The following is a 56,153-nucleotide window of genomic DNA, read 5'->3' as shown; positions in this document are numbered from 1 at the left end:
CAGGGACCGCGTCGAGGCCGCTATCCGAACGCTGAACTACACGCCGAGCAAGGGTGCCCGTATGCTGCGCGGCGCACCAAGCCGGATGATCGGACTGATGCTGCCGTCGATTGAAGTGCCGTTCTTCGGCATCCTAGCCCATGCGATCGAACAGGAATTGTTCCAGCACGGCTATCAGACGCTGATCTGCAGCACGGCGGAAAATATGGACCACGAGGTGCGCTATATCAGCATGCTGCTCGCGCAGCGCGTCGATGGCGTCATCGTGGCAAGCGCCTTCGGCAGCATCGAGCATTTCGGGGTGCTGCGGGACGCTCGCATTCCGATCATCGCCATTGACCGCGAGCTGAGCGGCATCGCTGACGACGCTGTCATGGCCGATCACGAAGAAGGTGGACGGCTGATGGCGCGCCATCTGATCGACCTCGGCCACCGGGCAATCGCCATCGTAGGCGCGCCGGCCCACAGCCAGCCGATCCAACTTCGCCTGCAAGGCATCATGGCGGAAATGGCGAAAGATGGCATCGCGCCTGCCGTCGTGGCGATGGCGGAAGAGCACAGCTTTGCAGAGACCTACCGGCTGGCGTGGGAGCTGCTGGCGTCTCGTCCTGAGGTCACTGCGATCATCGGCACGACCGACGTTTCAGCGATTGCCGCAATCCATGCCATCCAGGATCGCGGATTTTCCGTTCCGAACGACTATTCGGTCGTGGGCTTCGACGACCTGCCGGAGGCAGCCTACGTCTTTCCACGGCTGACCACGGTCGCACAGCCGATCCGCGACGTCGGACAGCAGGCAGCACGGCTGCTGGAAGCGCTGATCGAAGAGCACCAGCCGGGGGACGAACCTCGACGGGGTGCGATTGTCAAAGTGCCGGTCACGCTGATCGAGCGCGATTCCACCGGTCGCGTCCGCAACTGAGATGGGACCCCGAAGCTAGGGCCGGACGATGACCTTGATCTCGCCTGGCAGTGGCGCGTTGCCCACCACGTCGGCGACCTCCTCGAGACCTATGGTTTTGGTGACCAATGCGTCCAGTTCCAACGCGCCGCTCGCGACCATCGCCGCAGCGCGCGAATGGGTGAAGGGATTGAGGTAGGCCGGCCTGATATCGACTTCGTTTACCAGCAGATCGAAGGGCAGAACCGGCACTTCGACACCGGCTGGCGTGACTCCAAAAAGCACGAAGGTACCACCGCGCCGCGCCATCCTCAGACCGCTTTGAAGCGTGTCACTGACGCCGGCACACTCGATGACCACGTCTGCGCCGCCTTTGGTGACCTCTCGAACAGAAGTGATTGTATCCGAAGCGGCCGGGTCGAAGGCGTGCGTCGCCCCCAGGGCCAGAGCCGTTTGGCGTCTCGATTGCTGCCGCGTGATCAAAATAATCTCGCCTGCCCCAGCCAAGCGGGCCAGTTGCACCATGAGCAGGCCGATCACTCCCCCGCCGAGGATCGCGACGCCGTCGCCCGGACGGATCTTTGCCTTGTCGATAGCATGGATACAGCAGGCCAGCGGTTCACTGAAGGCGCCGTGAACGGGATCGAGGTCGGCCGGCAGCACGAAGGCCTGCGCGTGCGGCACCGCCACATATTCCGCAAAGCCGCCATCCCGTGTCACTCCGATCGCGGTCAAGCTCTCGCATAAGTTCGGCCGCGCCCGCGTGCAAGCCCGACAGGTGCCGCAGGAGATATTCGGGTCCACCGTAACAAGCTCACCGCCGGTAAACCGGGTCACCCGATCGCCGATCCCTTCGACTATGCCGCAGAACTCGTGGCCCAGCGTGACGGGGATCGCTGTCGGATACTCGCCCTTGTACATGTGGCGATCGGAACCGCAGATGCCGGCCACTGCAACCCGGACAAGCAGCTCGCCCGGCCCGGCAACCGGCTTCTCAACGCTGCGCATGGTCAAAGACCCGATCGACTCCAAGCGTACAGCCTTCATTCCACTCCTCCAGATCTCAAGTTCGATCGCCTATCGTGCTGATGAAGCCGCTTTGCAGGATGATGCGCCCGCGACGCGGCTCAAGCGCTCAGCTCATGACATTGCCGCCATCGACATTGTAGCACTGCGCCACGATATATGCTGCATCGGGCCCGGCCAGGAAGGCCGCCATGGCAGCTTGTTCTTGGGGGGCGCCAAATCGTCCGGCGGGGACGGCAGCGGCCACGCGGCGCTTGACGTCGCCGGGTTTCAAACCTTCCCGGCTGCCGAGTTTTGCATCGACGACGTCCCACATCGGCGTATCGACGACGCCGGGAGCGATGGCGTTGACGTTGATCCCATAACGGATCAGCTCCAGAGCGCAGCTTTGCGTGATGCTGATGACGGCCGCCTTGGAAGCGCAGTAAGCCACGGCCGGTCCTTCGCCCCGACGCCCGGCTTGGGACGAGAAGTTGATGATGCGTCCACCTTCCCCTCTCTCCACCATGTGCCGGGCAACAGCCTGCGTCATGAAGATCAGGCCTTCGATATTGACCTGAAATACTTTCGCCGTCCGTTCCCGAGATATGTCCAGGATGGACTCGACTTCGTAAATGCCTGCGGCGTTGACCAGGATGTCGATCTTGCCGGCGGTTGATATAGTGAAGCGCGCAGCTTCTTCGATGCTGTCCTGGCTGGTCACATCAAGCGCCACACTCCAGGCCTGAGGGCCGATTGCTTCGGCCACCCGCGCGCATCGTTCACCGTCGAGGTCCGCTATGACAACCCTGGCGCCTTCGGCGGCGAAGCGTTCGCATACCGCCTTGCCGATGCCGCTCGCTCCTCCTGTGACCAATGCCACCTTGCCGGAGAGCCGCGCCGTTTCCGCATATGTCATCGCACTGCCTCCCCGGTCGCACTTAAACCGGCAAAGGTGCCGTGCGCGGCTGTCATAATGAATAGTTTCATGTTTGCTCCTCCCTTTTTGACTGGACGCTGATCGGAGCCGCCCTCTCGCGGGGCGACGCCAATGGGCTAAGCGGATTGCGGGTTCGTCTCCTTCGCCTCGCGAAGAAGGACGGACATGTCGGGGATGCCGTCGGTGGCCGTCGCACCCTTAAGGCAACGCGCCGCTGCGGCATGGGCGACGGCGCAGATATGCTCGACAGGCCAGTTCTCATGCAGCCCGTAGAGCACGGCGGCACAGAAGGCGTCGCCTGCGCCGACGGTGCTGACGATATCATCGGGAGCGACCGGTCGTGAACGCGTCATGATCGGGGAAGCGCCTGATGCAAACCAGAAGCAGATTTCCGGTGCATGGATGATCGCGCCCTTGGTGACGCCTGCGGCAAGCAGGCGCTCGCCCGCTTCCAAAAGCCCTGCCTCGATTAATTCTCCCTTCGCATCGCGAACGATAACGCTGGTTGCCCGACCCGCCTCCATCTCGTTGATGATCAGGAAATCGCAGAAGGGCAGAGCGACGCCGACCTTGGCCGCAAATTCCGGGTCTTCGCTCGATACGAAATCCACACAGGTCGCAAGCCCCGCGCGGCGCGCTGCCTCCAGCAGGCGCGAGGCTCCCGAACGGCCGTCGGGGCCGGTGCTGTCGAGACCCGGCAACAGCATGAGGTATCCGAGATAGAACAGCCGATAGCCGGCCTTGGCGAAGGTCGCTGGTGAGACAAGCTCATCCGTGACGGCATCGTTGGCACCGCCATGATAGAAGAAGGTCCGGTTCTGGCCGGGCACATTCATGACATGCGTATGCGCCGTCACCCGGTCGGCAAGCGCCGTCAGCCCACCGACATCGACGCCGGCAAGTGCAAGACGGGCCTTGACGATTTCTCCGTCCTGATCCGCGCCGATGCATCCCGCCGCCGCCAGCTTTGCGGGAAATCCGAGCGAGGCCAGATCGGTAACGACGTTGGCCGCCCCGCCCCCCACGCCCAGATCCTGGTGCAGAATATGGGCAAGATTGCCCTGTTCGGGCCAATAGGACAGGGTGTGGACGCGATCGACGATGAAGTTTCCCGCGCAAACGATGCCGCCCTGCTTCTGACTGTCGCGATCGCAAACCTCCTCCCCGGCTCGCATCAGCTGCCTCCTTCGTTCCACGAGGGTCTCAGCGGCGGCTCATCTTCCTCGATCGCGGCAAAGCGCCCGATCGGCTCCAGAAAGAAATTATCGCTGTTGTCGTCGTTGACCTGGCTGACCTCGCCGACAAGGACAGGTCCGCCGCCTTTCCTGCCGTAAAAGCGGTGGTAAAGCCCGGTGCGAATCGTCACGCTCTGGCCAGGCCCGAGAACCAGCGGTTCCCATGCAGCGAGCCGGCGCGACAGCCCGTCTACCGGAACCGTCACATCCTCCGTCAGCACATTGCCATCGGCATCGGTTACGGCGAATTCGATGACGAGATCGCCGCCGGCGCGATTGATGATGTCTTCCATCTTCGCGGCATGACGGTGCGTCGGCGTGACCTGCCCTTCCCCAACGAAGAGCAACTTTTCGGCATAGGTCCGCTCACCCCTGATATCAACGATGCCATTGCGCAGGCAGAACAGCACGAGGCCGCATTCGGCGAAGCGGTTCGAGCCGAAATCGGTGACATCCCAACCCAGCTGATGGGCGCGCAAATAGGCTGAGGCCTCCGGATGAGCGGCAAAATCCGCTGCCGTCCAAGAGCCCCATACCGGCAGAGACCAGTGCCAGCGCTCGAGAGTCTCGGCTGCTCGCAGCAACGCGGCGTTGATCTCGGAGCGCTGCATCAGACGGACGCCCCGTCATACACGACCGGCACCACGACGTCTTCGCGGCCGGATTTGAGGGCTGCCGTCAGGACCGCATGATGCGCCTGCGCCTCCGCCGGCGTCGCGCAGCCGAAACCGTTGGCATTGCCGCCCGCAAGCTCGTCGACGAAGGCCGCCCACATCTGCTGTATGGCGTCGGCAAAACCGAATTCGAAGATCTTGCCTGTGATGGCGGGAAACAGCGAGCCATATCCCAGATCCTCGGTGCTCCAGGCCTGCGCACTGCCATTATAGTCCATCCACTGCCACTGGCGCGGCGACTTCGTGCTGAAGAATGCGCTTTTCTTCATGCCGAGAACCCTGATGTACCAGGTGTTGGATTCGCCGGGCGCGATACGCCAGGTTTTCAGCACCATCGGGAAATCCTGATCACCGGTGCTCACACGGCTGCTGATCGTGGCATTGTCCCAGGTGGTGCAGGGCAGCATGCCGCCCTTGCCGTCAGGACGTTCGGTGACCTTCTTGACCAGTTGCGCATGCAGGGTGGTCGGGCGCCAGCCGAGACGCAGCGGTACGTGCAGCACGTGCATGCCGAGATCACCCATGCAGCCATAGTCGCCATTGATCTCTGCCATGCGCTTCCAGTTGATCGGCTTCTGCCGGTCAATATCCGAAGAGTGCAGGAAGCCCGCCTCGACTTCGAGGATTTCCCCCATCTCGCCGCTTTTTGCGAGCGCGATGACCTTCTGTGCGCCGGGGAAGAAAGGCATTTCCGACGAGCAACGGACCAGGAGTTCGGGATGCTCGGCGAGAACCGCCATGATCTCCCGGTTCTGCGCGGCGTCCATGCCGAAGGGCTTTTCTCCGAGAAGATGCTTTCCGGCCTTCAGGATGTCGATGTAGAATTGCTGGTGCAGCACATGCGGGACGGCGCAATAGACCGCATCGACTTCGGGATTGGCCAGAAGCTCCTTATAGTCGGCGGTGAACTGCCGAACGGTCGGCACATGATCCCTGAACCAGTCGAGCAGCGTCGCGTTGGTATCACAGACGGCGACGATTTCCGGTCGCGCCTTCACATCGGCCAGATGCAGCCAGCGCGCCGCAGCGCTCGCGAACTCGCGCCCCATCAGACCGCAGCCGATGACGCCGAAGCGGAATATTTTCGTCATGACATCTCCTCCCAGACGCGCGTCAGCCAATGTGCAGCGAGGCTTGCTCGACGGAAGCCTTGTCATGGACAATCGCCATCAAGGCCCGCGTCATGCCGCCGGGATTGTTGTGTTGAATGACGTTGCGGCCATAAACGATGCCACGGGCGCCCTGCTCCATCAACTGTTTGGTGCGGATCAGGATTTCCTGATCCGAAACGCGGCCGCCGCCGCGCACCAGCACCGGCAGACCTTGGGCAATCTCGACCACGCGGTGATATTCCTCGACATTGTCGCAGGGGTCGGCCTTGATGATATCGGCGCCGAGTTCGGCCGCCTGGCGTACAAGCGGCAGGATCTTGTCGATCGCGCCGTCGACCATGTAGGCGCCCTTGGAATTGTCCTGCATGACAAGCGGCTCGACCATCAGCGGCATGCCGTAGATCTCGCATTCGCGCTTCAGGCTGTTCACATTGCGCACACAGGCGCGGTAGACTTCCGGCTGGTCCGGCAGCATCAAAAGATTGACGACGACACAGGCGGCATCCAACGCAACGCCGTGTTCCACCGGCCTGTCGATCATTTCGGAAAACAGCTGAGACGGCAGCGGATTGCCATAGATGTTGGCGATGTCGGTGCGCAGCACCAGCGCCGGGCGATGCTTGCCGGGAATAGCCTGCAGCATGGGTGCCGTCCCCGGCGGCAGCTGAATGGCATCCGGCGCCGCTTGCGCGATCACCTCGATGGCAGTCTTCATGTTCTCGATGCCGGAAAGGAAGGTCCGTTCATTGAACATGCCGTGATCGATGGCAACGTCAAAACAATTTCCAGACACGCCGAAAAGTCGGTTCAACCGCGCGGATTTCATCAGCTTCCTCCCAATATGGCAACGTTTCCACATTTGGATAAACGCAGCACGAATGCGAGTCAAGATTATGTGGTAACGTTTCCATACTGGTTTCCAGGTGTGGACGAAGCGCTGCTCGCACCTTCGTCCAGGAAGCACTACCAGCAGGTGAATCCTGCATCGACGTTGACGATCGCCCCGGTCATCAGGCTGGCAGCGCCCGAGGCGAGGAAGAGGACCGCGCTTGCAACCTCCTCCGGCGTTCCCATCCGCGCCATCGGGGTGTCGGCGAGCCAGAGCGGAATGCGCTCGCGATTGGCTTCGACGGCCACCACCATCGGTGTCTCGATATAGGTGGGCGCGACGGCATTTACCCTGATGCCGTGGTGCGCCCACTCGGCGGCCAACGAGCGCGTGAGGTGATGGACTGCCGCCTTGGAGACGTTATAGGCCGTCTGAGGCTGAGGCCGGTTGCAGATGTGGCCCGACATCGAGCCGAGGTTGACGATGGCGCCGCGTTTCAGCGAAATCATCGGACGACCGAAGGCGCGCGAGCACCAGAAGACGCCATTGAGATTGACGTCCATCATGCGCAGCCAATCCGCGTCGGTGAGATCCTGCGCCGGAATGCCGCTCTGGCCAATTCCGGCATTGTTCACCAGGACGGTCGCCGGCCGGCCGCCATCGGCAAGCTCGGATGCGATTGCGTCCATTCGGGCCGCGTCGGTGACGTCGCCGACCCGGACTTCGACGTCATAGCCTCTGTCGCGCAGCGCAAGCGCTTGCTCAGCGTCGGCCGCGCTGCGTTCGATGACGACGACGGCGGCGCCCGCCTCCGCCAGCGCCTCGGTGCAGCACAGTCCGATCGCACGCCCTCCGCCCGTGACTACCGCCCGTTCACCGTCGAGACGAAATTTCTGCTGGTAACTCATGTTCGGCTCCTTCAGATGTCAAAGGCGCTTGGAAGCACCACGATATCGCGGATGGTGACGTTACGCGGACGGGTCAGCATGAAGATGATCGCGTCGGCGACTTCCTTAGGCTCGATCAAAGCCCCGGCCTCCTTCGCCTTGCGAAGGTTTTCCTCCGGCCAATCCGCGAGCAAAGCGCTGATCACCGGGCCCGGAGAAACCGATCCCACGCGAATGCCACTTTTCAGAAGCTGGCGTCGCATCGTCTGGACAAAGCACGTCATCGCCCACTTCGATGACGAATAGACCGGTTCCCATGGAATCGCCGAATGGCCGGCGACCGAGCTGGTGACGACAATGTCGCCAGTGCCACGTTCGATCATGTGCGGAATGACATTTCGAACGTTCTTGATGACGACGTTGACGTTGAGATTGAGCATCCGATCGATGGTATCGAGGTCAGTTTCCATCAGGTCGCCGCCGATATAGGTGCCTGCATTGGCATGCAGGATGTCGAGCTTGCCCGTCTTCGACAGAATGCCATCGAGCAGACCCGCACACTCGGCCGGATCCAGCAAGTTGATCTTGAGCGGAATAGCGCGCTCGCCAAGCCGGGCACAAACCGTCTCAAGGGCCTTCTCATCGCGGTCCACCAGCACGACCGTCGCGCCAGCGGCGAGCATTGCCTCCGTCGAAGCGAGTCCTATTCCGGATGCAGCACCCGTGACCGCCGCGATCTTCCCATTCAATTCCGTCATCGATTTTTCCTCCTGTCTTGATTCTGATTGGCAATTCTTCCCGACGCCGCAGGCGGCGTGATAGTCCGAGAGACTCTTCGTCACTCTCCAGATCAAAACCTGTTCCGGATCGAGCGGCGCATCTGCGAAATCCTGCGCGGCCGGCATATGCTGCCAAAACAATGGCAGCGGTACGATTTGCCCTCGAAGCGCCTCGCACAGCTGCCGGACGGCATCTTGGGCTTCAGCCGACGCCCAATAATAGCGAATGCGGTCAGACAGCGAGTAATGCCGCAGCCAGCGCATCTCGGCGTTTGTGCCGTGGTAGTGGCGGCTCCAGTTGCCCGGCTGATCGAGCATCAGCGCTTCCATCGCCGCATAGAGCGGGCGCTGGCCGTAGTCGGGCAAGAGGTCAGAAGCGATCGCATCCAGCGCGTAGAGCGCTTCGCGTAGGACGAAGGTCAGCTCGGGACCGACCTTCAGAATGGGAAAGCCGTCCTCCACCAGCGCGGTCAAGGGCCGGGTTCCCTGATAGTCCGTCGAATGCGCCTCGAAGACGAACTGCGGCTCCTTGGTGAGCATCGATTTCAGCGCGTCTATCTTGCTGCGGTCATAAAGGATGACATTGTGATTGCCGAACTCGACGCCCGGCTGAACGACCAGCCCGATGGCCCGTCCAAATGCTTGGCCGAGTCCGGCTTCCGCAAAGATCCGGCGGTGGACCTCGATCGTCTTCAACGCCGCTGAGGCTGCCGTCGGTTCGATCGTTGTCAGGGCGTGATCGGCTCCGCCTGGCGGCGGCACTTCGGTGCCGATGACGTAAACCGGCATTGCGCCGCCGCTCTTCTTCGCCGAGGCCTCGGCGACCGCAGCAAGCCGGGCGGCACGATGGGCCGTGGTTTCGTCGTCGAGCGCCACCGGCTCGCCCTTGCAGCCCATCGAGGCGTCGAGGTGAATCTTGCGAAACCCGGCGTCGACATAGGCGGCAACCATCTTCTCGGCCTCGGCCATGGCTTCTTCCGCCGGGCGGTCGCGCCACGGATTGGGGCCGAGATGATCGCCGCCGAGAACGATCAGATTTTCGGGGCATTCTTCCTCGACCGCTATTTTGCGGACAAGGGACGCGAAGTCGCTTGGCGTCATTCCGGTGTAGCCGCCGAGGTGATTGACCTGGTTACAGGTCGCTTCGATCAGGACGGTGCTTGCCTGTTGCCGCCCGTGTCGGAGTGCTGCTCGAAGCACGATCGGATGGGCGGAGCATACGGAAGTCACGCCTCTCGGGTGGCCTTCGATCCTCAGCCTGGCCAGTTCGTTGAGATGCACCTGCATCACGGCCGCCTTTCGGTTGAAGCGATAAACGCATCGAGTTCCTGCTGAGTGCCGGCGCCTTCCATCGGACCGAGGACCGTCACGTTGCGGGCGCCGGCGGCCGAGGCATAGGTCAGAGCTTGCTGCGGAGACATTCCGAGCCGCCGGCAGGTCAGATAGGCACCGCCAAAACAGTCGCCGGCGCCGGTGGGGTCGACCTCTTGAACGACAAATGCCGGAGCATCGATGCGGTCTCCGTCCCTGCCGAAGTAGGTCGCGCCGTCGGCTCCGCGCTTCAGCACGATCTCCTTGACGCCCATCTCGAACAAGCGGCGGATCGCGTCTGCCTCGCCTTCGACACCTGCGGCACGCTCAAGCTCCTCTCCGGACGGCAGAAGCAGATCGGCGGCGGCAACAAGCTTGGAAAAGCGGCGCTCGGTCTGCTCGTCCAGCTTCAATTCCTTGCGAATGTTCGGATCCACCGAGAGCGATCCCCCGCGTGCCTTGACGATGTCGACCGCCTTGTCGATCACCTCGCGCGCACTGGGGACCGACAGAGCGGAACCCATCACGTGAAGGTGCCCGCTCCGATTGATGAGATCGCCGACCGCTTGAGACCAGCCGAAGCGTGCGGCTGCTGATGTGGCGATGTTATAGACGAAATCCCGGGAGCCATCCTTGCGGTAGCGGACAAAGGCGCTTCCCGTGGGATAGTCCGGATCGATCGAGATCGTCGAAACATCGACGCCGTCGCGTTTGAGGCGATCGGTATTGACACGACCGAAATCGTCATCGCCGACGGCGCCGACCATTGCGGCCTTGCCGCCGAGGCGGCCGCACTGCGAGATGAAGATCGCCGGCGCTCCGCTCGCGAACGGACCGACGAGCGGCTGGGCTTTAAGAAAACCGTCTCCGACCGTCGTGGCGACGATCTCGACGAGGATCTCCCCTACACAAACGGTGGGACCAAGCTGGTCCGGAGCCAGTACTGAAGTCATTTGCAATCCTGCTTTCGATCGTTCTTGTCGTCAACTCGTCGCCGATTGGACCGGCGCACCGTCCTCGTTGCCGAACTCCTCGCTCTCCAGGGACAGAAAGCGCTGGTGCAACATGCACGCCGCCCCGAAGGCGGAACCGAACTCCGCGTCATCGTCCACGACGATCTCCGGCATGGGGAAAGCTATATTCTGGCCCTCCGACATGTGGACCGCTACCCGGGCGGCGACCATCGGGTAGAGAGATGCCACGGAGCCACCCAGCACGATCCTGTCCGGGTCGAGCAGACGACAGGCCTGCAGCAATGCATATGCGAGATGGCGCGACCAGGTTTCGGCGATATTGACCGCGGCCGGGACACGGTCATGAACGTCGCCAAGGAACTCCTGCAGATCGACGTGCTTACGTCCAATAGCCTCGCGATACTGCCTGATCAGCACTTCGCGACCGATCAGCTGCTCAAACTTCTGACCGCCGCTTCCCGGCACCAGGGTGTGGCCGATTTCTCCCGCCAGGCCGTGGCCGCCCCGGAACAGTTTGCCATCGATCATGATGCCGCCGCCGACGCCGGTTTCCATGAGCAGGAACAGCGTCACGCCTGAGACGCCGTGACGATAGCTGTCGCCGATCGCAAACGCGTTGGCGTCGTTTTCAACCGCGATCGGCACCGCGGCCGGGAAAGCTGACCGCCCAATCTCCTTCAACGACACCTCTCGCCAGCCGATGATGGGTGCGAGAGTGACAATTCCGTTCGGCCGGATGTGGGCCGGCGCCGATATGCCGAGACCCTTACACCGTCCGATCATCCCCTTCGTCATCTCGCCGACAATGAGCTCGACGCCCTGCGCCACGGCCTCCTCCACCGTCGAAGACGGCGTGTCGAACGCGATTTTCCGACATGCCCGGACCTCGGCGGAGAGATCGACAACTGCAGCCGATATATGTTCGACGCCAATCTCTATCCCGACGAAGAATGCGGCATCGGGGACCAGTTCGAGCATGATGCCCGGACGACCGGCACGGGAATGCTCCAGGCGCTGCTTGCCGCTCTCGTCCGACTCCTGAACGAACCCGCCTTCTGTCAGCTCAGCGACGATCTCTCCCGAGGACGAGCGATTCATCCCGAGCTTCCGGGCGAGATCCGCCCGGCTGAGGCTTCGGTGGGCATAGATCGTCTGCAAGGCGGCGACGATATTGTTCTGTCGGATCCTGCGCGGCGAACTTCCGATGGAGACGGTGTCGTTCATATTTCAATTCCCTTCAGTCGGCCCAACCCTTACACGACTGGAACAGGCTGTCAGAAGGATAATCAGGGCCGCGCGTTTGTGGCGCGGCGGCGCTTGGCCTCGTCATATTTCAGCTCGATGTAGCGCTTCGCGTGCGCCGCAAGCGGATCATTATCCTCCCAGGTGTCGCGCCAGATCGCGCAGGCGAGCGACAGGCCTTCGTCCACGACCGTCGTCGAGAAGCTTTCGAACACGATGTCGCGCTTGTAGTCGATGTCGAGCAGGGCGTCGAAGATCAGATCGAAGTTGATGACGCCGTCGCCGAGGTAACCGCGGTTGCTCTCGCCGATGTGGAAGTAACCGATCTTGTCGCCGGCCAGGCGGATCGCGGCGGCCGGATTGGCTTCCTCGATGTTCATATGGAATGTGTCGAGGTGGAGACGGACATGTTCCGATCCGGTCTCGGCGATGAACTTCAGCCCCTGCGCCGCCGTATTCAGCAGGTTGGTCTCGAACCGGTTGACAACCTCCAGCACGAGGTCGACGTTCGCCTGCTTGGCGACTTCGCCGGTCGCGGCGATCGCGGCGACGCTGTTGTCCCAGCCCTTCCTCGTCGGCTGGCGATTGTACTTGGTGTGCGCGGAATAGAGAATCCCGCCCAGCTTGTTGCCGCCGATATCACGGACCGCACGAACGGCGTCGGCCAGCGTCTGCTTGCCGGCGGACACCGCAGACATGTCCTCGCTCGATACGTCCTTGTCGAGCGGCAGACCCATCGTCACGCCAATCTCCACGTCAAGCGACTGCGCAAGCTTTGCCAGTCGATCGAGATTGAATTTCTCGGGGCGCAGATAGGCAAATTCGATGGTCCGATATCCGTGTTCGGCCGTCTTGTTGAGGGCCATTTCCAGCCCTTCCTGCGTTTGACCGCCTGTCCATACAAATGAATGGATACCCAATCGACGCATTGCCTTTTCCTCCAAAAAATGCCTTTGGCTGCGGACAGTGCTATGCCATTTAGTTTGGCAAGACAACAAATAATTTTGGCTGAAAATCTTTTGCTGCTTTGCAAAATTACCTTGCAATGCAATATTTTAAGTCTTCCACCGTTGCATTCCGTCCTTCAACGGAAATTAGTTTTCTGCAAAAATCAAAGGGATAGATCCGTGATTTGCATGTTTAGACAACAAATGTTGCGTCAGCGGTTTTTTTGGCCTACACAAAAGGCCGGCGAAATGATCTCGCTGCACTTTGGGAGGATTGAAAATGAATTACGCTTTGAAGGCTAGCGCGCTTGCGCTGACGCTCGGCCTCGCCACTACCGCTTCGCCGGCCTGGGCTGACTTCTGGTCCGACGCCGGCGCCAAATTCAAGGGCGTGACGCTGCATGGCGTCACCGAAAGCACCCCGCCATCGAACTACATCAGGACCGTGCTCGCTCCGGAATTCGAAAAGAAGACCGGCATCAAGGTCGACATCGAGACGACGTCCTGGGATCAGATGTACGACAAAGCCATCAAGGACATGGAAGCCAAGACCGGCATCTATGACATGGTCTACATCGAGCAGGACATCATCTACTCCTATCTCGCCAGGAATTTCCTCGTCGACATCACGAAGACGCTGAAAGACCAGCCGGATCTGAAGGCGCCGACCTACGACGACGCCAACTTCACCAGCTTTGCCGACTACTTCAAGGACTCGAGCGGCGATCTCTTCGGCGTTCCGATGGAAGCCTTCCTGAAGGCCTATCTCTATCGCAAGGACCTCTTCGACGATCCGAAGATCAAGGAAGCCTTCAAGAAGGAAACCGGCAAGGACCTGAAGCCGGCGACCACGCACGCGGAATATACGGAGATCGCCGAATTCTTCACGAAGTACGGCAAGGACAACGGCATGGAGCTCTGGGGCACGACCGCTCAGGCACATACAGGCCATCCGGCGTCCTGGTATGAATTCTTCGAGTCCATCGCGCCGACCTTCGGCGTCTACAATTGGGGCATCGACGCCAAGAACAATTATGCGGCGACGGTCGAACATGGCGGCGCGATGAACGGCGACAAGGCGAAGGCCGCGTTGAAGTATTGGCTGCACCTGCGCGACATCGCTCCTCCGGAATCGACGCAGGCGACCTGGACGGAAACCGCAACGACCTTTGCCGCAGGCCGTGTCGCCCAGGGACTGATCTACGGTGAGAACGCCGCATGGATCGCAAGCGATCCAGCGCAGTCGAAGGTGGTCGGCCAGGTCGGTTTCGCTCTGCCACCGCTCGAGCCGGGCGTATTGGACGACGCAAAAGCCGGAAAGGGCTATATCGGCTACTACGATGGCGGCGCCTTCGGCGTGCCGGTCACGTCCAAGAACAAGGAAGCGTCGCTGCTGTTCCTCGAATTCATCGGCCAGAACGAAGTGCAGCCCGATTGGGCGATCGCCGCACCGCGCATCACCAACAAGGCGACGTTCGACGATCCGAAGGTGAAGGAGATGGACGTCAAGCTCGGCGGCTTCTACACGATGCTGAAGGACGACGGCAAGCTCTTCGCCGGCGCTCCCCCTTACCCCTTCCATGCTCAGGTCCGTGAAGCGACCGCTCCTATCTTCTACGACATCCTGACCGGCAAAATCGGTCCCGATGAAGGCCTCGACCAGATGGCGGCCAAGGCCGAAGAGGAGCTCACCTCCCTCGGCTATCGCAAATAAAACATCCTCCCCAACTGACGGGTCGTTCCGACGACCCGTCATCTTTCGCTCCCTGATGGAGCGGACGTCCACATAGTGTTCAATGGGGGATAGGCGATGTATTCGCAGAAGCTCGGGTGGCTGTTGCTGTCACCGACCATAGTGATCCTCGGACTGTTCGGGATCTTTCCTTTCATCTACGTCCTCTGGGTCTCTTTCCATTCATGGAACCCGTTCGCGGCCAATCCCGGCATGATCTTCAACTGGGCTGAGAACTATCGGCGGCTCGTCTTCGACCCGCAGTTCCTGGCATCGCTCGGCATAACCCTGACATTCGTCTTCTTCGCGGTCGTGTCGGAACTGGTTCTCGGCTACATCCTCGCCCAGGCGCTGCTCAAGGACTTCCCCGGAAAAGCGGTGTTTCGCACGATCCATACGCTGCCGCTGATCATGGCGCCGATCATTGTCGGCTCCGTCTGGAAGCTGATGACCACCCCGTCGATCGGCATCATTCCCTATCTCCTGAGGAGCTGGTTCGGCTACGATCTGAATATCGGCCAGAGCGCCGTCGCGGCCTTCACCGTCACTGTCATCATGGACATCTGGCACTGGACGCCGCTCGTCACCCTCTCGCTGATCGCCGCACTCGTCTCGCTTCCATCAGACCCCTTCGAGCAGGCGCAGATCGACGGCGCCGGCAAGAGCCAGATCTTCTGGCACATCACGCTCCCCCTGATCCGCCCGGCCCTGCTCGCCACAGTGTTCATCAGGCTGATGGACGCGCTGCGCACCGTCGACGAAGTCCTGATGCTGACCGGCGGCGGCCCGGGTTCTTCGACGCGCTACATCGGCGTCCATATCTTCAGGGAAGTCTTTCCCAAGACGAATTACGGCTACGGTTCGGCGATCTCCGTCATCGTCCTCTATCTCACAATCGTCGTCTGCTGGCTGCTCTACGTCGGTTTGATTGCGCCCCGCGTGAAGAGAGGTTGAAGCGATGAAGACCCGTTTTCCCTGGCTTCCGGTCGTCCTGTGGACCTTGATAAGCCTCGCGACCCTTTTCCCGATCTACTGGCTCTTCGTCATATCGGTGAAACAGCCGTTCGACCTGTTTTCGACGCCCGATGTCATTCTCCGGAGCTTCTTCTGGAAGAATTACCAGGACGTGCTGACCAATCCGACCTTGCGCGGATACATGCTCAACTCGCTGATCATTTCGTCAGGCAACGCGCTGCTCGTCACCACGCTCGGCTTCCTTGCCTGCTATGCCCTGACGCGCTTCGACCTCGCCGGCAAGGAAAGCATCTTCTTCTGGACGATCACCAACCGCATGGCGCCGCCGGCGGTCTTCCTGCTGCCGCTTTTCCTGCTGCTGACGCAGGTCTACAGGATCGGCGACTTCTCGCTCGCCGATTCCAAGCTGGGCATGATCCTGGTCTATTGCTCCTTCAACCTTCCCTTCGCCATCTGGACGCTGCGCCCGACCGTGGAAGGCATTCCGAAGGAATTGGACGAGGCGGCCTATATGGACGGCGCGAGCCCATGGACCGTCCTCTATGATATCATCTTTCCTTTGGCACGGCCCGGACTTGCGGTGACGCTGATCCTAACCTGGGTGTTTGCGTGGAACGAGTACCTGCTGGCGGCGACGCTCACCAACTTCCATGCGCGGACTCTGACCACCGGCTTGTCGGAATATGTGACGACGACGGGGACGGCCTGGGGCATCATGGCCGCGATCTCAATGCTGACATTGGTTCCGGCGCTCATCGTCTTTTCGGTGGTCCAGCGTCACATCGTCGCCGGCCTGACCTTCGGCGCCGTGAAAGGATGAAACGATGACGTCTCAATCAGGAAATAACGAACCCAAGCCGGGGTTTCTGCCGATCGAAACGAACTGGTTCGACCGGCTCTTCATTTCGATCGTGATCTGGGTCGCGCTCTCCCTGTTCTGGATGCGGTTCATCGAGCCGTTCGGGCTTTCGGTATGGTTCGCGGCGGCGATCTCGGCAGTCCTTGGCGCCTACATCGTCTGGAAGGGATGAGATGATGAATTCCGTCAACAACATCAAAACACAAACTGCACTGCTTTAGGGGGAACGACATTGGCAAACGTACAGGTTAGCGACGTCACCAAGAAATATGGCTCTCTTCAGGTCATGCATGGCGTCAGCGTCGACATCGAGGACGGCGAATTCGTCGTGCTGGTCGGTCCATCCGGCTGCGGCAAATCCACCCTGCTCCGGATGATCGCCGGGCTGGAGACGGTCAGCAGCGGAGATATCCGGATCGGCAGCCGTGTCGTCACCAACGCTCCCCCGAAGGAGCGTGACATCGCGATGGTGTTTCAGAGCTACGCTCTCTATCCCCACAAGACCGTCGCCGAGAATATGGGCTTTCCGCTGAAGATGGCCAAACGTCCGAAGGCGGAGATCGACGAGAAGGTCGGCAGGGCAGCCGAGATCCTCGACCTGACGCGTTATCTCGACCGCTATCCGAAGCAGCTGTCGGGCGGACAGCGTCAACGCGTGGCGATGGGCCGTGCCATCGTCCGCGATCCGCAGGTCTTCCTGTTCGACGAGCCACTATCAAACCTCGACGCTAAACTCCGCGTCACCATGCGCGTCGAGATCAAGGAGCTTCACCAGCGGCTGAAGACCACCACCGTCTACGTCACGCACGATCAGATCGAGGCGATGACGATGGCCAACAAGATCGTGGTGATGCGCGACGGCAGGGTCGAGCAGATCGGCAAGCCTCTCGATCTCTATGATTTTCCGGTAAACCTCTTCGTCGCCGGCTTCATCGGCAGCCCATCGATGAACTTCCTTCAGGGCCGCATAGCCACCCGCGACGGCAGGAAAATCGTCGTCACCGACCAGGGCATCGCCCTTCCGCTGGCGGACACAAATGCGGATGAAGGACGAGCCGTTACCTACGGCATCCGACCGGAGCACATCACGATCGGCGAGGAAGGCGTTCCGGTCGAAGTCTCGGTGTTCGAGCCCACGGGTTCGGAGACGTTGATCTTCGGCCGCACGGGAGGCGTACCGATTGACGCCCTGATCCGCGAGCGTATCGAGGTCGACCCCGGACGGACGATGTACTTCCACATCGATCCCCGACGTGCGCATATCTTCGATCGGGAAACAGGCCAGAGACTTTAGGAGAACGACCCATGGAGTTCAGAGGAAAGACGGTGATCGTGACCGGCGCCGGCAAAGGCATCGGACGCGAAATTGTAAGGATGCTCGTCGAACGGGGTGCGCAGGTCGTCGCGCTGACCCGCAGTGCTGCCGACGTCGAAGCGTTGCGAGGGGAATTCGGCTGTCGGGCAATCCAGGTCGATCTCGCGGACGCCGATGCGACCAGAGAGGCGGCGATCGCTGCCCTTCCCGCAGATTTCCTCATCAACTGCGCCGGCACGACCGAACTCCAACCATTCCTGGAGACAACCGTCGAAGCATTCGACCGTCTTGTCGCGGTCAACACGCGCGCTCCAATGATCGTCGCCCAGGAGTATGCCCGATCGCTGATCAAGGAGGACCGGAAGGGCGCCATCGTCAACGTCTCGTCGGTCGCCTCCTTCGTCGGCATCCCTGACCACGCTGCCTATTGTGCATCGAAGGGTGGATTGGATGGCTTGACGCGGGTCATGGCCAAGGAGCTTGCGCCGCACGGCATCCGCGCCAACGGCGTCCATCCAACGGTGACGTTGACGCCAATGGCGGTGAAGGCATGGAGCGATCCCGAGAAAGCCGCAGGGATGATGAAGCGAATTCCCGTCGGTCGCTTCGCCGAGCCGGCAGATATCGCCGAGGTTGTTCTTTTCCTGCTCTCCGATCAGGCAGCGATGGTGAACGGGATCTCGATGCCGGTGGACGGCGGCTACATGATTGCCTGAAGTTCAGCAGCTAACGTGTCGTACGATCCTGCGATTGCAATACGGGAACCGGCGAGGTTGACCGCCGCACCAATCGGCGCAGCTCATCTTGATCAACGAAGTGATCCGTCACTCCGGCCTCTTTATCCGGATGGCTGAAGACAAGACCGTCGGAATCCTCAAGCTTCAGAGCTTGCTCCGTATTCATGATCCCCAGTGCCTGGCGCTCGTACTCGGACTCGAGCGCCGCCTCGACGATGGCTTTTTTCTTGCGCATGTCCATTTCCTCCGTTCCTCAAAGGGGTAACGGACGGCCGGACTCGCGGTTCCCATCAAGGCATCACGATATGAAACCAGTTGGAAACGCGCGCCGATACTCCCCCGGTACTGGCGACACTGCCTAACTCGGCGAGACGTCAGGCCCACCGGCGGCTCTTTGAACTAAGCGGGCAACCACTTCAGTGCGGTTCTGCGCCTGCAACTTACGCATTATGTGTTGCAAATGCATCTTCACCGTATGCCCCGACAAATTGAGTTTTCCTGCAATTACCTTATTTGAACAACCGCATTGCAGCTCTGCGAGGACATCCGCTTCCCGTGGAGTGAAATCAGCAATCGCCAAGTACTGCGTCCTATCATCCAAGTTCTTTTCGGCCTCATTTCTGGCCGGATTATGCTCGTTTGAGCCGTTTGTAACAGCTCCCAATAGCTGCGGGAAAAATGTTCCTCCTGCCAGAACGAGACGAAGACCGGCAAGGGCAATGTCAATGGGGAGTGAAGTCGAGAAAAAGCCGCGGATGCCCATCCTGAGTGCCTGACGGGCTATGATGGCGTCATCCGTACCTGAGAGCAACGTGATAGGAGCCTCAGGAAAACGAGCAGCAATTGCCGCGAGATCATCACGCAGGCTGGTACTCTCGACACCTCTGCCGGCCAGATCCAATACAATCAAACGCACCTCAGCTCCAAGAGCTCGATCGAGACTCTCGATCGAGATCAAATCTATAACGTTCCACCCGGCGAGTTCACGCTCAAGAAGCTTCACCACGGTCGTGCGCGCCAGTGTAGAATGCTCAATGATGATCACAGTTGGTGCATTGCGCCCCGCACGGCGCTTAGTTCCAGCACTGTCGGACACTTGCGTGCTCCCCCAGAATATTTGCAAAACCCAACAGCTGTTCATATTATTCCTGTTCTCACTACATGTCATGATAAAAAGTGAGTGTATTTCAGATATAAATAGTCTGAACTCTCATGATAATTCTTATAGTCTATAAGATTTCATCGAGAGATAACTGGACTTGCAGAGCATATTGAATATTTTGTTCATAATGGCCTGCTGGCTCGACTTGTCGCTACAGACTTTCCAGCCTTCGTCGAATTCACGTATGGCAAGCGGGTCAACAAAGCTTTCAAAGGCACTGAAAAGGCAGCCGATCTGCGACAGACCATTTAGGAAAGAGCCGTTGGATATAACGGGCTGCCAATCGGCTTGGCTTTGTTTCCATATCTCAATTCAAAGCAGTCGCAGACCCGACAGCAAAACGACAAAGGCGAAAAGCAACAAAAACCTGAGATCGCTGACTACTCGTTATGATTAGTGAAACTTCGCTCTAATGACGCATTAATCCCAGTTGGCATCGTTCTCACTCAGGTAACACAGCGCCGGCACCGCCCGATGCCGGGTGGAGGTCCCGGTCTCTGACGGCCGAAATCGGCGACAATGCGGAAGAGGTCATGGTGGAAGGTTCGGCATCTCAGTGAGCTGGCCGTTCCGTGATGTCGGCCAAGGAGCGAATTCCGGGCGGAGGAACAATTCAACATATGGCTTCAAGGATCGCACGAGGAACGGTCTCGTACAGTTGAGCCACCGCAATGCAAGTGGGGAGTCTATCCGCTAGAACAGGATGTCCTCCGAAAACCGCTCACACTTTTCGGCATCATGCTCTAGCTATGCATGAAGCTCAGAATGTCGTCTACGAGAGCCGAATGGGCGTCCGTGAGGTTACCGTCTCCACCGTGGCCTGCGATGCCGGCCAACTGAAGCGCTTGCTGATCATAGAGAACATGATCGGTCTGTTGGGCATCCGCCGACCCACCGGCGGGAACGGCAATGTTGATGGGATGGAAATAGCCGAAATTGACGTCTACCATGCTGCCGGTTGACGACCCGTCCCCACCGCCGCCACCTGCGTGATTGCCGGTAAAAATCGTATCTGACGACAGGTTGAAGCCACCGCCATTGCCGCCGACGCCTGCGATCTGCACAGTGCCCTGATCGAAAATGACATTGTTTGTCTGATGAGCCTCTGCGGAGCCGCCTGCGGCGCCGACGGCGATGTTGATCGGTGAGAAGATGGCAATACTCACGTCGACCATGCTGCCGACGAAATATCCATCGCCGCCATGGCCCGCATAAAAGTCGCCGGTCAATGTGAGCGCAGTTCCCGGGCTCATCGACGTGCCATGGCTCGCGACGTTATGGTCTCCGCCCGAGCCGCCCATGCCGCCAATCTGGGTCGCGCCCTGCAGGAACAGTGCGTTGTTCGATTGCTCGGCGTGAGCCTCCGCGCCGGGGCCGGCGGCCACAGCAGTATTCACGGGGGCAAACACCGCGACTTCGGTGCTGACGAGTCCACCGTAGAAGAGCCCATTGCCCCCGGTGCCGGCATGATTGGCGCCATCGCCGCCACCAATGGCAACATTGCCGCTTCCACCATTCCCGCCTATCCCCGCCATTTCGGTGGGATGCTGATTGATGAGCGCGTCGTTGCCCTGGAAGGCATCTGCACCCGAATGAGGTCCCGCAATGGCGGCATTGGACGGCGTGAAGACGGCCAGTGCGTTGCTGCTGATCACGCCTTCGCTGATCCCGTCACCACCGCTGCCGGCTGAATTATGGCTCGGACCGGAAGCGACATCCAATGGAAGCCAAGTCGGCACCAGCGCCAGATGCCCCGCGGCCACGTTGGAGGCGAGGTGTTGATCGGTGCCCGTCTTGGGCAGGCCTTCCAATAAGGGACGAGTTTCCGCCATTACCGTCTCCATTCGTTGGCGACTGCACGTCCACCGAGCATGCGGCGCTATGCAGCCTGAATTGTTCAGTCATTGTGCATCTGAACGTGGGAAAAGCAGAGCCTGCAATTCGTCTACATCCTGTCGGCTAGTGCTGTAGCCATTTGGCTGTCATGGCCGCAGCGCTCGTTGTGCGAGTTTGCGAGCACTAAATCCGCCTTTGGATCAGAGGTCCTGATGTCGCTTCGACGAGGTCGCAGACATGATCGACCATGCCACCCTGCACCAAATCACTAAGTACTAATCCAAATAACGCTCCGCCACATCCAAGTATACGCCCGAATGAACGTCACCGAATATCTAGATAGGCCACAGATTAAATCGCAGGCAATATTCGCCTGCGGTTGTATTGGCTGCGGTGACATGCTGGAACGCACGCCGTAGGGGGACACCGTAAAACGAACACGGATGAAACCAAGTAAAGGAGTGACATCAATGCCTATTCCACAAATATCCGACACGATTCATCTCAACAACCCGGATGCGGGTGACGCGAATGCCGGCAACGGCGGTGATGGCCACAACGATGGGAACATCAACTACAACCCGGTTGCATATGTAGACCCCGTGCAAACGGTCTACGGGGCAACGACCGATCTGCACAATGGCGATCACGTTTGGCAGAAGGCAGGTTGGGACGCCGGCAGTGGCGGAGACGGTGGCTTTGCTCAGGCCAAGAACGGCTTCCTGGCGGCGGTCACGAACAGCGGCGACGGCGGCGCGGGGGGAGATTCCCACTCCAACGGCAGCCAAGGAAACTCGAGCGGCGGCGACACGGCTACCGTGAATGCGGCTACGACCGCGACACAATATACGCAGCTTGTGGCCGATCAGCATGCCACCATCCTCGCAGGTGTCGGCGGCAACGGCGGCAACGGGAACAACGCTCTGGGCGGCGATATCTCGTCAGCTTTGGTTCACACGGATCCCGAAACGACGACGGTGAACAATTCTCTCGATCACTTCATAAACGCCTTCGGCCATATCGACGTCGACCATCTCGGCTCCTGAACTCAGACCTCAAGGGCCGCTGGTTTCGGCCGGCGGCCCTCAAGGTAAGCAGCCTCTTCTTGTCAGTATCAAGTGCAGCGAGATCTGATAATGACAACGATTTCCATAAAGCCACCGCGCCCGCCGACACAGCTTGTTGTTGCGCTCAGGGCTTGTGCCGGAGCCTTCGGGTTGGTCTTCCTCTATAGTTGCGGCTACAATCTCTTTCTTCTCGCGCCTTCCATCTATCTCCTGCAGATCTATGACAGGGTCCTGTCGAGCCGAAGCGCTGACACGCTCCTGATGCTGACGATGATCATCGCCATCACCGTGGTGGTCGGATCCACGCTGGATATCGTGCGCAGGGCAGCTCTTTCGCGCATTGGCAGTTGGCTGGACCACAGGCTACGGCCCATGGTGCTCACCTCATCGTTCGAATATGCCGCTCGCGCCGATACGGGAGCCGCCACGGAATGCTACAGGGACCTGGCCGCATTACACCAGTTCCTCGATTCACCGGCCAGCTCGCTTTTTTTTGACGTCCCCTGGGCGCCGGTATTCCTGCTCCTGCTCTTTCTTGTTCATCCGCTGCTAGGGACCATCGGTCTTCTGTGCGCAGTTGCACTTCTGCTGTTTGCGGTCCTGACGGAACTGGCGACGCGAGAGCCGCTTGCCCACGCCAATCTTGCCCTTTCAAGGAGCTATCTGCGATTTGCGACCGCCCTCAAAAACATCGAGGTCATCAGGGCAATGGGCATGCAGGATGGCGCAGCGCTGATCGTCTATCGCGATGCGGAAATGGCAAGAAGGGCGCAGGACATCGCGATGCATCGCACGGAGATCATTCTTGGCTTCTCCAAATCGATCCGCACACTGGCGCAGATCCTCATGATGGGATCCGCGACATGGCTAGTGCTCGTAAACAACGGCAGTCCCGGGATCATCTTCGTTGCGAGCCTGCTGCTCGGCCGCGGGCTCGCACCAATCGAGGGCGCAATAGGGGCATGGCGCTCCTTTACGTTTGCGCGCAATGCCTTCAATCGCTTGAACAGAATGCTGATAACAGTTGCATCGGATTGCGATGCCCGAATGGTGCCGCTGCCGGAACCCAATGGCCTCGTTCTCGATAATGTCAGCTATTTCAAACCCTTCGCTGATCGGCCAATATTGACTGATATCACATTGCGCCTCGCGCCCGGCGATTGCATAGCGCTCATCGGTCCGTCGGGATCGGGAAAATCGACACTTGGTCGCGTCATGGCAGGCGTTGTGCCAGCAACGCGCGGATATGCTCTTCTCGGTGGGGTGGATATCTCAGCTCTGCGCCTTTGCGGGGGGACCTGCCACGTCGGATACCTGCCGCAGGACATCGAACTCTTCGGCGGAGCGATCAAGGATGTGATCGGCCGGCTGGACGGAGGAGATCCCGGCAAAGCGATCGACGCCGCAAAGCTGGTTGGATTGCACGAGGCGATCATGCGGCTGCCGCAGGGCTACGAGACCGATATCGGTGAAGGTGGAAACCTGCTCCTTCGAGCTCAGCGCCAACAGCTGGGACTGGCACGGGCGGCCTATGGAAATCCGTCTCTGATCGTTCTCGACGATCCGAATTCGAGCCTGGATTATGACGGCGAATGCATGCTGTTTGCGGCAATCGAGCGCATGAAATCCAGAGGGATGACCGTCGTTATCATAACGCACCGGATGGGGATCCTGCCGGTCACCAACAAGATTGCCATCATGCGTAACGGAACGGTGGCTGCCTTCGGCGACAGCGAGCGAATTTATGAAACTTATCTTCAACCACCGTCTCGAACAGGAACATAGGGAGAAACGCCGCCATGGCCCTTGTTCAACTGGACGCAACGCCGGCGAAATTTTCAAATTCGCCAAGGACGGGTCGGCGGTTGGTCAAGCAACAGACGGCCTATTTGCCGGTGATCGAGTCGAAACAGCGCGGACCCGCGCCCCCCTCGCCCATGCCGGGGCTCAGAGGCGTTGTTTGGACGGGCAACCTGTTGATCCTGGTTTTCATAGTCGGATTGGGAATCTGGTCGGTCCTGGCGCCGCTGAAAAGCGCTGCAATTGCATCGGGCGTTATCGAGCCGGAGTCCAGCCGCAAGACCATTCAGCATCTGGAAGGTGGAATTGTCCGACGGATACTCGTTAAAAACGGCGATGCGGTCATGGCCGGACAGATCGTGATAGAACTCGACGACACGAAGTCTCGCTCGGAGCGCGACAGCATTCAAGGGCAACTTTGGGACGCCGAAGGAAGCCGCGCCCGCCTGCTTGCGGAGCAGACGGGCGGCGACCATGTCGCCTATCCTGAGGACCTTAGGGCAGCCATGGACAGATATCCTTCGGTCAGCGCGATTCTGATCGGGCAACAGAAAATCTTCGAAGCCCGTCGCCGAGTCATGCAGGCGGAAATTCAGATCGCCAATGAAAAAATCGCGCAGGTGCGGCAGGAAATCGTCGGACTTGGCGCGCAGAAGGCAGCGCTGGCCGACAGAGCCGCAATATCGAGCCAAGAACTGGATCAGGTGACCACCCTCAACGCCAAAGGACTGGAAAAGAAGAGCAGACTTCTCAACCTTCAGCGGGAAAAAGCAGACCTCGATGGCCAGCAGGGTCAAGTAGAGGCACAGATCTCTCGCGCCTACCAGGTGATCAGCGGCTCACAGGCCGATCTCGCAAAGCTTGAGAGCGACCGGTTGAGCGAAGTCGCCCAAGGCATGCGCGATACGGAGAGCCGGATCATGCAACTGCGCGAGCGCTTGCGCGCGATCGACGACCAACTCGCAAGGACAGATATCCGCGCTCCCGACGACGGAACGATCATGAACCTGCGCATCCACACAGCCGGTGGCGTGATCGGCGCGGGTGAACCGCTCGTCGATCTTCTGCCACGCTCCGATCGCCTTGTCGTGTCTGCCCACGTGAGACCGGAAGACATCAATCTCGTTCGTGCGGGGCTCGAAGCACAGGTTCACCTCCTTCCCTACAATCAGCGGCGCGTTCCACTCCTGAAAGGTCGGGTCGAGTATGTTTCAGCGGACCGTCTCATCGATCCGCAGAGCGGCCAGCCCTACTTTGCCGCGACGATCCGCGTAACGGACGAGCGGTTGGCGAAAATGAGTGATGTCGAACTGGTCGCGGGCATGCCCGCGCAGACACTGATCGAAACAGGCAAAAGCAGCGTGGCGCTCTATGCTGTCAGACCACTTCTCGACAGTTTCAACAGAGCATTTCGTGAGGACTGAAGCGGTGATGGGCAAGAGAAAATTCGACAACGACCAGATTACGGGCATTCTGAAGGAGCACCAGGCCGGGGTGACGGTGGCAGATGTTTGCCACAGATACGGTATCAGCGAGCCAACCTTCTATCGGTGGCAATCCTTGCAGTTCGGAAACGTCGGTCTCCATGCCAAAAGATTGAGAGCACTGGAGGAAGAGAACCAGAAGCTCAAAAAGCTTTTGGCCGAATCCATGCTCTCGGCGGCAACACTGAGCGAGATGCTGGCGAAGACATCGAAAGGGCGAAACTAACCTCTAAACAGAGCGGTTTGTTGGCCGCCTTCTGGCCCTGTACCAACGCGACTGGGGTCTACCTGTTGCCGTCGTCTACGGTCAGGTGATGCTAGAAGTTTGCATCGACAGCATAAATCGTCGGCGCACCGAAGCAAACCTACCGGCTTGGACTGCGCTTAGCGGATCGATAATGGAATCGATGGAACGCAAAAATTGACGGGAACGACGTCGCAATCTCGCCGCGCTCAGTTAGCCGGAGCGCTCGTCAACCAGTGATGCGTGCCACGTAGGCCGTCGTTTAATACCAGCGTCCCCGGCCGTACCAGCCGCCGCCGCCTAGCAAAAGAAGTATCACAACGATTATGAGAAGGGTTGTGAGATCCATGTGCGTTCTCCTCGGGGGACCACCACCATCTCGTTCGCCCCTGACGGGCGTTGCTCATGGTGGGACTCCCTAGCTTACAACGGCAATGACCGGTGTTGGTTCCATTCGATGACCCTACTCGGCCGGCGCCGACCTAGGCGGAGTTTAAAAGAAGGATGCAACATTGGGCCGGGAGGGCACACTCAATCTCCACAGCCCTCCGCCAGCGTACCGGCCGCCGCAGGGACGGAAAGCTGCGAGGGGCGAACCCGGCAGCGCGTGGTATCGACGGCTATCTATCGCTTCGTGGCATCCGGCCACGACTTGGCGATGACGAGGGCGCACCATCAACCTGGTCTGGCTGAGGCCTCAGACACACCCGTCGCAACCATTCTGCGCGAGATGGGCAAGGACTACGCGACGATCGCCGAGATGCTCGGGCAGAAGACCGAGGGCATGGCCAAGCACTATTCGCGTCGGGCTGACACATCCAAGAAGATGGCCGAGACGGTCAGCGATTTCGATGCCGAGGTGAACAGACAAAAAACGAAAAACGTCTACAAGCGGAAAAAATAGTGTCTAGACGCAGGTGAAAAACCATCAAAAGAAGGAGCTAAAATATATGCAAAAGCAGTAATTTATAAGTGGTGCCCAGGACCGGAATCGAACCAGTGACACGCGGATTTTCAATCCGCTGCTCTACCAACTGAGCTACCTGGGCTAACCTGCTTCCGATGGTCCCTTTCAGAAAAGGAACCGCGGGGCCTTGGTTCACCCCGGAAGCGAGCGGGGTTATAGCATCTTGTTCGCCCATGGCAAGCGTCAAATGACTCTTTTTTGACGGTCTTGCCCGCTTTGCGGATTCATGAGGAAAAATAAGAGCTTCGCGGGCGGAATTCTTCCAAAGCGCGTCGCATCGAATTGGATTTGCGGGGCGCGCTTCAAGTCTTTATCAGATGCATGTCATTGTCCCCAAACCGCTGCGCAGTTTAGGCGGCATGCATTAGTTTTCCTCATCCGGATAGTCAGCCTTCGTCTCATCGTCGGCAGCCGGAATGGCATAGGCGCCGGTCAGCCAGCGGGAGAGATCGGCCTCGCGGCAGCGGTTGGAGCAGAAGGGGTAATGTTCGCGGTTCGAAGGTTTGCCGCATTCGGGGCAAGGGCGCGTCTTGCGCAGCGGTTCGACCTTGGCGGCCGTTTTCTTGTCTTCAGGCATATCGGTCCGTCCTAAAGCATGTCGCGGTTTTGCGACAACGACATGCGTAAAAACAAAGCCTTAAAGCGCGACGCGCGGATCTGAAAGATCGTGACGCGCTTTAAGCATCGGCCGTCGGGGTCAGCCCTCGGGCCACCGGCTATACACATCAAAGCCTTCGCCGGTCAAAAGCAGAATGGTTTCATAAAGCGGCAGGCCGACGACATTGGTGTAGGAGCCCACCATCTTCTGCACGAAGGTGCCGGCAAGGCCCTGGATGCCGTAGGCGCCTGCCTTGCCGCGCCACTGGCCGGAGGCCAGGTAGTTCTCGATCTCGAAGCCGGAGAGACGCTTGAAGCGTACCTTGGTCTCGACGATCTTCTGACGGACCTTGCGATCCGGGGTCACCAGGCAAACGCCGGTGTAGACCATGTGGTTGCGTCCCGACAGGAGATGCAGCGAGTTCAACGCCTCGTCGGCGAACTCAGCCTTACCGAGGATGCGCCGGCCGACGGCGACCACCGTATCGGCGGACAGGATATAGCTGCCCTTCCAGGTGATATCGCCCTTGATGGCGGCAAGGGCGGCTTCGGCCTTCTCAGCCGAAAGCCTGCGGGCAAGCGAACGCGGATGCTCCGATTTCTTCGGCGCCTCGTCGATATCCATCGGCATCAGGCGCGAGGGCTCGATGCCGGCCTGGTTGAGCAGGTCGACGCGCCGGGGCGAGCCTGAAGCCAGAATGAGCTTGTATTTCAGCGCCATGGAACCTCGACCATCGGCAGACGGGAGCAAGAACCCTTGCAGGACCTTCGGGCAAACTTACTTGAAACGGTAGGTGATGCGGCCTTTGGTCAAATCGTAGGGCGTCATTTCCACAAGCACCTTGTCGCCGGCGAGAACACGGATGCGGTTCTTGCGCATGCGGCCCGCGGTGTGGGCGATGATCTCGTGTTCGTTTTCGAGCTTCACGCGGAACGTCGCATTCGGCAGAAGTTCGGTGACGATTCCCGGGAATTCGAGGACTTCTTCTTTAGGCATATAAGTGTTTTCTTCCTGTGGGTTGAATAGGCAGCGCAGCGCGCGCCTTTAAAATTTGGGCGGAAACTACACAATCAACGCGGGTTTGTGAACCTCGTTGATCAGGCTTTCCTTTATTTGTTTTCATGCCGATTGCGCGGCAATGCCATTTCGTTTGAGTAGCCGGCTTTCGATGAGGCCGGCCAAGTGATCGCGGACCTCGCGGTAGCTCTCCAGAATCTGCTCGCGCGTTCCGATTGCAACCGTCGGATCCATGGTCGGCCAATAGACCACGTCGACCGCACTCGACCGCGTCAGCTCGAGTGCGGCATGATGGGCCTGGGGCGACAGCGTGATGATCAGATCGAAGTAATCGTCTTCGAGTTCTTCCAGCGTCTGCGGCTGGCGGCGCCCAAGGGAAAGCCCGATCTCCTCGAGCACGACATCCACAAAAGGATCGCGCTCGCCGGCGCGAACGCCGGCGGACCTGATATAGGTATTGGCCGGCAGAATGCTACGGGCGATCGCTTCGGCCATCGGCGAGCGGATGGCATTCATCCCGCACATGAAGAGGATGGCGCCCGGCCGCTTCCCCTCCTCGACGTCGGCGGAGAGCTCCATTGCCGTCATCCGCGCCAGTAGAGCACGCAGACCAGCGTGAAAAGGCGCCTGGCGGTGTCGAAATCGACCTCTATCTTGCCGGCCAGCCTATCCTTCAGCGTCTGCGAGCCTTCATTGTGGATGCCGCGCCGGCCCATGTCGATCGCCTCGATGCGGCTCGGCGTCGACGAACGGATCGCTTCGTAATAGCTCTCGCAGATCATGAAATAATCCTTGACGATCCGCCGGAAGGGCGTGAGCGACAGGATATGGGTGGCGACGCCGCCGCCCTCTTCGGTGGTGATGGCAAAAACCAGCTTCGAATCGACCAGCGAAATGTTCAGCCGGTAGGGTCCGCCGGCATGGCCGAGCGGCTCGAAGCTGTTTTCCTCGATCAGATCGAAGATGGCGACGGCGCGCTCATGCTCGACATCGGGCGTCGAACGGCCGATCGTATCGTCAAGGACGACGTCGCAAAGCCGGAAATCGCCCTTCGCCATTCCCTCACCTTTCGAGGTTGAGGCGGATCGCGATCGATCGCGCATGGGCATCGAGGCCTTCGGAAACGGCAAGGGCGATCGCCGCCGGGCCGAGGGTGCGGAGCTGTTGCGGGCCGAGGCGCAGGATCGAGGTGCGCTTGACGAAATCGAGCACCGAAAGGCCGGATGAGAAGCGCGCCGAACGCGCCGTCGGCAGCACATGGTTCGAACCGCCGACATAATCACCGATCACCTCAGGCGTATGGGCGCCGATGAAGATCGCGCCGGCATTGCGGATGCCGTCGAGCAGCCGGTCCGGATCGGCGACGGCGAGCTCCAGATGCTCGGCAGCGATACGGTTTGCCAGCGGAATGGCCTGTTTCAGATCGGCAACCAGGATGACCGCGCCGAAATCGCGCCAGCTTGCTGCCGCCGTCTCGGCGCGGTTCAGCGTCTTCAGCTGGCGTTCGACCGCCTGCTCCACCGCCTTGCCGAATGCGGCATCATCGGTGATCAGGATCGCCTGGGCGCTGACATCGTGCTCAGCCTGGGCCAAGAGGTCGGCTGCGATCCAATCCGGATTGTTTTCCTTGTCGGCGATGACCAGCACCTCGGAGGGGCCGGCGATCATATCGATGCCGACGGTGCCGAAGACATGGCGCTTGGCGGCGACGACATAGGCATTGCCGGGGCCGGTGATCTTGGCGACCGGGGCGATCGTCTCAGTGCCGTAGGCAAGGGCCGCGATCGCCTGGGCGCCGCCGACACGATAAATCTCGGTGACGCCGACAAGCTTGGCGGCGGCAAGCACCGCCGGATTGACGGCGCCGCCGGTGGCGGGAACGGCGATGACGATGCGATCGACGCCGGCGACCTTGGCCGGCACGGCATTCATCAGCACCGAGCTCGGATAGCTCGCCGTGCCGCCCGGAACATAGAGGCCGACCGCTTCGATCGCCGTCCAGCGCGAGCCGAGACCGACACCCATATCGTCCTCGTAGATATCGTCCTTGGGCAGCTGCCGGCGATGATGGGATTCGATGCGCAGTGCCGCGAGCTTTAGCGCCCCCAGCACTTCCGAAGGCACCGCCTCGACGGCGGCGTCGATCTCTTCAGGCGTGACACGCATCGGGACGGTGGCGTAATCGATGCCGTCGAATTTCAGCGAATATTCGGCAAGCGCCACATCGCCACGGGCGCGCACGTCATCGATAATGGCGCGAACGACAACGTTCACATCCTCGGAGACTTCGCGCTTCGTCGTCAGAAAGGCGGCAAAATGCTGCTCGAAACCTTCCGATGCCTGATCCAGCCAGATTGCCAAGGCCGATATTCCTTCTCAACTTGAAACTGCGATGTTCAAACTTCCGGCGTCATGTCAGCGGTGGCGAGGCTTGGAGGAAGCCTCCCAGGCGCCGCCGATATCGGCCAGCTGGACTTCGATGCATTCGACATCGAGCGCAATCGAGGCCGTGCCCGACAGCGACAGCTCGATCGTGCCCTCCGGCCCCTCGCCCTTCTGCTCGAAGCGCAGCGCCAGCAGCGACAGCACTTCGTCGCGTTTCCCCCGATCGACGCCGAGCGAACGGACGGCAAGCACGCGCTTGAAGACCAGGGCGGCCCGGCGGCGCTCGAAACCCTTGCGCTTGCGCTCGGCACCTTCCCAGACGAAACGATTGGCGGCAAGCGCGAACTGCGCGTCACGCGGCGACCAGTCGATGTCGCCGACCTTGAAGACGCTGTCCTGCATATGCGCGGACATGATCGCAAGATCCTCGTTATCGAGCGCAACAAGTTTCAGGTCGGTCATTCAGCCTCATCCCATTACCAGCCTAGGCCGGGCACCGCCGGAATGGCGATGCGTCAGACAAGGGAAATAAGGCGCGGCGACCAATTACGCAACCGGGATGAACGGTGCTTACTCGCTGATGCGCTCGACGATGGCGCCGCAGCGGGTCAGCTTCTCCTCGAGCCGCTCGAAACCGCGGTCGAGGTGATAGACGCGGGAGACCGTGGTTTCGCCCTCGGCGGCAAGGCCGGCGATGACGAGCGAGACGGAGGCGCGCAGATCGGTCGCCATGACCGGCGCACCGCGCAGGCGCTCGACACCCTCGATCTTCGCCGTCTGGCCGGACAGCGAGATCCTGGCGCCGAGGCGGGCAAGCTCCTGCACATGCATGAAACGGTTTTCGAAGATGGTCTCGGTGACATGCGAGACGCCTGAAGAACGGGTCATCAGCGCCATGAACTGCGCCTGCAGATCGGTCGGGAAGCCCGGGAAAGGATCGGTGACGATATCGACTGGCCTGATGCCGGCGCCATTGCGCTTGATGCGCATGCCATTGTTGGTCGACGAGATTTCCGCGCCGGCGCGGCGCAGCGTTTCCACCGCGGTTTCGAGCAGCGCCACGTCGGTATTTTCGAGCACGACGTCGCCGCCTGCCATGGCGACGGCCATGGCATAGGTGCCGGTCTCGATGCGATCCGGCAGGACGCGATGGCGGGCGCCGGAGAGCGAGGTGACGCCTTCGATGGTGATCGTCGCGGTACCCGCGCCCGATATCTTGGCGCCCATGGCGTTCAGGCAGTTGGCGAGATCGACGACCTCAGGCTCGCGGGCGGCATTGCCGATCACCGTCGTGCCGCGGGCAAGCGTTGCCGCCATCATCATCACATGGGTGGCGCCGACGGAGACCTTCGGGAAGGTGTAGCGCGCGCCGATCAGGCCGCCAGCCGGGGCCTTGGCGTTGATATAACCGGCATCGATCTCCATGGTCGCGCCGAGCGCCGTCAGGCCTTCGATGAAGAGATCGACGGGGCGCGTGCCGATGGCACAGCCGCCCGGCAGCGAAACGCGGCAATGGCCTTCGCGTGCCAGCAGCGGGCCGATGACCCAGAAGGAGGCGCGCATCTTCGAAACCAGTTCATAGGATGCGGTCGTATCGACGATGGTGCGGCAGGTGAAGTGGATCGTGCGCGAATAGGAATCTTCCTGGCGCTCGCGGCGGCCGTTGACGGCGACATCGACGCCGTGATTGCCGAGGATGCGCATCAGCAATTCGACATCGGCCAGATGCGGCACGTTTTCGAGCGTCAGCGTATCGCTGGTCAGAAGCGAGGCGATCATCAGCGGCAGTGCGGCATTCTTGGCGCCGGAAATCGGAATGATGCCATTCAGCTCATTACCGCCGACGATTCTGATACGATCCATGTGCGCTTACGGGCAGCGCCCGCCTTTCCTGAAAGTTCTGCCTTGGAATAAGGAGTGAGGTGTTTAGGGGATTTATCGACACGCTTCAATTCGCGACGGACGGAACATTACGATTCGTCCAATTTTGCGGCGGGCAGCCCATTTGTTTCGTCGGCTTGGCCGGAACGGCGGGCGCGGACCTGCTGTTTGCGTCGCCCCAGATTTTCCCTGAGCTTTTCGGCGGCACGCTCGCGGCGCAGTTTTGCCTGTGCCTCGATCGCCTGTTTGCGGCTCTGCTGGCCGGTTTCGGTCTTTTCATTCATGCGACAGGATTAGCCGAAATCGCACCAATCCAAAAGGCCCTTCATCCCAATCGACGCGAAGTTGGAATTTGCGGCTTGCGCTGGCCGCCAAGCTGTGGCAATAGCCCCCCGTTCTCGCGATTGAGCCACCCGGCTCGCACGGGTACTGGTCCTGCTGCCGTAGCTCAGTGGTAGAGCACACCCTTGGTAAGGGTGAGGTCGGTGGTTCAATCCCACTCGGCAGCACCAGTTTTTTTGAATTAAATCAATCGGAAGACTGTAACAGTGGTTTGCGCCAACATGTGCGAAACGCTGGAACAGCAGAACAGAACGCGAATTGCACGCAGATTCCGCAGTCTGTTCTTAGGATGTTCATGTGAGACTTAAGATCACATCTTCATCTTGGGAAGATTGAGAAGCTTAACCAAGGCCAAATGGCGCCTTGCTGAGCATTTCCCCTCGCCGATGTTGAAACGCGTCATTTCTCACAAAAAGCTGTTGGACGTTCCGCTCCGCCGATGACTTTTACGTTGCATCGTCATAATACTTTTCTACCAGTAGTGTGGCGGTGAAAACATGGACCAGGCAATTTCCTTGAAAGATCTGAAGAGCGAAAGCGACGTAGAGCAAAAGATCATCTATCCACTGCTTACTACGCCGCACCCTCATGGCTTAGGCATGCGGCCCGAAAATGTCGTGACGAAACGCAACATCCGCAAGTTCGATATCGGTAAAGGCACAGATCTAAAAAGCTACTTTCCCGACTACATCATTGTGGGTGAGGGATATCCGCTTTGTGTAATTGAAGCCAAAGAACCTGGCGCTGATCTGATTGCAGCCTACCGAGAAGCCCGACTATATGCCAACGAGTTGAATGCGATTTTTCAGCGGGATGTTAACCCTGTGACGGTAGTCATTGCTGTCAATGCTGAACAGGTTTGGGCAGGTCATCCGAACTCGGCAGAGCCCGATATCAAAATAAAAACTATCGATCTGGAGCCACACTCCCGAGGCCTTGCTGACTTGCAGGATCTTCTCAGCCAGACTGCGCTTCAGCAAAAGCTGGCGGCCATTAAGCTAAAGACGAAGTCGAAACGAAAATATCGGCCGAAGTCAATGTTGGGAGGGCCATCCATTGCAGATGAAGCCATGTCTCGGAATTCCTTCGGAGCGACCCTGGCGGACAACCTTCGGTTCATATTTCAGCCTGAAAGCCGCGCCGACAGAGCAAAGGTCGTGACGAAGGCATATGTACAATCTGGTAGTCGAAATCGTTATCTTAAGCCGATCGATAAATTAATTCGCGCCTCGGTCCCCCATTCTCACACATCTGCGCGACTCATTGAGGACACCACGAAGCCAAAGGTTTTCATCGATACGCTAGGCCGCGGCCGCGAACTCGAAAAGCAGGTGATGCTGGTAGTCGGAAGTGTGGGGTCTGGGAAATCCACCTTTATCGATTATGTGCAGGAAGTTGCATTAGACGCGGATCTGCGATCGAAAACCCTATGGGTTCATCTCAACATGAATCTCGCACCGGGATCGCCGACCGAGATTTACGACTGGCTACGACACGAGATTATTAGCAGCATCCAAAGCCAGCACCCGGATTTAGATTTCGAAGAACTGGAAACTTTAACGTCTCTTTACTCAGTAGAGGTGAACGCTTTCCGCAAAGGCAAAGGAAAGCTGTACTCAGACCCGGCGGAGTACAACCGTATGCTAGCAGAAGATCTCGGGAAACAACAAGCGGATCTGCATAAGACGACCATGTGCTATTGCCGCTTTTGCGGCGGAGAGAAGGGCAAGCTGGTAATTATCGTTTTGGATAATTGCGACAAGCGGACTCGCGACGAACAGCTTCTAATGTTTCAGGCGGCCCAATGGATTAAAGCTGAATTTCGCAGTCTCGTTATTCTGCCACTTCGCGAAGAAACATATGATCATCATCGTGATGAACCACCGCTGGACACCGCACTAAAGGACTTAGTTTTCAGGGTAGAGCCACCCGACTTCCATGAAGTGCTAGTGAAAAGAGTTCAAATGGCACTTGACGAGATCTCTTCGAGCGCGCCCAAAAATCTTCGCTACGAGTTGCCCAACTCAATGCACGTAGACTACGCCTCAAGTGATCAAGGTCGTTATCTTGCTTCGATTGTTGCGTCAATTTTTGTCAACGACCGAACGGTGAGCCGCCTTTTGCTCGGGCTAGCAGGGCGAAACATTCGACGAGCGTTTGAGCTCTTCTTGGAAATTTGTAACAGTGGCCACATCCCCGAGAGCGAGATTTTTAGTATCAAAAGCTCTAAGGGAAACCACAAAATACCCCTGCACGTCATCATGCGCGTCTTGCTTCGCCGTAATAAGCGTTTTTTCAGCAATAAAGAATCTTATATCAAAAACATTGTACAGAGCGAGCTTCACCCAGACGCAGCTATGGGCTTTAGCAGGATATTATTACTGGCTTGGTTAAATGAGCGCATCTCAAAATCTGGACCCACTAAACTTGACGGTTATTTCAGAGTTACTGATCTTCTTGCTGATCTGTCGCGAGTAGGCATTGAGGAAGACGTTGCACTGCGGGAACTTGAGTTTCTTGTCAACGCACACTGCATTCTGACAGAGGACTTTCGACTTGCAATTGCTCGCGAGACCTTGGTAAAAATTTCTCCTGCAGGAGTTGTCCATCTCAATCTTCTAACAGATGCCAACTACTGGGCTGCTCTCGCGGAAGACTCCTCATTTGAGGTCGAAAGTGTCGCGAGGTCCATCGCCGAGCGTCTTGCAGATGCAGAGAAGCAGTTTTCGCTTGTTGCTACGGTTGCTAATGCTTCGGTTTGCATCGACTACTTCCGCAGTCGCTCTGAGAAGCTAGCCCAACATATCTCGTATTTAGCCAACGGCGCGGAAATAACTCTTCCGGGTTTTAAGGACGCGATAGCGTCCTTGGAGAATCTTGCTGAAGAAACTGGGCTGGCCCCATGGCTAAGAGCTGCTGAGGAGCTGAAAGTCGGATCAGAGCATGTGGTAACTTTGGCTAGGAAGCAGCCATACGGCTTTTTTATTGATTTTTCTGACAAGGTGAGCGGCCTCCTATTAACTAAAGACGTTCCGCTGCCGATCAGAGGCCAATTGACGACGGGAATGCAGATCCGCGTAAATATCAAAAGCGTGGAACCGATGACCAGGAAAATTCATTTGGGCTTTACGTCACCGGTTGAATGACGCTACAATCCGATTGCCAGCATTTTTCACTTGACAGGCGAAAAGCGCTGGTTAATTAGAGAGCGAAATCGCAAGGAGCAAGACGTTCCTTGGGTCGCACTTTACGGCAATATCGTAGATGTTGCAAACTTCGGTCCAACTGCTAATCGTAGTTAGTGAGATGAACTGATTTTCTGGGAAACCTATCACAGTGAATGGCCTCATGCTTTCAAGTATGGGGCCATTTGCTTTTTAGATCGTCGGTTTGTCAATCGGCGCAGTTCGGGTTTATCCGAAGCGCCACAATACCGGCTAATCAAAGCTAAAGAAATGTGAGACAAAATCTCTGCGCGGAATCTATTAATGTTTTCGTCTGTTTCGTCCCGCAGCCATTCGATTTTTGCCCGCACCGAACATCGGTTACGTTCGCGCAAGCGGAAGACAGCAAATTCAACCGCTACGCCGGCTTCTGGACGCGTGATCCCCGTACTCATCACTCGGTCCATCTCATCAAGCAGACAATTCGCCCCACCAGCCGCAATCCATTCCACCATTGCTGACCGTGAAAATCACGCTAGAGTATTAACTATCGCAAAGTCTCCCCGGAGGAACTGGGAGATGCTGCACTTCGTTTCTGTCGAAAATCGTGGAGGAGCGTCGATGGCAACTGAAAGATGGAACAGCCCGGTCAAGGTTGGTTTTGAAGGTGCCGATGCACGAACGGTCAATGGGCCATTCGATGCGCTGAAATGCCTGGCGGATCTCTGGCCGAGTGTGCGCGGGCTTCGTTATATCAAGGCCCGCAGCGCCTGCCGGGCAGCGCTCGATGGGCGCAAGAGCGTGGAAGAAGCAAGGGCCGAGTTTCTGGCGGCCGCCGAAGAGGCGAAGCTGAAGTTGCATTAGCACTTCGGCAAGGAATTTCGGGCGATTTTCGCCTTCTGGGCGCGCAAGCGTGCCGGAACGGCACAATGCTTTAATTTTAGTTTAACCCTGCAACAAATGCGTGCCGGGTTTTGGTGCAAAGGGCGTTGCGCCTGGTACAGGTGTATTCATAGAAGATGGCCAGCCATCATGATGATGGTTAGAGGCTCGGTACTCTCTGCGGAAACGCAGGCGAGCCTCGCCCGAGCAGGACCGCCTTTTTTCAGCAATCCGCGCCGCTCTCATTCTCGATCTCGACATAACCGACGCCGATGATCGTGCCGTCCGCCGCGCGGATGAAGGAGGGGAGATAGTGCGGCTCTACCGGCTGGCAGGCGACGGCCCCGGTATATTCGTTGAGGGCGATCTGGTCCTTCGGCAAAGCGGAATAATTCGTGCCGGTTTCCAGCGAGGCATGGGCGGAGCCGGCAAGGACACCGCAACCCACTATCAAGGTCGTTGCCCAGAGGCGAGGAAGCAACTGCATGAGAGTCTCCAGCGTTTAGGTCCGGCCTTTCAACACGCGGAAGGGTATTTTGGTTCCCTTCATGGATCGCAATGACATGCGCGCAGATCGGCGCAGCCTCTCCTCGCCGGACTTTTATTTGATGTCGTTGTCCTAAAACCGCTGCACAGTTTTAGGCGACATGCATTAGCGTCGCAGCAGGCGACCACGCACATAGCCTCGGCCGACGACGCCCTCGGCGATCTCGATCGCCCGCTCGACATCGCCCCGCCGGCGCACGAAACCTTCGAGGATGACATAGGAGCCCGATATGCTGACGGTGATTTCGCCGGCTTCGATATCGGCGGCCGCATGAAGCGCGCTCTCCACCGAGGCCCGCGTCGCGGCATCGCTGTGGCCCTGCCGGCCGGGCTCGTCATGCCCCGTGAATGCTGGAAAGCCGAGCACCGTGAACGTTTCCTGATGTTGGTTGATGTCTGTCAACGCCGCAGCGACGCATTCGTTGCGTCCCCCGGAAAAGAAGAGCCTGTTCGACAGCGATGCCTGCGCCGTGGCACGGGCTACCTTGGCGAACGGCGCCGCGGCTTCCATATCTGGCTGCAATCGAAAAAGGACGACGACGATGAAAGCGCTTCTGCCCGCCTTGTTTGCCGGGGCATTGCTTGCCGGCTGCTCCTCGGCCGATACGCCGGCGCTGGAACCCATTCCCGGCAGCATTACCTATGGCGGCCAGCCGCGAACGAAGCTCACCAAGTCGCCGGTCGGCAGCGCCGTCTACAACCAGTTCTACAACGGGACGGGACAGCGCGTGGAGGAAACCTATATCCTTCAGCCCGACCGCAGCCTGAAGCTGGTGCGGCGCGAGATCGGTCCGGATTTCCCCGACTGAGATGTTGCTCGCGCGCCAGATCGCTTGACAGCGGCGGCAATCGCGAACATTCAAGGAACATCTAATCTTTCCCCAGTGATTCTGCGGGAGCCCGACCGGACGGCTGGATGTATCTCGAAAAGCTCAATCCGCAGCAGCGCATGGCCGTCGAGCACGGCACGCTCATCGACGGCAGCCATATTGCCGGGCCGCTGCTGGTCATTGCCGGCGCCGGCTCGGGCAAGACCAATACCTTGGCGCATCGGGTCGCCCATCTGATCGTCAAGGGCGCCGATCCGCGCCGCATCCTGCTGATGACCTTCTCGCGCCGGGCCGCCGCCGAGATGGCGCGGCGTGTCGAGCGCATCTGCCGCAATGTGCTTGGTGCGAATGCCGGCGTCATGGCGGATGCGCTTTCCTGGTCCGGCACCTTCCACGGCATCGGCGCCCGGCTGCTGCGCGATTATGCGGAGCAGATCGGTCTCGATCCTGGGTTTACCATCCACGACCGCGAAGACAGTGCCGATCTGATGAACCTGCTCCGGCACGACCTCGGTTTCTCGAAGACGGAAAGCCGTTTTCCCACCAAGGGCACCTGCCTTGCCATCTATTCCAGGGCGGTGAATTCGGAAACCGCGCTCGACCTCGTGCTGCGCGACGTCTTTCCCTGGTGCGCGACGTGGGAGAAACAGCTGCGCGAACTTTTCGCCAGTTATGTCGAGGCCAAGCAGAGCCAGAACGTGCTCGATTACGACGATCTGCTGCTCTACTGGGCGCAGATGGTCGGCGAAGCGATGATTGCCGAGGATATCGGCAGCCGCTTCGACCATGTGCTGGTCGACGAATATCAGGACACCAACCGGCTGCAGGCCTCGATCCTGCTGGCGCTGAAGCCCGGCGGCCAGGGGCTGACCGTCGTCGGCGACGATGCGCAGTCGATCTATTCCTTCCGTGCCGCGACCGTGCGCAACATCCTCGATTTTCCCGCCGCCTTCAGCCCGGCCGCCAATATCGTCACGCTCGACCGCAACTACCGCTCGACACAACCGATCCTCGCCGCCGCCAACGCCGTCATCGATCTCGCCTCGGAGCGCTTCACCAAGAATCTCTGGACCGAGCGGCAATCATCCGAGCGGCCGCGCCTCGTCACCGTGCGCGACGAGGCCGAGCAGGCGCGCTACATCACCGACATGGTGCTCGACAACCGCGAGGAAGGCCTGAAGCTCAAGCAGCAGGCCGTGCTCTTCCGCGCCTCGCATCACAGCGGGCCGCTGGAAGTCGAGCTGACCCGGCGCAACATTCCCTTCGTCAAGTTCGGCGGGCTGAAGTTTCTCGACAGCGCGCATGTGAAGGACATGCTGGCCGCCCTTCGCTTCGCGCAGAACCCGCGCGACCGGGTGGCGGGCTTCCGGCTGATGCAGATCCTGCCGGGCGTCGGGCCGTCGACGGCGCAGAAGACGCTCGATCTGATGGCCGAGGATGCCAGCCCGATTACTGCTCTTGGCGCCATGCCGGCACCGCCGCGCTCTGGCGAGGACTGGACAATGTTCGTTTCGATGCTGCAGGAGCTGAAATCCGGCAAGGCCGGCTGGCCGGCGGAAATCGGCCTGGCGCGGCAATGGTATGCGCCGCATCTGGAACGGCTGCACGAGGACGCGACGACGCGGCAGGCCGATCTGCTGCAGCTCGAGCAGATCGCTAGCGGTTATGCCTCGCGCGAGCGCTTTCTTACCGAGCTCACGCTCGATCCGCCGGACGCGACCAGCGACCAGGCGGGCGTGCCGCTTCTCGACGAAGACTATCTCATCCTGTCGACGATCCATTCCGCCAAGGGCCAGGAATGGACGAGGGTCTTTATGCTGAACGTCGTCGACGGATGCATACCGAGCGATCTCGCCGTCGGCACCACCGCCGAAATCGAAGAGGAACGCCGGCTGCTCTATGTGGCGATGACGCGCGCCCGAGATGGTCTCGACCTCGTCGTGCCGCAACGCTTCTTCACCTATGGGCAGAACTCGCAGGGCGACCGGCATGTCTATGCCTCACGCAGCCGCTTCATTCCCGCGACGCTGCTGCAGTTCTTCGAGGCCTGCAGCTGGCCGCAGGGAAAATCGGAGGCCGCGCAAGCGCAGGCGCGGCAGGTGCGCATCGATGTCGGCGCCCGCATGCGCGGCATGTGGCGATAACTGGATAGCGTTCAGAGTGAAAGCGGCGGTTCGGCCGGTTTCAGGAAATATTCGACCCTTGCCGCCTCCACAGCCTCGACTGATGCCGGCGACCATTTCGGGTTGCGGTCCTTGTCGATGACGGCGGCGCGGATGCCCTCGAAGAAATCGGGATTATCAAGCATCTGCAGACAGGCACCGAGTTCGCGGCCGAGGCATTCGGCAAGCGAGGCGCTGCGGCGGCCGGCCCTGAACAGCCGCAAAGCGAGCTTCAGGCTGGTCGGCGAACGCGTTAGCAGCACCCGGCGCGTCTCGGCGGCGAATTCGTCTTCCTCCTCGGCGAGTGCTGCCAGGATCTCCTCGACCCTATCGTACCGAAATGCGCGATCGATCACCGCCGCGTTCTGCCTGAGCCGGCTTTCTCCCTGGGGCTCAGAAAGCGCCTGCAGCACGGCATCGACATCGCCGGATGAGCTGGCGCGCGGCAGGGCGGAGAGAGCATCGATCGCTTCATCCAGCCTTGACGAGGCGATCTGAAGGTCGGCAAGGCGAGCGTGGATCGCATCGGCAGCAGCAATATCGAGCCCTGTCAGGCCGAGCCATGTTCCAGCCTCGCCGGGTGCGCGCGGCAGCAGCCAGGTGGCGCCGACATCCGGGACATAGCCGATGCCGGTTTCGGGCATGGCAAGCCGGGTGCGCTCAGTGACGATGCGGTGGCGGCCGTGCGAGGACAGGCCGACGCCGCCGCCCATGGTGATGCCGTCCATCAGCGCGACATAGGGTTTGGGATAGGAGGCAATCAGATGGTTGAGGCGGAATTCCTCGCGCCAGAAGCTTGCCGCTAGACCGTCGCCAGCGCGAGCGCTCTCATGCAAGACGCGGATATCGCCGCCGGCGCAGAAGCCGCGTTCGCCCTCCCCCATCGCCACGACGCTTGCCACCTCGGAATCTCGGGCAAAGTCGTGAAGGGCCGCAGTGATCGCCCGGATCATCGGCAGGGTCAGGCTGTTCAGCGCCCGCGGCCGGTTGAGCCGAATGATGCCTGCGGTACCCCGCCGTTCAATGATGACTTCGTCTGGCCGTTCGCCGTCCTGCATGGTTCACCTCATCTGTTGCGACCATGAATAGACGACCCCGCGGCATCGCTCCAGTCGATTTGCGACGGATCGAGATCGATCGGTCAGGCAGACAGCGAATTGCGGGCGGAGGCTGAGGCCTCGCATCGGGCGGCGTAATCGATGGCAAGTTCCAGCGGCAGCGGCCGCGAGAAATGATAGCCCTGCGCCAGACGAACACCCATCGCCTTCAATCCCTCGGCGATCTCTTCGCTTTCGACGCCTTCGGCGACGGAGGCAATGCCGAGATTTTGACAGAGATTGGCGACCGAGCGGGTGATGTTCATGCAACGGGCGTCACGATCGAAATTCATCACGAAGGATTTGTCGATCTTCAGTTTGTCGAAGCCGAGACGATGAATATGGCTGAGGCTCGAATAGCCGGTGCCGAAATCGTCCAGCGCGATCGAGATGCCGGCGGCGCGCAGCATTGATATCACCTGGTCGGCTGTGTCGAAATCGGAGAGCAGCGCCGTCTCGGTGATCTCGAATTCGATGCGCTTCGGATCGATGCCGGAGCGGGTGATCATGGCAAGCAGCGCCATCGAGGTCTCGTGATCGCAGATATCGCGCGCCGAGAGATTGAAGGACAGCCTGAGATGGCGTGGAATGATCGCCACCGCTTCGAGCGCCTTGGCGAAGAGGATGCGGGTCATGCGGCCGATGACGGCCGTGCGCTCGGCAGCCGGGATGAAGGCGTCAGGGCTGATGCGGCCGAAGCGGGCGCTGTCCCAGCGGGCGAGCGCCTCGTAAGCGACGACGCGGCCGCTCTTCAACTCGACGATCGGCTGATAGTCGAGTTTCAATTCCTTGGCGAAGTCGTTCGCCTGCAGCTCGAGTTCGATCAGGTGGCGCTGCGTCAGGATCTTCTCGTGCTCGGCCGAGAAGAATTCGACGCCGCTGCTGCGCTTGCTCTTGACCTGATAAAGAGCGAAGTCCGCTTTCTCGTAGAGATCCTCGGCGGTGTATGTGCCGATATCGGGATAGACGATGCCGCAGGAGCCGAAAACGCGGACCGAGCCGTCGGGGATTTCGAAAGGGTCGCGGACGGCCGCGCAGAGCGCCAGGCCGAGATCGGCGATCGCCTGGCGCGTCATCGAACAGGGGAAGATGATGCCGAACTCATCGCCGCCAAGACGGGAGACGATGCCCTCTTCGCCGACCAGCGCGACGAAGCGGCGGGCCGTCTCCTTGAGCACGAGGTCGCCGGCGGCATGGCCGAAGACGTCGTTGACCGGCTTGAAGCCGTCGAGATCGAGAATGCCGAGGACGGGCGGCGAGGACGGATTCTTTTGCAGCCGTTTTTCCAGCGAGAGAAAGAAGCTGCGGCGATTGGCAAGGCCGGTCAGCTGGTCATGCAGCGCATTGCGGCTGTTGACGAGGTTCAGCTCTTCGGCTTCCGCCTGCTTCTGCTTCAGCTCCTCGGTCAATTGCACAAGACCGACGAAATTCTGGAAATAGCTGTTGATCACCCTGAGGAAGGGCAGGATCAGGAAGAGGCCGCTGATGGCCGTCGCGACGAAAACGGGAGTGCCCGAGAACAAGAAGGTCGCGGCCATGGCCGAGAAGGTGATGACCGTGGTGAGGGCTGCCGCCATCGGCAGGTGCATCAGGCAAAAGATGCAGGAAATGCCCGTCACCACGAGGAAATAGGCGATCTGACCCTGCTGGGAAGCATCGCCATATTGGTAAAGCGCGATCGCCCAGCTGCCGAAAGCGACGGCCAGGATGCCGGCCCCTGATATCGTGACCTTCATCAGCCTGTAGGCCCGCTCGGCGGTGACGTTTTCCTTGCCCCGGATCTCCCACCAGCAGAGACGGAAGACGCAGAGGACGCTCAAGGCCACGGGAATGTAGAGCGAAAGCCAAAGGGGCGCGGATTTGAGGTGGGTGATCGCCACCGCCAGGGCATTGATGATCAGCAGGACATAGAGAATGGGGATCTGCGACGACAAGGCCCGGAACTGCGCCGTCAGAAGCGTCGGATTGTCTTTTTGCAGCTGCAATGAGGCCAGAAAGTTCTTCATTTTCTTTTCCGTTGGCCAGCCAGCAAGAGAAAGCTTGATTTTTCCTTATTCACGTAACGGCACGCGCCCCCCGCTGGCGCGGGGATGGTAAACGGGTTCCCGGATCAGAACGAAGCGGCGGCGAGTGCCCGGTGGATGCTGTGCAGGTCGTCGACGTTCTTATTCGACAGGAACAGTTCCCAATCGAGCGAGCTCTGGACGATGGTTTCCAGCGAATCGTATCTGGGCTTCCAGTCGAGCACCTGCCGGGCGAGCGAAGCGTCGGCGACGACGCTTGCCGAATCGCCGGAGCGGCGCGGCGCCATGTGGATCTTGAAGGAATGTCCGTGCAGGCGGGTGACCATGTTCAGCACATCGAGCACGGAATAGCCGCTGCCATAACCGCAATTGGCAACGAGCGAGCCCTTGCTTCTGCGCAGGTGCTGCAGCGCTTTCAGATGTGCATCCGTGAGATCGCTGACATGGATGTAGTCGCGCACGCCGGTGCCGTCATGGGTGGGATAATCGATGCCGTAGACATGGACGCTATCGCGCCTGCCGAGTGCTGCCTCGCAGGCAACCTTGATGAGGTGCGTGGCGCCTGAGGTCGACTGGCCGGCGCGGTGGTGCGGGTCGGCGCCGGCGACGTTGAAGTAGCGAAGCGCGACATAGTTGAAATCATAGGCGGCGGCAGCATCGCGCAGCATCAATTCAGTCATCAGCTTCGACTGGCCGTAAGGATTTTCCGGATTGAGCGAGGCCGTCTCCTTCACCGGCAGATCGGTCTTTTGCTGGCCGTAGACGGCCGCCGTCGAGGAGAAGACGAAGTTGCGGATACCGGCCTTGACCGAAGCGCTCAGCAGCGCCCGGGTCTTGCCGGAATTGTTGTCGTAGTAGGAGAGCGGGTCGGCGACCGAGACCGGGACGACGGCAGAGCCGGCGAAATGGATGATCGCCTCGATGTCGTTTTCGATGAAGACCTTTTTCAATATGTCGGGATCGGCAATGTCGCCGAGATAGAAACGCGCCGCCGGCGCCACGGCCCAGCGAAAGCCCGTGGAGAGGCGGTCGAGCACGACCACATCCTCGCCCGCATCGAGCAGCGCCCAAACCATGTGACTGCCGATATAACCGGCGCCGCCCGTCACCAAAACCGCCATGTCCCGCATCCCTGCTTTCGTTTTTATAAGCAGGGGCATCAGGCGCCGGTTTTTCTTTCCAATTTTCTTATCGAACGGCCTTTGGAAGGCCTTTGAACCGGTATGTTTGGAGTCGTGGTTAGAGGCCGATTTCGGGCTTTGCTAGAGTTTTATCGATCCGGCGATTCCGGCACAAAATCATCCCGTCAGAGCTTGAGGATATAGTCGCAGAGGCGCTCGGCCGCGATCGCCACCTGCTTGGGGTCGCGCAGAAAACAGGCGCGCAGGAAGAGTTCGCCGCCAGACCCGAAAGCAGTTCCGGGAGCAAGACCGACGCCTGTCTTGTCGACGATGTCGAGCGCCGCCTTGCGACTGTCGGCGACGCCGTCGATCTTCAGGAAGGCGTAGATCGCGCCGTCCGGCTTCAGTGTCTCGACGCGGTTGGTGGCGACAAGCGCATCGCAGAGAATATCGCGGGAGCGGGCCGCCTTGGCGATATTGGCAGCGACGAAATCGTCGCCTTGATCAAGGGCTGCGACAGCGCCCTTCTGCATGAACTGCGCCACCCCCGATGTCGAATATTGGATGAGGTTTTCGAGCACCTGGCCCATTTCAGGGGGTGCTACGATCCAGCCGACGCGCCAGCCGGTCATCGACCAGTTCTTCGAGAAGGAATTGACGAAGATGACCTTGTCGCCCTCTTCCATCACATCGAGGAAAGAGGGCGCGCGGCCGCCTGCAAAATAGTAGCGGGCGTAGATTTCATCCGCCATGATCCAGAGGTCGTGCCGGCGGGCAAGCGCCAAGAGATCGCCAAGATCCTGTTTCGTTGCCGTCCAGCCCGTCGGGTTCGACGGCGTGTTGATGAAGATGCCCTTGGTTTTCGGGGTGATCGCGGTTTCGATGCGGTCAAGATCGACCGCCCATTTGCCGCCTTCAAACTGCAGCTCGACACCGAGCGAGCGCGCACCTGCTATCTCGAGGGCGGCGGCAATGTTCGGCCAGGAAGGCGAGAGGTAAACCAGGTCGTCGCCCGGCGAGGTCAGCGCCTGCACGGCGATCTGGATCGCCTGCATGCCGGAACCGGTGACGTAGAAATGCTCGACCGGAAGCCGGATTCCGAAATGTCTGTCGTAATAATCGGAAAGCGCTTGGCGAAGCTCCGGAATGCCGCGCTGCCAGGTGTAGAAGGTCTCGCCGGCGGCAAGTGCATCCATCGCCGCTCTGCTGATGAAATCGGGCGTCGGCAGGTCGCCCTCACCCACCCAGAGCGGCAGCAGGCCTTCGCGGCCACGGGCATAGTTGACGAGTTCGACGATCCCGCTTTCGGGCGCCGCTACGGCGCGCGGGCTAAGGCTGCTGACAATCGACATGCATATCTCCGGTTTCCGCCTTCATAGCGGATTTGCGCCGGCAAATCCCATGACATCCAGTGATGGCATATCGATTTTGGTGATGAATGAGCCCGGCCGAAGCGGACGGGCTCCAGCCCGGATCAAGCCGTCGGGCGCTGGGCGAGAAGATCGCGGATTTCCGTCAGCAGCTGAACGTCTGCCGCCGGTGCTGGCAGCTCTTCCGGTGCCGCCTTTTCCTGGCGCTCGACCTGGGCACGCAGGGTATTCACGCCCTTGACCATCAGGAAGATGATCCAGGCGAGAATGAGGAAGTTGATGAGAACGGTGAGGAAACTGCCATAGGCAAACACCGCTCCCTGCTCGCGGGCGGCGGCGAGCGACTGCGCGTTGACGGCCGACGACAGTGGGAGGAAGTAATTCGAAAAATCGAAGCCGCCGAAAATGGCGCCGACGATCGGCATAATAAGGTCATCCACCAAAGATTTGACGATGCCACCGAAGGCGCCGCCGATGATGACGCCGACTGCAAGATCCATGACATTGCCGCGGGCGATAAAGGCCTTGAACTCATTGAGCATCGGATCCGTCTCCCTTCGATCCATTTCAAAGATATCCAATGGAATTTATTAGCTACATCTTCATTGCAATTAATCAATCGGCAATCGCAATTGTTTGGCGATACCCCCTGCGGTCTTTGACTTAAGGCCTAGACGGCCAGGAATTTTCAAAGCGCCTGAAATGACTTAAGCTGACCCACGTTGCGGGAGGTCCGGCGGGTTTTCCGCCGGCGGAGGGTCAATGCTTCCAGGCTGGGTTATATTCGCGTCTGCCTTCGGCTATCTGCTCCTGCTTTTCGCCGTGGCAAGCTATGGCGACCGCAAGAACCGCGGCCAGGGCGCGTCCGGCCCGGGCACGCTGGGCGGATGGCCGGTTGTCTATGCGCTGAGCCTTGCGATCTACTGCACCTCCTGGACCTATTTCGGCAGCGTCGGGCTTGCGGCGCAGCGCGGCCTGGAATTTGCCGGCATCTATATCGGTCCCATCCTGGTCTTCACGCTCGGCATGCCGCTGCTTCGCCGCATCATCGAGCTCGCCAAGGCGGAGAAGCTCACCTCGGTCGCCGATTTCGTCGCCGCGCGTTACGGCAAGAACCCGACGGTCGCAACGATCGTCGCGCTGATCTCGCTGATCGGCGCCATCCCTTATATCGCGCTACAGCTCAAGGCGATCTCGAGCACCGTCAGCGCCATGGTCAATCCGTCCGATTACGGCATCGGCAGCGGCAATCTCTACTTCCTCGACCTGCCGCTCCTCGCAACACTGGTGCTTGCCTGCTTCGCCATCATGTTCGGCACGCGGCATACGGATGCGACCGAACACCAGGACGGCCTCATTCTCGCGGTCTCAATGGAATCCGTCGTCAAGCTCGTCGCCTTCCTGACCGCCGGCGTCTGCGTCATCTGGTTTCTCTTCGACGGCCCGACCGATCTCTGGCGCAAGACCGTCGACAATGAGCTGGTCATGTCGGCGCTCAGCTACCACACGCCGATCAGCCGCTGGATCACCCTGATCCTATTGTCGGCCTTCGCGATCATCCTGCTGCCGCGGCAATTCCACGTGACGGTTGTCGAAAATCGGACCCCGAAACAGCTGAAACTCGCAGGCTTCCTGTTTCCCACCTATCTCATCGCCATCAATCTCTTCGTGCTGCCGGTGGCGATCGGTGGGCTCTTGACGTTCGGCGGCACCGGCAATGCCGATTTCTACATGCTGTCGCTGCCGCTTGCCGGCCAGATGCCCGTCATTTCGCTGATCATCTTCATCGGTGGTTTCTCCGCCGCAACGGCGATGGTCATCGTCGATTCCGTCGCACTGTCGATCATGGTGTCGAACGACATCATCATGCCGATCTTCCTCCGGCGCAAACTCGCCGGCGGCCGCGCCAGCCTGCGCGACAATTTCGCCAAGACGCTGCTCAACATCCGCCGCAGCGCCATCTTCGCCGTGCTGCTTTTCGGCTACGCCTATTACCGTTCGACCGACAGCACCGCCGGCCTTGCCTCGATCGGCCTGCTTTCCTTTGCCGCGATCGCGCAAATCGCCCCAGCGCTCTTCGGCGGGCTGATCTGGCGGCGGGCGAATGCGCGCGGCGCGATCCTCGGGCTTACCTCCGGCTTCGTCATCTGGATCTACCTGCTGTTCCTGCCCTCGCTCGGCGGCCCCGACTACTCCTATGTGGCGAGCGCCGTGCTCGGCTTCATCTTTCCCGGGACCACGCTGTTCACCGCGCCCGACGCCGATCCGCTGGTCAATGCGACGGCGATGAGCCTGCTCGTCAACACCGCCTTCTTCGTCGTCGGCTCGCTCACCCGCAACGCCAAGCCGCTGGAGCGCATTCAAGCCGGCATCTTCGTCAAGCGGCATTCGCGTTCGCAATTTGCCACGCGCGGCTGGAAGACCCGCATCAGCGTCGGCGATCTCAAAGCGGCGATCTCACGCTATCTCGGCGAAGAGCGCATGCAGCGTTCCTTCACGACCTACGAACAAAGCTCCGGCCGCAAGCTGGAGGACGAGCAGCCGGCCGACATGGCGCTCATCCATTTCAGCGAACAGCTGCTCGGCAGCGCCATCGGCTCGTCCTCGGCCCGGCTGGTGCTGTCATTGATCCTGCAGAAGATCGAGGATGCCTCTTCCGACACTGCCTGGCTGCTCGACCAGGCCAGCGAGGCGCTGCAGTATAATCAGGACATGCTGCAGACGGCGCTTTCGCAGATGGACCAGGGCATTGCCGTCTTCGACAGTTCCAACCGGCTGACGATCTGGAACCGGCGTTTCCGGCAATTGCTGGATCTTCCGGAAAGTGCCGGCCAGGTCGGTTTTCCCTTGTCCGATATCGTCACCACGCTCATCCAGCGCGGCGATATCGCGCCCGGCGACCTCAGCCAGACGGTGCGGCATTTCCTGACGCTCGACAAACCCTTCGCGCTGGTGCTCGGCGGCGGCGAGCGGATCATCGAGGTGCGCTCCAACGCCATGCCGGACAAGGGCATCGTCGCCACCTTCACCGACATCACCCAGCGCGTGAACGCCGACCAGGCGCTGAAACAGGCGAATGAGACGCTGGAGCAGCGCGTCGCCGAACGCACGGCCGAGCTTACCCGCGTCAACCGCGAACTCGGCGAGGCACGCGCCGCCGCCGACGAGGCGAATATCGGCAAGACACGCTTTTTCGCTGCCGCCGGGCACGATATCCTGCAGCCGCTCAACGCCGCCCGGCTCTATTCCTCGGCATTGGTCGAGCGCATGGCGCAATCCGACAACAGCCCGATCGTGCGCAACATCGATTCCGCGCTGGAGTCGGTCGAGACCATTCTCGGCGCAGTGCTCGATATATCCAGGCTCGATACCGGCGCCATGAGGCCGCGGCTCGCCTCCGTCGCGCTCTCCGACCTGCTGGAGCGTATCCAGACCGATTTCGCGCCGATCGCCCGCGAAAAGCAGCTGAAGCTGGTGGTCATGCCGACGTCACTACGCGTCCGCTCCGATCCCAACCTGCTGCGCCGGCTGGTGCAGAACCTCGTTTCCAACGCCATCAAATACACGATCACCGGCAAGGTGGTGGTCGGGGCGCGGCGGCGCGGCAACCAGGTGATCATCCAGGTGATCGATTCCGGCATCGGCATCCCACCGTCGAAATTCCGCACCGTGTTCAAGGAATTCGCGCGGCTGGATGAAGGTGCCAAAACCGCCTCCGGCCTCGGGCTCGGCCTGTCGATCGTCGACCGCATCGCCCGCGTACTCAACCATCCGGTCGAGCTGCAGTCGACGCATGGCAAGGGCACGGAATTCCGCATCGCCATGCCGCTCGACGTCTCACGCCCGGCCGCGGCGGCAGCAGCGGTTGCGCCCGCCGACCGTCCCGGGCAGCCGCTGAGCGGGCTGAAGATCCTCTGTATCGATAACGAGCCGAAGATCCTCGAAGGCATGCGCCTCTTGATCAGCGGCTGGGGCTGCGAGGTGGAGGCGCTGGATGGCCTCGCCGAGGTCACCGCCCTCGATGGCCGGGAGGGACCGCCTGACATCGTCATCGCCGATTATCATCTCGGCGACGGCACCGGCATTGCCGCCATCCTGCATCTGCGCCGACAGTTCGGCGCCGATATCCCTGCCTTGGTGATCACGGCCGACCGGACGCCGGAGGTGCGCAGCGAGGCCGAGCGATACGGTATCGCCGTTCAGCACAAGCCGGTACGGCCGGCGGCGCTGCGCGCCTATATCACCCAGATTTCCGGCCTCAAGCGCGCCGCCGCGGAGTAACAGAAAACTCAGTCCGTCGCGCTCATGACACGCGTAACCAGATCGCGCACACACGCTGTCGCCGGCACATCGCCGAACAGGATGCGGTACATGATCGGCGCCACGACCTGGTCCATGACGCGGTCGACATCCGGAAAAGCCTCGCCGCGGGCCTTCGCCCTCTCGGCGATGACGTCGATCTGCTGGCGGGTATATTCGCTGCATTTACAAGCATTCGCGCCCGCCTGCGCGGCCAGCACGTCACGGATCATCTCGCGGCCCGGCCCGGAGGACATTTCCTCGGCATATTGCTCGGCCCAAGCTTGAAGATCGGCCCCGCCGCTGCCGGCATCGACCGGCTGCATATCCGGCCGCAGCCGATCGACGGCGACATCGGCGAGAAGCTCCTGCAGGTCGCCCCAGCGACGATAGATGGTCGACGGCGTCACCCCCGCCTTGCCGGCAATCAGCGGGATCGTCACGTCGGTGCGGCTCATCTCGGCCATCAGCTCACGGACCGCCTTATGCACCGATGCCTGAACCCGGGCGCTTCTGCCGCCCGGACGGAGATTCTCTTTCACTGTCATGCGTGCAACCCGACTTTCTCCCCTTGGCGGCGATAGTTCAAAATCTTTGACAGACCTATTAACGCAAATAATTTGCTTTTATAGAGCACCTGCTCTACGTAAGCTAACGCAACGGCTTAGCTTTAAGGGGCTTATATATGTTCGCCGCAGCCAAATCCACCGCGAATTCGCCGCGCCCCTCGATCGGCTTTCATGCGCTGACGCTCGCGACCTTTTTCGGCGCCTCCGCGGCGCCAACGCCGCTCTACCGGATCTATCAGGAAAACTTTTCCGTCTCGCCGGTGCTGATCACGGTGATTTTCGCGGTCTACGCCTTCGCGCTGCTGGCGGCGCTGCTGATCGCCGGTTCGATCTCGGATCATCTCGGCCGCAAGCCGGTGATCTTTTCCGCCCTCGTGCTCGAAATCGCCGCCATGGGCCTCTTCGTCGCCGCAAGCGGTCCCGCCTGGCTGATCGCAGCGCGGATCGTGCAGGGGCTGGCAACCGGGATCGCGGGCGCCTCGATCGGAGCGGCGCTCGTCGATGTCGACCGGGCAAAGGGACAGATCGTCAACTCGATCGCGCCGCTTTGCGGCATGGCGGTAGGTGCGGTCGGCACCAGCGCCTTGATCCAATTCGGCCCCTTCCCGATGCATCTCACCTATGCGCTGTTGCTTGTCGCCTTCACGCTGCAGGCGGCCGGCATCTGGCTGACAGGCGAGACCGGGGCCAAGCGACCCGGCGCGCTCGGCTCGCTGATACCGCGGGTCACCGTTCCGCCGCAGGTGAAGCGGCCGCTCTCGCTGGTGACGCCGATCAATATCGCCAACTGGACGCTTGCCGGCTTCTATCTCTCGCTGGTCCCGTCGCTGGTCGCCAGCACGACCGGCAGCCGGGCGCCGCTGACGGGCGGGGCCGTCGTCACCGCGCTGATGGTGAGCGGAGCAATCGCCGTCTATCTCAGGCGCAGCAAGACGGCCTCGGCCAATCTGGTTTTCGGCGTGTCGGCGAAGACGCTCGGCATCCTGACGGTCGTTGCCGGCGTCCATCTTGCCAATGTGCCCCTGCTGCTCATCGGCACAATTTTTACCGGCGTCGGCTTCGGCACCAATTTCCTTGGTTCGATCGGCACCATCATGCCGCTCGCCAAGGCGGACGAGCGGGCCGGGCTGCTGTCGGCCTTCTACGTCCAGAGCTACCTCGCCTTCAGCCTGCCGGCGATCCTTGCCGGGTTCCTGGCGAAATCGGCCGGTTACGCACTGACGACGGATTTCTATGCGACGGCGATCCTGCTTTTGATGGCCGTCGGATTGATGAGCATTCGCGCCGACCGGCGGAGGGTCGCGGAGAGTGCCGCCTGAGGACGCAGTTCACGGCTTGAGATCGAGCAGCGCCCGGCCGCTGCCATCCATGGCGAAGGGCACCGAGGCGTGCTGGTGGGCAACCAACCATAGGCCATCCTGCTTGACGAGACCCAGCGTCTGGCGGAACCAGAGATCGACCTCGGCGCCATCGGTCTTGGTTCCCGTCATGTGCATGAGGCCACTCCAGAAAGCGACCTCTTCGCCGGCTGTGAGCTTGGCATCGCGCACCTCGCCGCCGATCGGGCCTTCCCAGGTATCGAACCAGGCCTGCAGACCCGCCTCGTCCTGGCCGTAATAGGCGAGCGGCGGGGCCAGCGAAAATTCGACGGAATCCTCCGCCTCGTAAGAAAGCGCGTCCTTGGCATTCTTTTCGCCCAGCGCCTTGGCGCGCATCATCAGCATGGCGATGATCGCCTCTTCGTCGATCCTGGCATTCGCTTGGTCTTTCACAATCGGTCTCCTTCTCCGTTATGGACATAGGACGATTGGGAGGACGGCAATTCGACAGCGACTTTTAAAATTGAGCATGATGTCGTGCGAAACCACTCGCATCGTGCATTAGAGATAACTTGTCACCGCCGGTTCGTTCCACCAGGCATCGTGCCTGCCGTCGGCATAACGGACCGGCAGTGCTGCCAGTTCCTCAGGGGTGATATCGTCGAGGCAGGCGATGTTGATCGAGACATAGGCGCCGCCGATCGCTTCGACATAACCGTCGCCATAGGCCGATACACCGCAGGTGCGGCAGAAGCGGTGATGGCCGCTCCTGGTGTTGAACTGGTAGTCGGACGTTTCCGCCTCTTCGCACATCAGCCGGAAATCCTCCGGCTTGACGTTGGCGCCCCAATAGCGGCGCTTGGTGCAGATCGAACAATTGCAGCGGCCGGTGCCCTCATCGAGGTCGATGTCCACCTCGTAGTGCACTTTGCCGCAATGGCAGCTTCCCTTGTAGGTTTTCTTCATGGCGATCTCCTCCTTCGGCGTTGCCTTCAGTTTTCGGATATGACAATATGTTGTCATTATGGATGAGATACAAAATCGACAACATGTTGTCAAACAAAATCGACCGGAGCGGACGATGGAGGGGGATGCTTTCTCCGCTTTTGCGATCACCGCCCTTCGCCTCGCCGGCCATCTGACGGCGGCGGGCGACCAGTTGGCTAAGCCGGCAGGGCAAACCAGCGCGCGCTGGCAGGTGCTGGCCGCGGCAAGGCGCGGCAACATGTCGGTGGCGCAGATCGCCCGCGCGCTCGGCCTCGCCCGCCAGGGCGTGCAGCGGCTTGCCGACGTGCTGGAGAGCGAAGGGCTGATCGCCTATGCCGACAACCCGCAGCACCAGCGCGCCAAGCTGGTGCGACTGACGGAAGAAGGGGCCGCGCGGCTCGGCGTTATTGATATTGCGCAAGCCGGATGGGCGGACGGGCTGAGCGCCGCGTTCACGTCAGCCGAACTCGATGCGGCGCGGGCGGTGATGGCGCGGGTCATGGAGATGCTGGAGACTGATGAAACGTCCCGTGGCTGAGCGGTTTACCTGTCTTGTGGGGCTTGTTGTCGCCGGTGACGCACCCGGCTTGGTGATGCGAAAGATTCTTTAGGGCAAAACCTATGTGCCAAGGCGATGCCGGCTACTCCGCCAATCGGGCAAAACATCAGCCGGCCATACACAAAAAAAGGCCGGGTTAACCCGACCTTCCCTGCTATCTCAACGAACCGTGCCAGTACATCCGTGGTCACGATCCGGAGATGATATTTAGAGCCTTGAAGGCTCAGGCCGCCTGGAGGCGGTCTGCCGACATCTTGCCGGACTTGTTGTCGCGGACGAGCTCGTAAGACAGCTTCTGGCCATCCTTGAGATCGCGCATGCCAGCGCGTTCAACGGCGGAGATGTGGACGAAAACGTCGGCTGCGCCGTCATCCGGCTGAATGAAGCCGAAGCCCTTGGTTGCGTTGAACCACTTTACGGTACCAGTGCTCATGACGATATCCTTTTCGAATCGTTCATAGAAGAATGCAGCCCGGATAAATGCCGAACGGCGATGAAAACCGATTTTGGAGGAAGTTCGCCAGGAACGACGCGAGGCCGTTTCAAAGTTCATCTAGCAAGATCGATGCGCGAACATGTAATCGGAAATTGTGTCCGTGACAAGGCCGCAGCTAGGGAAAGTCGAGCGGGCTGAGGGAGGATTCTTTGACGTCGTGCCGTCGCAGGATGGTAAAGGCGGCCTAAGCCGCCTTCCCCACCTTCGCATAGGGGTCGAACCGGCCGTAAAACGTCTCGCCCTTGGCGGCCATGTCCTTCAGCAGCGGCGTCGGCTTGAAGTGACTTCCGTAAGCAGCAGCTAACTTTTCCGCCAATTCCACGAAAGCCTTCGCGCCCATTCCGTCGATATAGCTCAGCGCCCCGCCGGTATAGGGCGCGAAGCCGAAGCCCAGGATCGACCCGACATCCGCCTCGCGCGGATCGGTGACGATTCCTTCCTCCACGGTGCGGGCGGCTTCGAGCGCAATGGTGACGAGGAAACGCTGTTTGAGGACGTTGACGTCAACCTCGTCCGCCGGCTTCTGCGGATAGAAGGTCTTGAGGTCTGGCCAGAGGGACTTCTTTGCCGGTTTCGGTGGGTAGTCGTAGAAGCCCTTGGAATTCTTGCGGCCGAAGCGGCCTTCCTTTTCCACCATGCGGGAGATGAGTTCCATGTGTCTGGGGTCGATTGCTTTTTCGCCGAGATCGGCGACCGTCGCCTTGAGGATCTTCAGCGAGAGGTCGATGGCGACCTCGTCGTTGAGCGCCAACGGACCGACCGGCATGCCGGCCATCTTGGCGGCATTCTCGATCATGACAGGCGGCACGCCCTCGATCAGCATGTCGTAGCTTTCCGACATGTAGCGCAGCACGCAACGATTGACGAAGAAGCCGCGGGTGTCATTGACGACGATCGGCGTCTTCTTGATGGCTGCAACATAGTCGAGAGCGACAGCCAGCGCCCTGTCGCCGGTGTCGCTTCCGAGGATGACCTCGGTCAGCATCATCTTCTCGACAGGCGAGAAGAAGTGGATGCCGATGAAATCGGCCGGGCGTTTCGAATTCTTGGCGAGACCTGAGATCGGCAGGGTCGAGGTGTTGGAGGCGAAGACCGCGCCTTCCGGCAGCACGGCTTCGACCGCCTCGATGACCGCTTTCTTCACCTCGCGATCCTCGAACACCGCCTCGATGACGAGATCGGCATTGGCGAGGTCGGCATAGTTTGCCGAGGGTGTGATGCGGGAGAGCAATGCAGCAGCCTCATCCTGCGTAAGACGTCCCTTACCGATCGAATCCTTGACCAGGCCTTCCGACACAGTCTTGCCCTTGGTCGCCGCTTCGATGTCGCGATCGATCAGCGTCACGGGAATGCCGGCGGCGGCGGTGACATAAGCAATCGAGGCGCCCATGAAGCCAGCGCCGACGACGCCGACATGCTTCAGCTCGGTCTTCGCATGACCTGCCGGGCGGCGGGCGCCTTTTCCGAGCTCCTGCATCGAGATGAACAGCG

General features: G+C 60.1%; 55 protein-coding genes, 2 tRNA genes and 1 pseudogene (2 of these 58 cut by a window edge). 20 read left to right on the top strand and 38 right to left on the bottom strand.

Features of this window, described 5'->3' with window-relative positions; genetic code table 11:
- Positions 1-922: the 3' portion of a LacI family DNA-binding transcriptional regulator gene (locus tag B5P46_RS05940; RefSeq protein WP_129417897.1), read on the top strand. Its footprint begins 98 nt before the window's first position; 922 of the gene's 1,020 nt are visible here — the last part of the coding sequence; its start codon lies beyond the left edge, outside the window; the stop codon is at positions 920-922.
- 15 nt (positions 923-937) lie between these two features.
- Here the strand turns inward: B5P46_RS05940 and B5P46_RS05935 are convergent, their stop codons facing one another.
- The 12 genes and pseudogenes from B5P46_RS05935 to B5P46_RS05885 form a co-directional block, all read right to left on the bottom strand.
- On the bottom strand, positions 938-1,948 hold the full coding sequence (locus B5P46_RS05935; RefSeq protein WP_129417896.1) for a zinc-dependent alcohol dehydrogenase family protein: 1,011 nt from the start codon (positions 1,946-1,948) through the stop codon (positions 938-940).
- A gap of 88 nt (positions 1,949-2,036) precedes the next feature.
- On the bottom strand, positions 2,037-2,825 hold the full coding sequence (locus B5P46_RS05930; protein WP_129417895.1) for an L-iditol 2-dehydrogenase: 789 nt from the start codon (positions 2,823-2,825) through the stop codon (positions 2,037-2,039).
- A 137-nt stretch (positions 2,826-2,962) separates the two neighbouring features.
- Positions 2,963-4,021, bottom strand: a complete 1,059-nt coding sequence (locus B5P46_RS05925) for a carbohydrate kinase family protein (protein WP_129417894.1) — start codon at positions 4,019-4,021, stop codon at positions 2,963-2,965.
- Positions 4,021-4,692 (bottom strand): D-lyxose/D-mannose family sugar isomerase, encoded by a 672-nt coding sequence (locus B5P46_RS05920; protein ID WP_129417893.1) that lies wholly within the window; start codon positions 4,690-4,692, stop codon positions 4,021-4,023. Before B5P46_RS05920 ends, B5P46_RS05925 begins: the two co-directional genes overlap by 1 nt.
- Positions 4,692-5,846, bottom strand: coding sequence for a Gfo/Idh/MocA family protein (locus B5P46_RS05915; RefSeq protein WP_129417892.1), 1,155 nt, complete (start codon positions 5,844-5,846; stop codon positions 4,692-4,694). Before B5P46_RS05915 ends, B5P46_RS05920 begins: the two co-directional genes overlap by 1 nt.
- A 22-nt stretch (positions 5,847-5,868) precedes the next feature.
- Positions 5,869-6,693: a class I fructose-bisphosphate aldolase gene (locus B5P46_RS05910; protein ID WP_129417891.1), complete on the bottom strand. Its 825-nt coding sequence runs from the start codon at positions 6,691-6,693 to the stop codon at positions 5,869-5,871.
- Between the two features lie 137 nt (positions 6,694-6,830).
- On the bottom strand, positions 6,831-7,604 hold the full coding sequence (locus tag B5P46_RS05905; RefSeq protein ID WP_129417890.1) for an SDR family NAD(P)-dependent oxidoreductase: 774 nt from the start codon (positions 7,602-7,604) through the stop codon (positions 6,831-6,833).
- A gap of 11 nt (positions 7,605-7,615) precedes the next feature.
- Positions 7,616-8,341, bottom strand: a complete 726-nt coding sequence (locus B5P46_RS34690; RefSeq protein ID WP_206735336.1) for an SDR family oxidoreductase — start codon at positions 8,339-8,341, stop codon at positions 7,616-7,618.
- 33 nt (positions 8,342-8,374) lie between these two features.
- Positions 8,375-9,649: pseudogene (locus B5P46_RS34685) on the bottom strand (D-tagatose-bisphosphate aldolase, class II, non-catalytic subunit); the annotation flags it as partial.
- Positions 9,649-10,626, bottom strand: a complete 978-nt coding sequence (locus B5P46_RS05895; protein WP_129417888.1) for a tagatose kinase — start codon at positions 10,624-10,626, stop codon at positions 9,649-9,651. The pseudogene B5P46_RS34685 and the gene B5P46_RS05895, both read right to left, overlap by 1 nt.
- A 30-nt stretch (positions 10,627-10,656) precedes the next feature.
- Positions 10,657-11,871, bottom strand: a complete 1,215-nt coding sequence (locus B5P46_RS05890; RefSeq protein ID WP_129417887.1) for an ROK family transcriptional regulator — start codon at positions 11,869-11,871, stop codon at positions 10,657-10,659.
- Between the two features lie 62 nt (positions 11,872-11,933).
- Positions 11,934-12,818, bottom strand: coding sequence for a sugar phosphate isomerase/epimerase family protein (locus B5P46_RS05885; protein WP_129417886.1), 885 nt, complete (start codon positions 12,816-12,818; stop codon positions 11,934-11,936).
- Between the two features lie 298 nt (positions 12,819-13,116).
- Between B5P46_RS05885 and B5P46_RS05880 the strand changes: the two genes are divergently transcribed.
- From B5P46_RS05880 to B5P46_RS05855, 6 genes are all read left to right on the top strand, one after another.
- Positions 13,117-14,550 carry an extracellular solute-binding protein gene (locus B5P46_RS05880; RefSeq protein WP_129417885.1) on the top strand — a complete coding sequence of 478 codons (1,434 nt, stop codon included), beginning with the start codon at positions 13,117-13,119 and terminating at the stop codon, positions 14,548-14,550.
- Positions 14,551-14,646: 96 nt separating this feature from the next.
- Complete coding sequence (locus B5P46_RS05875) at positions 14,647-15,522, top strand: carbohydrate ABC transporter permease (protein WP_129417884.1); 876 nt, start codon at positions 14,647-14,649, stop codon at positions 15,520-15,522.
- Positions 15,523-15,526: 4 nt separating this feature from the next.
- Complete coding sequence (locus B5P46_RS05870) at positions 15,527-16,363, top strand: carbohydrate ABC transporter permease (RefSeq protein ID WP_029873993.1); 837 nt, start codon at positions 15,527-15,529, stop codon at positions 16,361-16,363.
- A 4-nt stretch (positions 16,364-16,367) separates the two neighbouring features.
- The gene (locus tag B5P46_RS05865; protein ID WP_018447078.1) at positions 16,368-16,574 is read left to right on the top strand and encodes a DUF2160 family membrane protein; all 207 of its coding nucleotides are present in this window, start codon (positions 16,368-16,370) and stop codon (positions 16,572-16,574) included.
- Positions 16,575-16,634: 60 nt separating this feature from the next.
- A complete protein-coding gene (locus tag B5P46_RS05860; protein WP_129417883.1) occupies positions 16,635-17,696 on the top strand; it encodes an ABC transporter ATP-binding protein in 1,062 nt (353 codons plus the stop codon).
- 11 nt (positions 17,697-17,707) lie between these two features.
- Complete coding sequence (locus B5P46_RS05855; RefSeq protein ID WP_129417882.1) at positions 17,708-18,433, top strand: SDR family oxidoreductase; 726 nt, start codon at positions 17,708-17,710, stop codon at positions 18,431-18,433.
- Positions 18,434-18,443: 10 nt separating this feature from the next.
- Here the strand turns inward: B5P46_RS05855 and B5P46_RS05850 are convergent, their stop codons facing one another.
- The 3 genes from B5P46_RS05850 to B5P46_RS05835 form a co-directional block, all read right to left on the bottom strand.
- Entirely contained in the window at positions 18,444-18,695 is a 252-nt protein-coding gene (locus B5P46_RS05850; protein ID WP_206735313.1) for a hypothetical protein, read from the bottom strand.
- Between the two features lie 117 nt (positions 18,696-18,812).
- A complete protein-coding gene (locus tag B5P46_RS05845) occupies positions 18,813-19,577 on the bottom strand; it encodes a LuxR C-terminal-related transcriptional regulator (protein ID WP_206735335.1) in 765 nt (254 codons plus the stop codon).
- Positions 19,578-20,359: 782 nt separating this feature from the next.
- Positions 20,360-21,448: a hypothetical protein gene (locus B5P46_RS05835; RefSeq protein WP_129417879.1), complete on the bottom strand. Its 1,089-nt coding sequence runs from the start codon at positions 21,446-21,448 to the stop codon at positions 20,360-20,362.
- 474 nt (positions 21,449-21,922) lie between these two features.
- Here B5P46_RS05835 and B5P46_RS05830 point away from each other — a divergent pair, with 474 nt between their 5' ends.
- From B5P46_RS05830 to B5P46_RS34290, 5 genes are all read left to right on the top strand, one after another.
- A complete protein-coding gene (locus B5P46_RS05830; protein WP_129417878.1) occupies positions 21,923-22,498 on the top strand; it encodes a PE-PGRS family protein in 576 nt (191 codons plus the stop codon).
- A gap of 90 nt (positions 22,499-22,588) precedes the next feature.
- Positions 22,589-24,304 (top strand): type I secretion system permease/ATPase, encoded by a 1,716-nt coding sequence (locus tag B5P46_RS05825; RefSeq protein ID WP_129417877.1) that lies wholly within the window; start codon positions 22,589-22,591, stop codon positions 24,302-24,304.
- 14 nt (positions 24,305-24,318) lie between these two features.
- On the top strand, positions 24,319-25,743 hold the full coding sequence (locus B5P46_RS05820; RefSeq protein ID WP_129417876.1) for an HlyD family type I secretion periplasmic adaptor subunit: 1,425 nt from the start codon (positions 24,319-24,321) through the stop codon (positions 25,741-25,743).
- Between the two features lie 7 nt (positions 25,744-25,750).
- Positions 25,751-26,029, top strand: coding sequence for a transposase (locus B5P46_RS05815; RefSeq protein ID WP_164986455.1), 279 nt, complete (start codon positions 25,751-25,753; stop codon positions 26,027-26,029).
- Between the two features lie 625 nt (positions 26,030-26,654).
- Positions 26,655-26,951, top strand: coding sequence for a hypothetical protein (locus B5P46_RS34290; protein WP_164986448.1), 297 nt, complete (start codon positions 26,655-26,657; stop codon positions 26,949-26,951).
- Between the two features lie 69 nt (positions 26,952-27,020).
- Here B5P46_RS34290 and B5P46_RS05810 read toward each other — a convergent pair.
- From B5P46_RS05810 to B5P46_RS05765, 10 genes are all read right to left on the bottom strand, one after another.
- Positions 27,021-27,096 (bottom strand) — tRNA-Phe (locus tag B5P46_RS05810).
- Between the two features lie 282 nt (positions 27,097-27,378).
- The gene (yacG, locus tag B5P46_RS05805) at positions 27,379-27,591 is read right to left on the bottom strand and encodes a DNA gyrase inhibitor YacG (protein ID WP_129417874.1); all 213 of its coding nucleotides are present in this window, start codon (positions 27,589-27,591) and stop codon (positions 27,379-27,381) included.
- 120 nt (positions 27,592-27,711) lie between these two features.
- The gene (locus B5P46_RS05800) at positions 27,712-28,332 is read right to left on the bottom strand and encodes a Maf-like protein (protein ID WP_129417873.1); all 621 of its coding nucleotides are present in this window, start codon (positions 28,330-28,332) and stop codon (positions 27,712-27,714) included.
- Between the two features lie 57 nt (positions 28,333-28,389).
- The gene (gene infA, locus B5P46_RS05795; RefSeq protein ID WP_003545338.1) at positions 28,390-28,608 is read right to left on the bottom strand and encodes a translation initiation factor IF-1; all 219 of its coding nucleotides are present in this window, start codon (positions 28,606-28,608) and stop codon (positions 28,390-28,392) included.
- Positions 28,609-28,731: 123 nt separating this feature from the next.
- Positions 28,732-29,217, bottom strand: a complete 486-nt coding sequence (locus B5P46_RS05790) for a low molecular weight phosphatase family protein (RefSeq protein WP_206735312.1) — start codon at positions 29,215-29,217, stop codon at positions 28,732-28,734.
- Entirely contained in the window at positions 29,214-29,687 is a 474-nt protein-coding gene (locus B5P46_RS05785) for a UPF0262 family protein (RefSeq protein ID WP_017958916.1), read from the bottom strand. The genes B5P46_RS05790 and B5P46_RS05785 overlap by 4 nt, the downstream gene beginning before the upstream one ends.
- 4 nt (positions 29,688-29,691) lie before the next feature.
- A complete protein-coding gene (gene hisD, locus B5P46_RS05780; protein ID WP_129417871.1) occupies positions 29,692-30,990 on the bottom strand; it encodes a histidinol dehydrogenase in 1,299 nt (432 codons plus the stop codon).
- A gap of 54 nt (positions 30,991-31,044) precedes the next feature.
- Positions 31,045-31,476 carry a DUF2948 family protein gene (locus B5P46_RS05775; protein ID WP_129417870.1) on the bottom strand — a complete coding sequence of 144 codons (432 nt, stop codon included), beginning with the start codon at positions 31,474-31,476 and terminating at the stop codon, positions 31,045-31,047.
- Positions 31,477-31,584: 108 nt separating this feature from the next.
- On the bottom strand, positions 31,585-32,877 hold the full coding sequence (murA, locus tag B5P46_RS05770) for a UDP-N-acetylglucosamine 1-carboxyvinyltransferase (protein ID WP_129417869.1): 1,293 nt from the start codon (positions 32,875-32,877) through the stop codon (positions 31,585-31,587).
- A 107-nt stretch (positions 32,878-32,984) separates the two neighbouring features.
- The gene (locus tag B5P46_RS05765; protein WP_003545311.1) at positions 32,985-33,179 is read right to left on the bottom strand and encodes a hypothetical protein; all 195 of its coding nucleotides are present in this window, start codon (positions 33,177-33,179) and stop codon (positions 32,985-32,987) included.
- Between the two features lie 153 nt (positions 33,180-33,332).
- Here B5P46_RS05765 and B5P46_RS05760 point away from each other — a divergent pair.
- Both B5P46_RS05760 and B5P46_RS05755 read left to right on the top strand, forming a co-directional pair.
- Positions 33,333-33,407: transfer RNA gene (locus B5P46_RS05760), tRNA-Thr, on the top strand.
- 327 nt (positions 33,408-33,734) lie between these two features.
- Positions 33,735-36,383 carry an RNA-binding protein gene (locus tag B5P46_RS05755; RefSeq protein ID WP_129417868.1) on the top strand — a complete coding sequence of 883 codons (2,649 nt, stop codon included), beginning with the start codon at positions 33,735-33,737 and terminating at the stop codon, positions 36,381-36,383.
- Positions 36,384-36,583: 200 nt separating this feature from the next.
- Here the strand turns inward: B5P46_RS05755 and B5P46_RS05750 are convergent, their stop codons facing one another.
- Positions 36,584-36,916, bottom strand: a complete 333-nt coding sequence (locus B5P46_RS05750; protein ID WP_129417867.1) for a hypothetical protein — start codon at positions 36,914-36,916, stop codon at positions 36,584-36,586.
- Positions 36,917-37,022: 106 nt separating this feature from the next.
- Between B5P46_RS05750 and B5P46_RS05745 the strand changes: the two genes are divergently transcribed.
- Positions 37,023-37,265, top strand: a complete 243-nt coding sequence (locus B5P46_RS05745; protein ID WP_129417866.1) for a DUF982 domain-containing protein — start codon at positions 37,023-37,025, stop codon at positions 37,263-37,265.
- A 241-nt stretch (positions 37,266-37,506) separates the two neighbouring features.
- Here the strand turns inward: B5P46_RS05745 and B5P46_RS05740 are convergent, their stop codons facing one another.
- Together B5P46_RS05740 and B5P46_RS05735 are read right to left on the bottom strand one after the other, a co-directional pair.
- Entirely contained in the window at positions 37,507-37,770 is a 264-nt protein-coding gene (locus B5P46_RS05740) for a hypothetical protein (protein ID WP_129417865.1), read from the bottom strand.
- Positions 37,771-37,935: 165 nt separating this feature from the next.
- The gene (locus B5P46_RS05735; protein ID WP_129418841.1) at positions 37,936-38,196 is read right to left on the bottom strand and encodes a BON domain-containing protein; all 261 of its coding nucleotides are present in this window, start codon (positions 38,194-38,196) and stop codon (positions 37,936-37,938) included.
- Between the two features lie 175 nt (positions 38,197-38,371).
- Between B5P46_RS05735 and B5P46_RS05730 the strand changes: the two genes are divergently transcribed.
- The gene (locus B5P46_RS05730; protein ID WP_026237233.1) at positions 38,372-38,638 is read left to right on the top strand and encodes a membrane protein; all 267 of its coding nucleotides are present in this window, start codon (positions 38,372-38,374) and stop codon (positions 38,636-38,638) included.
- A 107-nt stretch (positions 38,639-38,745) separates the two neighbouring features.
- Positions 38,746-40,803, top strand: a complete 2,058-nt coding sequence (locus B5P46_RS05725; protein WP_129417864.1) for an ATP-dependent helicase — start codon at positions 38,746-38,748, stop codon at positions 40,801-40,803.
- Positions 40,804-40,814: 11 nt separating this feature from the next.
- Here the strand turns inward: B5P46_RS05725 and B5P46_RS05720 are convergent, their stop codons facing one another.
- The 5 genes from B5P46_RS05720 to mscL form a co-directional block, all read right to left on the bottom strand.
- A complete protein-coding gene (locus B5P46_RS05720) occupies positions 40,815-41,879 on the bottom strand; it encodes an enoyl-CoA hydratase/isomerase family protein (protein WP_129417863.1) in 1,065 nt (354 codons plus the stop codon).
- 83 nt (positions 41,880-41,962) lie between these two features.
- Positions 41,963-43,924, bottom strand: a complete 1,962-nt coding sequence (locus B5P46_RS05715) for a putative bifunctional diguanylate cyclase/phosphodiesterase (protein ID WP_129417862.1) — start codon at positions 43,922-43,924, stop codon at positions 41,963-41,965.
- A gap of 104 nt (positions 43,925-44,028) precedes the next feature.
- Entirely contained in the window at positions 44,029-45,063 is a 1,035-nt protein-coding gene (gene galE / locus B5P46_RS05710; RefSeq protein WP_129417861.1) for a UDP-glucose 4-epimerase GalE, read from the bottom strand.
- 185 nt (positions 45,064-45,248) lie between these two features.
- Positions 45,249-46,415: a pyridoxal phosphate-dependent aminotransferase gene (locus B5P46_RS05705; RefSeq protein ID WP_129417860.1), complete on the bottom strand. Its 1,167-nt coding sequence runs from the start codon at positions 46,413-46,415 to the stop codon at positions 45,249-45,251.
- A 122-nt stretch (positions 46,416-46,537) separates the two neighbouring features.
- Positions 46,538-46,975 (bottom strand): large conductance mechanosensitive channel protein MscL, encoded by a 438-nt coding sequence (gene mscL / locus B5P46_RS05700; RefSeq protein ID WP_129417859.1) that lies wholly within the window; start codon positions 46,973-46,975, stop codon positions 46,538-46,540.
- A 220-nt stretch (positions 46,976-47,195) separates the two neighbouring features.
- Between mscL and B5P46_RS05695 the strand changes: the two genes are divergently transcribed.
- Positions 47,196-50,714, top strand: a complete 3,519-nt coding sequence (locus B5P46_RS05695) for a PAS domain-containing hybrid sensor histidine kinase/response regulator (protein WP_129417858.1) — start codon at positions 47,196-47,198, stop codon at positions 50,712-50,714.
- Positions 50,715-50,722: 8 nt separating this feature from the next.
- Here the strand turns inward: B5P46_RS05695 and B5P46_RS05690 are convergent, their stop codons facing one another.
- Entirely contained in the window at positions 50,723-51,280 is a 558-nt protein-coding gene (locus B5P46_RS05690) for a TetR/AcrR family transcriptional regulator (RefSeq protein WP_129417857.1), read from the bottom strand.
- Positions 51,281-51,417: 137 nt separating this feature from the next.
- Here B5P46_RS05690 and B5P46_RS05685 point away from each other — a divergent pair, with 137 nt between their 5' ends.
- Entirely contained in the window at positions 51,418-52,620 is a 1,203-nt protein-coding gene (locus B5P46_RS05685) for an MFS transporter (protein ID WP_129417856.1), read from the top strand.
- A gap of 9 nt (positions 52,621-52,629) precedes the next feature.
- On the opposite strand, the gene B5P46_RS05680 is transcribed toward B5P46_RS05685, so the two are convergent.
- The gene (locus B5P46_RS05680) at positions 52,630-53,073 is read right to left on the bottom strand and encodes a YybH family protein (RefSeq protein WP_129417855.1); all 444 of its coding nucleotides are present in this window, start codon (positions 53,071-53,073) and stop codon (positions 52,630-52,632) included.
- Positions 53,074-53,181: 108 nt separating this feature from the next.
- On the bottom strand, positions 53,182-53,586 hold the full coding sequence (locus tag B5P46_RS05675) for a GFA family protein (RefSeq protein ID WP_129417854.1): 405 nt from the start codon (positions 53,584-53,586) through the stop codon (positions 53,182-53,184).
- Between the two features lie 58 nt (positions 53,587-53,644).
- Here B5P46_RS05675 and B5P46_RS05670 point away from each other — a divergent pair, with 58 nt between their 5' ends.
- On the top strand, positions 53,645-54,145 hold the full coding sequence (locus B5P46_RS05670) for a MarR family winged helix-turn-helix transcriptional regulator (RefSeq protein ID WP_129417853.1): 501 nt from the start codon (positions 53,645-53,647) through the stop codon (positions 54,143-54,145).
- A gap of 244 nt (positions 54,146-54,389) precedes the next feature.
- Here the strand turns inward: B5P46_RS05670 and B5P46_RS05665 are convergent, their stop codons facing one another.
- Both B5P46_RS05665 and B5P46_RS05660 read right to left on the bottom strand, forming a co-directional pair.
- On the bottom strand, positions 54,390-54,599 hold the full coding sequence (locus B5P46_RS05665) for a cold-shock protein (RefSeq protein WP_003545273.1): 210 nt from the start codon (positions 54,597-54,599) through the stop codon (positions 54,390-54,392).
- Between the two features lie 247 nt (positions 54,600-54,846).
- A protein-coding gene (locus tag B5P46_RS05660) for a 3-hydroxyacyl-CoA dehydrogenase NAD-binding domain-containing protein (protein ID WP_129417852.1) crosses the window boundary here: on the bottom strand, positions 54,847-56,153 show its 3' portion. The gene runs 907 nt beyond the window's last position; the window shows 1,307 of its 2,214 coding nt (coding positions 908-2,214); its start codon lies beyond the right edge, outside the window; the stop codon is at positions 54,847-54,849.

The sequence above is a fragment of the Rhizobium leguminosarum genome, from assembly GCF_004123835.1.
Taxonomy (GTDB): Bacteria; Pseudomonadota; Alphaproteobacteria; order Rhizobiales; family Rhizobiaceae; genus Rhizobium; species Rhizobium leguminosarum_M.
Note: the sequence above shows the minus strand (reverse complement) of the source record. Positions and strands in the feature narration are given on the sequence as shown.

What these genes read in the sequence shown, in the direction of transcription:
- B5P46_RS05905 (WP_129417890.1), bottom strand. Translation starts at nt 7,604, where the DNA reads ATGAGTTACCAGCAGAAATTTCGTCTCGACGGTGAACGGGCGGTAGTC.
- B5P46_RS05775 (WP_129417870.1), bottom strand. Translation starts at nt 31,476, where the DNA reads ATGACCGACCTGAAACTTGTTGCGCTCGATAACGAGGATCTTGCGATC.
- B5P46_RS05820 (WP_129417876.1), top strand. Translation starts at nt 24,319, where the DNA reads ATGGCCCTTGTTCAACTGGACGCAACGCCGGCGAAATTTTCAAATTCG.
- B5P46_RS05925 (WP_129417894.1), bottom strand. Translation starts at nt 4,021, where the DNA reads ATGCGAGCCGGGGAGGAGGTTTGCGATCGCGACAGTCAGAAGCAGGGC.
- yacG (WP_129417874.1), bottom strand. Translation starts at nt 27,591, where the DNA reads ATGCCTGAAGACAAGAAAACGGCCGCCAAGGTCGAACCGCTGCGCAAG.
- B5P46_RS05895 (WP_129417888.1), bottom strand. Translation starts at nt 10,626, where the DNA reads ATGACTTCAGTACTGGCTCCGGACCAGCTTGGTCCCACCGTTTGTGTA.
- murA (WP_129417869.1), bottom strand. Translation starts at nt 32,877, where the DNA reads ATGGATCGTATCAGAATCGTCGGCGGTAATGAGCTGAATGGCATCATT.
- B5P46_RS05890 (WP_129417887.1), bottom strand. Translation starts at nt 11,871, where the DNA reads ATGAACGACACCGTCTCCATCGGAAGTTCGCCGCGCAGGATCCGACAG.
- B5P46_RS05675 (WP_129417854.1), bottom strand. Translation starts at nt 53,586, where the DNA reads ATGAAGAAAACCTACAAGGGAAGCTGCCATTGCGGCAAAGTGCACTAC.
- B5P46_RS05880 (WP_129417885.1), top strand. Translation starts at nt 13,117, where the DNA reads ATGAATTACGCTTTGAAGGCTAGCGCGCTTGCGCTGACGCTCGGCCTC.
- B5P46_RS05695 (WP_129417858.1), top strand. Translation starts at nt 47,196, where the DNA reads ATGCTTCCAGGCTGGGTTATATTCGCGTCTGCCTTCGGCTATCTGCTC.
- B5P46_RS05720 (WP_129417863.1), bottom strand. Translation starts at nt 41,879, where the DNA reads ATGCAGGACGGCGAACGGCCAGACGAAGTCATCATTGAACGGCGGGGT.
- B5P46_RS05920 (WP_129417893.1), bottom strand. Translation starts at nt 4,692, where the DNA reads ATGCAGCGCTCCGAGATCAACGCCGCGTTGCTGCGAGCAGCCGAGACT.
- B5P46_RS05935 (WP_129417896.1), bottom strand. Translation starts at nt 1,948, where the DNA reads ATGAAGGCTGTACGCTTGGAGTCGATCGGGTCTTTGACCATGCGCAGC.
- B5P46_RS05665 (WP_003545273.1), bottom strand. Translation starts at nt 54,599, where the DNA reads ATGAGCACTGGTACCGTAAAGTGGTTCAACGCAACCAAGGGCTTCGGC.
- B5P46_RS05800 (WP_129417873.1), bottom strand. Translation starts at nt 28,332, where the DNA reads ATGGCGCTGAAATACAAGCTCATTCTGGCTTCAGGCTCGCCCCGGCGC.
- B5P46_RS05930 (WP_129417895.1), bottom strand. Translation starts at nt 2,825, where the DNA reads ATGACATATGCGGAAACGGCGCGGCTCTCCGGCAAGGTGGCATTGGTC.
- B5P46_RS05725 (WP_129417864.1), top strand. Translation starts at nt 38,746, where the DNA reads ATGTATCTCGAAAAGCTCAATCCGCAGCAGCGCATGGCCGTCGAGCAC.
- B5P46_RS05865 (WP_018447078.1), top strand. Translation starts at nt 16,368, where the DNA reads ATGACGTCTCAATCAGGAAATAACGAACCCAAGCCGGGGTTTCTGCCG.
- B5P46_RS05830 (WP_129417878.1), top strand. Translation starts at nt 21,923, where the DNA reads ATGCCTATTCCACAAATATCCGACACGATTCATCTCAACAACCCGGAT.
- mscL (WP_129417859.1), bottom strand. Translation starts at nt 46,975, where the DNA reads ATGCTCAATGAGTTCAAGGCCTTTATCGCCCGCGGCAATGTCATGGAT.
- B5P46_RS05915 (WP_129417892.1), bottom strand. Translation starts at nt 5,846, where the DNA reads ATGACGAAAATATTCCGCTTCGGCGTCATCGGCTGCGGTCTGATGGGG.
- B5P46_RS05850 (WP_206735313.1), bottom strand. Translation starts at nt 18,695, where the DNA reads ATGGACATGCGCAAGAAAAAAGCCATCGTCGAGGCGGCGCTCGAGTCC.
- B5P46_RS05825 (WP_129417877.1), top strand. Translation starts at nt 22,589, where the DNA reads ATGACAACGATTTCCATAAAGCCACCGCGCCCGCCGACACAGCTTGTT.
- B5P46_RS05755 (WP_129417868.1), top strand. Translation starts at nt 33,735, where the DNA reads ATGGACCAGGCAATTTCCTTGAAAGATCTGAAGAGCGAAAGCGACGTA.
- B5P46_RS05730 (WP_026237233.1), top strand. Translation starts at nt 38,372, where the DNA reads ATGAAAGCGCTTCTGCCCGCCTTGTTTGCCGGGGCATTGCTTGCCGGC.
- infA (WP_003545338.1), bottom strand. Translation starts at nt 28,608, where the DNA reads ATGCCTAAAGAAGAAGTCCTCGAATTCCCGGGAATCGTCACCGAACTT.
- B5P46_RS05670 (WP_129417853.1), top strand. Translation starts at nt 53,645, where the DNA reads ATGGATGAGATACAAAATCGACAACATGTTGTCAAACAAAATCGACCG.
- B5P46_RS05740 (WP_129417865.1), bottom strand. Translation starts at nt 37,770, where the DNA reads ATGCAGTTGCTTCCTCGCCTCTGGGCAACGACCTTGATAGTGGGTTGC.
- B5P46_RS05875 (WP_129417884.1), top strand. Translation starts at nt 14,647, where the DNA reads ATGTATTCGCAGAAGCTCGGGTGGCTGTTGCTGTCACCGACCATAGTG.
- B5P46_RS05870 (WP_029873993.1), top strand. Translation starts at nt 15,527, where the DNA reads ATGAAGACCCGTTTTCCCTGGCTTCCGGTCGTCCTGTGGACCTTGATA.
- B5P46_RS05785 (WP_017958916.1), bottom strand. Translation starts at nt 29,687, where the DNA reads ATGGCGAAGGGCGATTTCCGGCTTTGCGACGTCGTCCTTGACGATACG.
- B5P46_RS05705 (WP_129417860.1), bottom strand. Translation starts at nt 46,415, where the DNA reads ATGTCGATTGTCAGCAGCCTTAGCCCGCGCGCCGTAGCGGCGCCCGAA.
- B5P46_RS34690 (WP_206735336.1), bottom strand. Translation starts at nt 8,341, where the DNA reads ATGACGGAATTGAATGGGAAGATCGCGGCGGTCACGGGTGCTGCATCC.
- B5P46_RS05745 (WP_129417866.1), top strand. Translation starts at nt 37,023, where the DNA reads ATGGCAACTGAAAGATGGAACAGCCCGGTCAAGGTTGGTTTTGAAGGT.
- B5P46_RS05715 (WP_129417862.1), bottom strand. Translation starts at nt 43,924, where the DNA reads ATGAAGAACTTTCTGGCCTCATTGCAGCTGCAAAAAGACAATCCGACG.
- galE (WP_129417861.1), bottom strand. Translation starts at nt 45,063, where the DNA reads ATGGCGGTTTTGGTGACGGGCGGCGCCGGTTATATCGGCAGTCACATG.
- B5P46_RS05910 (WP_129417891.1), bottom strand. Translation starts at nt 6,693, where the DNA reads ATGAAATCCGCGCGGTTGAACCGACTTTTCGGCGTGTCTGGAAATTGT.
- B5P46_RS05835 (WP_129417879.1), bottom strand. Translation starts at nt 21,448, where the DNA reads ATGGCGGAAACTCGTCCCTTATTGGAAGGCCTGCCCAAGACGGGCACC.
- B5P46_RS05750 (WP_129417867.1), bottom strand. Translation starts at nt 36,916, where the DNA reads ATGGTGGAATGGATTGCGGCTGGTGGGGCGAATTGTCTGCTTGATGAG.
- B5P46_RS05685 (WP_129417856.1), top strand. Translation starts at nt 51,418, where the DNA reads ATGTTCGCCGCAGCCAAATCCACCGCGAATTCGCCGCGCCCCTCGATC.
- B5P46_RS05885 (WP_129417886.1), bottom strand. Translation starts at nt 12,818, where the DNA reads ATGCGTCGATTGGGTATCCATTCATTTGTATGGACAGGCGGTCAAACG.
- B5P46_RS05815 (WP_164986455.1), top strand. Translation starts at nt 25,751, where the DNA reads ATGGGCAAGAGAAAATTCGACAACGACCAGATTACGGGCATTCTGAAG.
- B5P46_RS05690 (WP_129417857.1), bottom strand. Translation starts at nt 51,280, where the DNA reads ATGACAGTGAAAGAGAATCTCCGTCCGGGCGGCAGAAGCGCCCGGGTT.
- B5P46_RS05765 (WP_003545311.1), bottom strand. Translation starts at nt 33,179, where the DNA reads ATGAATGAAAAGACCGAAACCGGCCAGCAGAGCCGCAAACAGGCGATC.
- B5P46_RS05855 (WP_129417882.1), top strand. Translation starts at nt 17,708, where the DNA reads ATGGAGTTCAGAGGAAAGACGGTGATCGTGACCGGCGCCGGCAAAGGC.
- B5P46_RS05790 (WP_206735312.1), bottom strand. Translation starts at nt 29,217, where the DNA reads ATGACGGCAATGGAGCTCTCCGCCGACGTCGAGGAGGGGAAGCGGCCG.